This window comes from Martelella mediterranea, assembly GCF_004342225.1.
GTDB lineage: Bacteria > Pseudomonadota > Alphaproteobacteria > Rhizobiales > Rhizobiaceae > Martelella > Martelella mediterranea_B.
The window spans coordinates 56,931-113,397 of record NZ_SMAR01000010.1; the positions used below are offsets into that span (position 1 = coordinate 56,931).

General features: G+C 55.3%; 56 protein-coding genes and 1 riboswitch (2 of these 57 only partly in view). Of the genes, 35 read left to right on the forward strand and 21 right to left on the reverse strand.

The window, feature by feature from the left end:
* The 3 genes in view from EDC90_RS08700 to EDC90_RS08710 are tightly spaced (at most 37 nt apart) and all read left to right on the forward strand, a layout consistent with a single transcriptional unit that may run on beyond the window.
* On the forward strand, positions 1-426 hold the 3' portion of the coding sequence (locus EDC90_RS08700; protein ID WP_132310590.1) for a YbjN domain-containing protein. The gene continues 75 nt to the left of window position 1, outside the view; only the last 426 of its 501 coding nucleotides appear in the window; its start codon lies off the left edge, out of view; it ends in the stop codon at positions 424-426.
* A 1-nt stretch (position 427) separates the two neighbouring features.
* Entirely contained in the window at positions 428-1,249 is an 822-nt protein-coding gene (gene proC / locus EDC90_RS08705; RefSeq protein WP_132310592.1) for a pyrroline-5-carboxylate reductase, read from the forward strand.
* 37 nt (positions 1,250-1,286) lie between these two features.
* Positions 1,287-1,634, forward strand: coding sequence for a tRNA-binding protein (locus tag EDC90_RS08710; RefSeq protein WP_245510996.1), 348 nt, complete (start codon positions 1,287-1,289; stop codon positions 1,632-1,634).
* A gap of 51 nt (positions 1,635-1,685) precedes the next feature.
* On the opposite strand, the gene EDC90_RS08715 is transcribed toward EDC90_RS08710, so the two are convergent.
* Genes EDC90_RS08715 through EDC90_RS08725 form a run of 3 tightly spaced genes read right to left on the reverse strand, consistent with a single transcriptional unit; the run spans position 1,686 to position 4,336 of the window.
* The gene (locus tag EDC90_RS08715) at positions 1,686-3,071 is read right to left on the reverse strand and encodes an ATP-binding protein (protein WP_432419997.1); all 1,386 of its coding nucleotides are present in this window, start codon (positions 3,069-3,071) and stop codon (positions 1,686-1,688) included.
* A gap of 60 nt (positions 3,072-3,131) precedes the next feature.
* Complete coding sequence (locus EDC90_RS08720) at positions 3,132-3,833, reverse strand: response regulator (protein ID WP_132310596.1); 702 nt, start codon at positions 3,831-3,833, stop codon at positions 3,132-3,134.
* On the reverse strand, positions 3,830-4,336 hold the full coding sequence (locus EDC90_RS08725; RefSeq protein WP_245511000.1) for a MarR family winged helix-turn-helix transcriptional regulator: 507 nt from the start codon (positions 4,334-4,336) through the stop codon (positions 3,830-3,832). The genes EDC90_RS08720 and EDC90_RS08725 overlap by 4 nt, the downstream gene beginning before the upstream one ends.
* A 205-nt stretch (positions 4,337-4,541) precedes the next feature.
* Here EDC90_RS08725 and EDC90_RS08730 point away from each other — a divergent pair, with 205 nt between their 5' ends.
* A complete protein-coding gene (locus EDC90_RS08730) occupies positions 4,542-5,189 on the forward strand; it encodes an MBL fold metallo-hydrolase (RefSeq protein WP_132310600.1) in 648 nt (215 codons plus the stop codon).
* Between the two features lie 224 nt (positions 5,190-5,413).
* On the opposite strand, the gene EDC90_RS08735 is transcribed toward EDC90_RS08730, so the two are convergent.
* The 6 genes from EDC90_RS08735 to mepA all read right to left on the reverse strand — a co-directional run bounded on the left by EDC90_RS08735 (position 5,414) and on the right by mepA (position 11,941).
* Positions 5,414-5,629, reverse strand: a complete 216-nt coding sequence (locus EDC90_RS08735) for a cold-shock protein (protein WP_132310602.1) — start codon at positions 5,627-5,629, stop codon at positions 5,414-5,416.
* Between the two features lie 570 nt (positions 5,630-6,199).
* Entirely contained in the window at positions 6,200-6,835 is a 636-nt protein-coding gene (locus EDC90_RS08740; protein ID WP_132310604.1) for a 2,3-bisphosphoglycerate-dependent phosphoglycerate mutase, read from the reverse strand.
* 32 nt (positions 6,836-6,867) lie between these two features.
* Positions 6,868-7,689 carry a 4-hydroxy-tetrahydrodipicolinate reductase gene (dapB, locus tag EDC90_RS08745; protein WP_132310606.1) on the reverse strand — a complete coding sequence of 274 codons (822 nt, stop codon included), beginning with the start codon at positions 7,687-7,689 and terminating at the stop codon, positions 6,868-6,870.
* Positions 7,686-9,452: an ABC transporter ATP-binding protein gene (locus EDC90_RS08750; RefSeq protein WP_132310713.1), complete on the reverse strand. Its 1,767-nt coding sequence runs from the start codon at positions 9,450-9,452 to the stop codon at positions 7,686-7,688. The genes dapB and EDC90_RS08750 overlap by 4 nt, the downstream gene beginning before the upstream one ends.
* A 163-nt stretch (positions 9,453-9,615) precedes the next feature.
* The gene (locus EDC90_RS08755) at positions 9,616-10,641 is read right to left on the reverse strand and encodes a glucokinase (protein ID WP_132310608.1); all 1,026 of its coding nucleotides are present in this window, start codon (positions 10,639-10,641) and stop codon (positions 9,616-9,618) included.
* A gap of 286 nt (positions 10,642-10,927) precedes the next feature.
* Positions 10,928-11,941, reverse strand: a complete 1,014-nt coding sequence (gene mepA / locus EDC90_RS08760) for a penicillin-insensitive murein endopeptidase (RefSeq protein ID WP_132310610.1) — start codon at positions 11,939-11,941, stop codon at positions 10,928-10,930.
* A 152-nt stretch (positions 11,942-12,093) separates the two neighbouring features.
* Here mepA and EDC90_RS08765 point away from each other — a divergent pair, with 152 nt between their 5' ends.
* The 18 genes from EDC90_RS08765 (at position 12,094) to EDC90_RS08850 (ending at position 33,640) form a co-directional block, all read left to right on the forward strand.
* On the forward strand, positions 12,094-13,935 hold the full coding sequence (locus EDC90_RS08765; protein ID WP_132310612.1) for an extracellular solute-binding protein: 1,842 nt from the start codon (positions 12,094-12,096) through the stop codon (positions 13,933-13,935).
* A gap of 43 nt (positions 13,936-13,978) precedes the next feature.
* Positions 13,979-15,073 carry a microcin C ABC transporter permease YejB gene (locus tag EDC90_RS08770; RefSeq protein WP_132310614.1) on the forward strand — a complete coding sequence of 365 codons (1,095 nt, stop codon included), beginning with the start codon at positions 13,979-13,981 and terminating at the stop codon, positions 15,071-15,073.
* 1 nt (position 15,074) lies between these two features.
* Entirely contained in the window at positions 15,075-16,217 is a 1,143-nt protein-coding gene (locus tag EDC90_RS08775) for an ABC transporter permease (RefSeq protein WP_132310616.1), read from the forward strand.
* Positions 16,214-17,833 (forward strand): ABC transporter ATP-binding protein, encoded by a 1,620-nt coding sequence (locus EDC90_RS08780; RefSeq protein ID WP_132310618.1) that lies wholly within the window; start codon positions 16,214-16,216, stop codon positions 17,831-17,833. The genes EDC90_RS08775 and EDC90_RS08780 overlap by 4 nt, the downstream gene beginning before the upstream one ends.
* Positions 17,834-17,920: 87 nt before the next feature.
* Positions 17,921-18,880: a 2-hydroxyacid dehydrogenase gene (locus EDC90_RS08785; RefSeq protein ID WP_132310620.1), complete on the forward strand. Its 960-nt coding sequence runs from the start codon at positions 17,921-17,923 to the stop codon at positions 18,878-18,880.
* A gap of 100 nt (positions 18,881-18,980) precedes the next feature.
* Entirely contained in the window at positions 18,981-19,196 is a 216-nt protein-coding gene (locus EDC90_RS08790; RefSeq protein WP_132310622.1) for a hypothetical protein, read from the forward strand.
* A 36-nt stretch (positions 19,197-19,232) separates the two neighbouring features.
* Complete coding sequence (locus EDC90_RS08795; protein ID WP_132310624.1) at positions 19,233-19,451, forward strand: hypothetical protein; 219 nt, start codon at positions 19,233-19,235, stop codon at positions 19,449-19,451.
* A gap of 317 nt (positions 19,452-19,768) precedes the next feature.
* Positions 19,769-21,073, forward strand: coding sequence for a nicotinate phosphoribosyltransferase (gene pncB, locus EDC90_RS08800; RefSeq protein WP_132310626.1), 1,305 nt, complete (start codon positions 19,769-19,771; stop codon positions 21,071-21,073).
* The gene (locus EDC90_RS08805) at positions 21,073-21,726 is read left to right on the forward strand and encodes a GNAT family N-acetyltransferase (RefSeq protein ID WP_132310628.1); all 654 of its coding nucleotides are present in this window, start codon (positions 21,073-21,075) and stop codon (positions 21,724-21,726) included. The genes pncB and EDC90_RS08805 overlap by 1 nt, the downstream gene beginning before the upstream one ends.
* Before the next feature lie 82 nt (positions 21,727-21,808).
* Positions 21,809-22,003: riboswitch (cobalamin riboswitch) on the forward strand.
* A 153-nt stretch (positions 22,004-22,156) separates the two neighbouring features.
* Positions 22,157-24,037: a TonB-dependent receptor domain-containing protein gene (locus tag EDC90_RS08810; protein ID WP_165972791.1), complete on the forward strand. Its 1,881-nt coding sequence runs from the start codon at positions 22,157-22,159 to the stop codon at positions 24,035-24,037.
* On the forward strand, positions 24,038-24,916 hold the full coding sequence (locus EDC90_RS08815) for an ABC transporter substrate-binding protein (RefSeq protein ID WP_245510998.1): 879 nt from the start codon (positions 24,038-24,040) through the stop codon (positions 24,914-24,916).
* Positions 24,909-25,910: a FecCD family ABC transporter permease gene (locus EDC90_RS08820; RefSeq protein WP_132310632.1), complete on the forward strand. Its 1,002-nt coding sequence runs from the start codon at positions 24,909-24,911 to the stop codon at positions 25,908-25,910. The genes EDC90_RS08815 and EDC90_RS08820 overlap by 8 nt, the downstream gene beginning before the upstream one ends.
* Complete coding sequence (locus tag EDC90_RS08825; protein WP_132310634.1) at positions 25,907-26,686, forward strand: ABC transporter ATP-binding protein; 780 nt, start codon at positions 25,907-25,909, stop codon at positions 26,684-26,686. Before EDC90_RS08820 ends, EDC90_RS08825 begins: the two co-directional genes overlap by 4 nt.
* A 176-nt stretch (positions 26,687-26,862) precedes the next feature.
* Complete coding sequence (locus EDC90_RS08830) at positions 26,863-28,113, forward strand: aspartate kinase (protein WP_132310637.1); 1,251 nt, start codon at positions 26,863-26,865, stop codon at positions 28,111-28,113.
* 83 nt (positions 28,114-28,196) lie between these two features.
* On the forward strand, positions 28,197-30,464 hold the full coding sequence (gene ptsP / locus EDC90_RS08835) for a phosphoenolpyruvate--protein phosphotransferase (RefSeq protein ID WP_132310639.1): 2,268 nt from the start codon (positions 28,197-28,199) through the stop codon (positions 30,462-30,464).
* A gap of 101 nt (positions 30,465-30,565) precedes the next feature.
* A complete protein-coding gene (gene prfA / locus EDC90_RS08840; protein ID WP_132310641.1) occupies positions 30,566-31,648 on the forward strand; it encodes a peptide chain release factor 1 in 1,083 nt (360 codons plus the stop codon).
* Between the two features lie 3 nt (positions 31,649-31,651).
* Positions 31,652-32,518, forward strand: coding sequence for a peptide chain release factor N(5)-glutamine methyltransferase (gene prmC, locus EDC90_RS08845; RefSeq protein ID WP_245510999.1), 867 nt, complete (start codon positions 31,652-31,654; stop codon positions 32,516-32,518).
* A gap of 357 nt (positions 32,519-32,875) precedes the next feature.
* Positions 32,876-33,640 carry a DUF4167 domain-containing protein gene (locus tag EDC90_RS08850; RefSeq protein WP_132310643.1) on the forward strand — a complete coding sequence of 255 codons (765 nt, stop codon included), beginning with the start codon at positions 32,876-32,878 and terminating at the stop codon, positions 33,638-33,640.
* A 125-nt stretch (positions 33,641-33,765) separates the two neighbouring features.
* On the opposite strand, the gene EDC90_RS08855 is transcribed toward EDC90_RS08850, so the two are convergent.
* The gene (locus EDC90_RS08855) at positions 33,766-35,541 is read right to left on the reverse strand and encodes a sodium:solute symporter family protein (RefSeq protein ID WP_132310645.1); all 1,776 of its coding nucleotides are present in this window, start codon (positions 35,539-35,541) and stop codon (positions 33,766-33,768) included.
* A 495-nt stretch (positions 35,542-36,036) separates the two neighbouring features.
* On the opposite strand from EDC90_RS08855, the gene cmk reads away from it, so the two are divergent.
* The 3 genes from cmk (at position 36,037) to EDC90_RS08870 (ending at position 39,052) form a co-directional block, all read left to right on the forward strand.
* Positions 36,037-36,678: a (d)CMP kinase gene (gene cmk, locus EDC90_RS08860; RefSeq protein WP_132310647.1), complete on the forward strand. Its 642-nt coding sequence runs from the start codon at positions 36,037-36,039 to the stop codon at positions 36,676-36,678.
* Between the two features lie 181 nt (positions 36,679-36,859).
* The gene (gene rpsA / locus EDC90_RS08865; protein ID WP_132310649.1) at positions 36,860-38,563 is read left to right on the forward strand and encodes a 30S ribosomal protein S1; all 1,704 of its coding nucleotides are present in this window, start codon (positions 36,860-36,862) and stop codon (positions 38,561-38,563) included.
* 132 nt (positions 38,564-38,695) lie between these two features.
* Positions 38,696-39,052, forward strand: coding sequence for a DUF6665 family protein (locus tag EDC90_RS08870; RefSeq protein WP_132310651.1), 357 nt, complete (start codon positions 38,696-38,698; stop codon positions 39,050-39,052).
* Positions 39,053-39,188: 136 nt separating this feature from the next.
* Here EDC90_RS08870 and EDC90_RS08875 read toward each other — a convergent pair whose 3' ends face one another.
* Positions 39,189-39,362, reverse strand: a complete 174-nt coding sequence (locus EDC90_RS08875) for a YdcH family protein (RefSeq protein ID WP_132310653.1) — start codon at positions 39,360-39,362, stop codon at positions 39,189-39,191.
* A gap of 282 nt (positions 39,363-39,644) precedes the next feature.
* On the opposite strand from EDC90_RS08875, the gene purE reads away from it, so the two are divergent.
* The 4 genes from purE (at position 39,645) to EDC90_RS08895 (ending at position 42,207) form a co-directional block, all read left to right on the forward strand.
* Positions 39,645-40,136: a 5-(carboxyamino)imidazole ribonucleotide mutase gene (gene purE / locus EDC90_RS08880; RefSeq protein WP_165972792.1), complete on the forward strand. Its 492-nt coding sequence runs from the start codon at positions 39,645-39,647 to the stop codon at positions 40,134-40,136.
* 4 nt (positions 40,137-40,140) lie between these two features.
* Complete coding sequence (locus EDC90_RS08885) at positions 40,141-41,205, forward strand: 5-(carboxyamino)imidazole ribonucleotide synthase (RefSeq protein ID WP_132310657.1); 1,065 nt, start codon at positions 40,141-40,143, stop codon at positions 41,203-41,205.
* Positions 41,206-41,328: 123 nt separating this feature from the next.
* Positions 41,329-41,454, forward strand: coding sequence for a type B 50S ribosomal protein L36 (gene ykgO / locus EDC90_RS08890; RefSeq protein WP_132310659.1), 126 nt, complete (start codon positions 41,329-41,331; stop codon positions 41,452-41,454).
* A 99-nt stretch (positions 41,455-41,553) separates the two neighbouring features.
* Entirely contained in the window at positions 41,554-42,207 is a 654-nt protein-coding gene (locus EDC90_RS08895) for a tetratricopeptide repeat protein (RefSeq protein ID WP_132310661.1), read from the forward strand.
* Positions 42,208-42,386: 179 nt separating this feature from the next.
* On the opposite strand, the gene gshB is transcribed toward EDC90_RS08895, so the two are convergent.
* The 8 genes from gshB to rsmI all read right to left on the reverse strand — a co-directional run bounded on the left by gshB (position 42,387) and on the right by rsmI (position 50,214).
* Complete coding sequence (gene gshB, locus EDC90_RS08900; RefSeq protein ID WP_132310663.1) at positions 42,387-43,334, reverse strand: glutathione synthase; 948 nt, start codon at positions 43,332-43,334, stop codon at positions 42,387-42,389.
* A gap of 182 nt (positions 43,335-43,516) precedes the next feature.
* The gene (locus tag EDC90_RS08905; protein WP_348633687.1) at positions 43,517-44,518 is read right to left on the reverse strand and encodes an endonuclease/exonuclease/phosphatase family protein; all 1,002 of its coding nucleotides are present in this window, start codon (positions 44,516-44,518) and stop codon (positions 43,517-43,519) included.
* Positions 44,511-45,629, reverse strand: coding sequence for a sn-glycerol-3-phosphate import ATP-binding protein UgpC (locus EDC90_RS08910; RefSeq protein ID WP_132310665.1), 1,119 nt, complete (start codon positions 45,627-45,629; stop codon positions 44,511-44,513). Before EDC90_RS08910 ends, EDC90_RS08905 begins: the two co-directional genes overlap by 8 nt.
* Before the next feature lie 2 nt (positions 45,630-45,631).
* Positions 45,632-46,480 carry a sn-glycerol-3-phosphate ABC transporter permease UgpE gene (ugpE, locus tag EDC90_RS08915; protein ID WP_132310667.1) on the reverse strand — a complete coding sequence of 283 codons (849 nt, stop codon included), beginning with the start codon at positions 46,478-46,480 and terminating at the stop codon, positions 45,632-45,634.
* Between the two features lie 11 nt (positions 46,481-46,491).
* Positions 46,492-47,376 (reverse strand): sn-glycerol-3-phosphate ABC transporter permease UgpA, encoded by an 885-nt coding sequence (ugpA, locus tag EDC90_RS08920; RefSeq protein ID WP_132310669.1) that lies wholly within the window; start codon positions 47,374-47,376, stop codon positions 46,492-46,494.
* 100 nt (positions 47,377-47,476) lie between these two features.
* The gene (gene ugpB / locus EDC90_RS08925; protein ID WP_132310671.1) at positions 47,477-48,796 is read right to left on the reverse strand and encodes a sn-glycerol-3-phosphate ABC transporter substrate-binding protein UgpB; all 1,320 of its coding nucleotides are present in this window, start codon (positions 48,794-48,796) and stop codon (positions 47,477-47,479) included.
* A gap of 154 nt (positions 48,797-48,950) precedes the next feature.
* Complete coding sequence (locus EDC90_RS08930) at positions 48,951-49,328, reverse strand: YraN family protein (RefSeq protein ID WP_132310673.1); 378 nt, start codon at positions 49,326-49,328, stop codon at positions 48,951-48,953.
* Positions 49,312-50,214: a 16S rRNA (cytidine(1402)-2'-O)-methyltransferase gene (rsmI, locus tag EDC90_RS08935; protein WP_132310675.1), complete on the reverse strand. Its 903-nt coding sequence runs from the start codon at positions 50,212-50,214 to the stop codon at positions 49,312-49,314. The genes EDC90_RS08930 and rsmI overlap by 17 nt, the downstream gene beginning before the upstream one ends.
* A 249-nt stretch (positions 50,215-50,463) precedes the next feature.
* On the opposite strand from rsmI, the gene dnaN reads away from it, so the two are divergent.
* From dnaN to bfr, 6 genes are all read left to right on the forward strand, one after another.
* Positions 50,464-51,582, forward strand: a complete 1,119-nt coding sequence (gene dnaN / locus EDC90_RS08940; protein ID WP_132310677.1) for a DNA polymerase III subunit beta — start codon at positions 50,464-50,466, stop codon at positions 51,580-51,582.
* A 187-nt stretch (positions 51,583-51,769) separates the two neighbouring features.
* Entirely contained in the window at positions 51,770-52,468 is a 699-nt protein-coding gene (gene pyrF / locus EDC90_RS08945; protein WP_132310679.1) for an orotidine-5'-phosphate decarboxylase, read from the forward strand.
* Positions 52,469-52,648: 180 nt separating this feature from the next.
* The gene (locus tag EDC90_RS08950) at positions 52,649-53,620 is read left to right on the forward strand and encodes a complex I NDUFA9 subunit family protein (protein WP_132310681.1); all 972 of its coding nucleotides are present in this window, start codon (positions 52,649-52,651) and stop codon (positions 53,618-53,620) included.
* A 161-nt stretch (positions 53,621-53,781) separates the two neighbouring features.
* Entirely contained in the window at positions 53,782-53,931 is a 150-nt protein-coding gene (locus EDC90_RS20865) for a hypothetical protein (protein WP_165972793.1), read from the forward strand.
* Positions 53,932-54,050: 119 nt separating this feature from the next.
* On the forward strand, positions 54,051-54,380 hold the full coding sequence (locus EDC90_RS08955) for a (2Fe-2S)-binding protein (RefSeq protein ID WP_132310721.1): 330 nt from the start codon (positions 54,051-54,053) through the stop codon (positions 54,378-54,380).
* Positions 54,328-54,813, forward strand: coding sequence for a bacterioferritin (gene bfr, locus EDC90_RS08960; RefSeq protein WP_132310683.1), 486 nt, complete (start codon positions 54,328-54,330; stop codon positions 54,811-54,813). Before EDC90_RS08955 ends, bfr begins: the two co-directional genes overlap by 53 nt.
* A 139-nt stretch (positions 54,814-54,952) precedes the next feature.
* On the opposite strand, the gene EDC90_RS08965 is transcribed toward bfr, so the two are convergent.
* Both EDC90_RS08965 and EDC90_RS08970 read right to left on the reverse strand, forming a co-directional pair.
* Complete coding sequence (locus EDC90_RS08965) at positions 54,953-55,486, reverse strand: RNA pyrophosphohydrolase (protein WP_132310685.1); 534 nt, start codon at positions 55,484-55,486, stop codon at positions 54,953-54,955.
* A gap of 238 nt (positions 55,487-55,724) precedes the next feature.
* Positions 55,725-56,467 carry the 3' portion of a formimidoylglutamate deiminase gene (locus EDC90_RS08970; protein ID WP_132310687.1) on the reverse strand. 610 nt of this gene lie beyond the right edge of the window, so the window shows 743 of its 1,353 coding nt (coding positions 611-1,353); its start codon lies off the right edge, out of view; the stop codon is at positions 55,725-55,727.

Consider the following 56,467-nt stretch of genomic DNA (forward strand, 5'->3'; position numbering starts at 1 on the left):
GACTGGTCATTTGAGCGCGCCGGAGAAGACGAAATCGCCATGACGGTGAAAGGTCAGTGGGCGGATTATCACGTCTCGTTTTCATGGATGAGCGAATATGAAGCCCTGCATATTGCCTGTGCGTTTGATCTGAGGGTTGCCGATCATCGCAGCAATGAGGTGATCCGTCTGCTGTCGCTGATCAACAGCCAGGTGCTGATGGGTCATTTTGATTTCTGGCGTCAGGAAAATGTCGTGGTCTATCGCCACTCTCTTCTTTTGGCAGGAGGCGCGGACCCAACCAACCAGCAGGTTGAAGTAACGCTTTCCAATGCGCTGGACGCCTGTGAAAACTATTATCAGGCGTTTCAGTTTGTTGTCTGGTCACAGGCTTCTGCTGAAGAGGCCATGAAATCCGTGATGTTCGAAACTGTTGGAGAGGCCTGACATGTCAGATCTCGGTGCACTTGAAGGCGTTGTTCTGGTCGGCGCTGGAAATATGGGCGGCGCCATGCTTTCGGGCTGGGTTTCCGGCGGCGTGAAGCCTCAGAATATAACCGTGATTGACCCTAACCCTTCGGACAGGATCAAAGGGCTTCTGGATAGTCGCGGCATTCGCCATGCGGTTACGCCACCGGATAATATGAAAGCGAAGATCCTGATCCTCGCAGTCAAGCCGCAGGTCATGTATGCGGTGTTGGAGACACTGCATCCGGTTATTGATGAAGAGACGCTGGTGATCTCGGTGGCTGCGGGCAAAACGCTGTCATATTTCGAAGAGCGTCTCGGCGCGCTGCCGATGGTCCGTACCATTCCGAATACGCCATCCATGATCGGCCGGGGTGTCATTGGTGCATTTGCCAATGAACGCGTCGGCGCTGAAGACCGCACAAAGGCGGATATTCTGCTGTCGGCCGTCGGCCATGTCGAATGGGTCGGCGACGAAGCCGACATTGATGCGGTGACGGCTGTCGCTGGCAGCGGTCCTGCCTATGTTTTCTATCTGGTGGAATGCATGGCTGAGGCTGCCCGCAAGCTGGGTCTGGACGAAGACCTTGCCATGCGGCTTGCGCGTGAAACCGTCATCGGAGCCGGTGCCCTCCTCGATCATTCCGGGGAAGAGGCCGGTGTCTTGCGTAAAAACGTAACGTCACCGGGCGGCACCACTGCGGCTGCGCTTTCTCACCTGATGGCAGAAGATGGCTTGCAGCCGGTATTTGATGCCGCACTTAAGGCGGCGCGTGACCGGTCGCGTGAGCTGTCAGGCTGACGCTGACAGGGTGGGTTTGAAGACAGGCGGGGTTGACGTGGCTTTATCTGACGAAATTGCTTTCGATGATTTTCTGAAAGTTGACATTCGCGCCGGAACGATCGTGGAGACCGAGGTGTTTCCCGAGGCCCGCAAACCGGCTTATAAACTTCAGATTGATTTCGGTCCTGAAATCGGGATCAAGAAATCTTCTGCTCAGATTACGGTGCACTACACGCCGGAAACGCTGAAAGGCCGTCAGGTGATGGCGGTGGTGAATTTTCCGCCACGCCAGATTGGTCCGGTGCGCTCCGAGGTGCTCACACTCGGTTATGCCGATGAAAACGGCGATATCGTTCTGGCTGCCATCGACAAACCTGTGCCTGACGGCGAACGTCTGATGTAATCTTTCCTCACGGTCATGGTGATTTTGATCTGCCTGTTGACCACGACGCGCTCAGCAGGGGATGCGTATGATCGCTCGCAAACCGCCAAGCGGGCTGTCGTCCAGTTCGACATTGCCGCCGTGAGAACGCGCAATATCCCGTGCAATCGCCAGACCGAGACCCGTTCCCGATGAATCAAGATTTCGGGCATTGTCGAGCCGCAGGAATGGCTTGAAGACATCCTCCCTCAGTTCTTCAGCGATGCCTGGCCCGTCATCATCAAAGGTAATCTTGAGCCATTTTTGCTCGTGGACTGCGGTAATTTCCAGTCTGTCGGCGTGGCGCCTTGCATTGGATGCCAGATTGGAAACCAGACGTGAAAAGGCGTTTGGGCGAACGGTAACGTCATCAGCTCCGGAAATAGTATAGTTCATCTCCTTGCCGTGGAGTTCAAAGTCATCTTTCTGCCGCTTCAGCAAAGCGGAAAGGCTCACCGTCCCTGTGGTTTCTTCTGCATCACCGCGGGCAAAGTCGATATAGCCCTGCAGCATCTTCTGCATTTCCTCAATATCGTCGTTCAGGGCTTCGTATTCCGGGCCTTCGCCAATCAGCGCAAGCTGTAGTTTAAACCGGGTCAGGATCGTTCGCAGATCGTGGCTGACGCCGTTCAGCATGGTTGTGCGTTGCTCAATCTGGCGTTCAATGCGCTCGCGCATCTGTACAAATGCAAGACCGGCCCGGCGAATTTCGATCGCGCCACGAGGTTTGTATGGCTCCGGTGTTTTCTGCCCCTTACCGAATGCCTCTGCGGCCCGTGTCAGGCGAAGAATCGGGCGGATCTGCCCTCGCAGAAAGAGCGTGGCAATGCCGATCAGCACGAGCGAGGTGCCCACCATCCACAGAATGAAGATATGTGTGTTGGAGGCGTATGTCATGCTGCGCCGGGCGAAGATGCGCAGAATGCCCTGATCCGTTTTGATGCGGATTTCGACGAGCCGGGAGTTGCCCAACGTGTCGATCCAGAATGGCTGCCCGATCTTTTCAGAAATCTGCTCGGCCAGGACCTGATCCAGAAGCCCGAAAAAAGGTTTGGGCAGCGGTGGCGGTAGCTCGCCATCCGGCTCGATCGATATTCTGAGCCCCATGTCGCGCGCAGCGATCCTGACGATATCCCGTTGATGATCACCATTGGTCGCGTCCAGCATGTCGATAATCGCGGCGATATCGCCGGTTACCGCGCCGGATAGCCGTTCCGTCACCATTTGCCAGTGCCGTTCCATGAAAACAGTCGCAACGACCGCCTGCAACAGCAACATTGGTATGATGATAATCAGCAGTGAACGGGCAAAAAGTCCCCGCGGAAGGCGATGGTGTGTCCAGCGGGCAAAGACCTTGTAAGCGCCTGCAAACTGTCGAAGACCGGGTTGGCGTGAAAGAACCCGGGCTGTTTGCCGCAAGCGCCGTTCTGTCTCTTCCAGTGTTTTTTCGATGGTTGTGCGAAACTGTTTCAAACCGCACTAATCCCTGCTCAGTTTATAACCGACGCCGCGCACGGTTTGCAGATAATGCGGATTTGCGGGATCAGTCTCGATTTTGCGGCGCAACCGGTTGATCTGAACATCAATCGTCCGCTCGTTGATTTCTGTGGCGCCGCTGACAAGATCCTGACGGGCAACCGTTTCTCCGGCCTGCTCTGCCAGCATGGCCATGATATCCTGTTCACGGTCCGTCAGCCGGATCGGCTCGCCATTGCGCTTCAACTCTTTCCGCCCAATCGAGAAGGTGAAAGGGCCAAACATGATCTGCTCAATCGCCGGGCGCTGTGCCGGAATGCTGTGTTTGAGAATATTGCTGATCCTGAGCAGCAATTCGCGCGGCTCGAAGGGCTTCGCGAGATAATCATCGGCGCCTGCTTCCAGTCCTGCAATTCTGGATTCGGCTTCTGCGCGTGCCGTAAGAAGCAGGACAGGGACGGGACGAATGGTTTTAAGGCTTTGGGTCAGCGCAATTCCATCTTCGCCAGGCATCATGACATCAAGAATGAGGAGGTCGAAATCGAGGCCCTCCAACTTGCGGCGCGCCTCTGCTGCATCCCCGGCAGTGCTGACGCGATAACCATGCTCGCCAAGATATCGCTTCAGCAGTGTGCGGATCCGGGTGTCGTCATCGACAATCAGCAGATGCGGTGCGTCATCCTCGAGCAGAGCCTTTTCTGTCATGAGCGTGTGCCTTTCGATTTCATCTTGTGACCTTGCGGAAAATTGTCAGCGCTCTCACTGACCTTCCGGGTATTGCACATGCGGTTGAGAAAAGACTTTACGATGTCGCGCTCACCCGCAGTGAGGTTTTCCAGCGCTCCGTCGATGCGTTTAAGCTGTGGAGACAGCAGTTCCTGCCGCAGGGCTTCGCCCTCTTCTGTCAGGAAGAGGCGCCTTTGGCGGCGATCTTCAGGGCCGGCTGCCTGTCGGACGTAGCCGTAGTCGATGAGTTGCTTCAAAACGCGGGCCAGGCTCTGCTTGGTAATACGCAGCGTGTCCAGAAGATCGGCAACGCTCATGCCTGGCCTGCTGCCGACAAAATGAATGACACGGTGATGCGCGCGCCCGAACCCGATCTCATCCAGGATCGCGTCAGGATCAGAAATGAAATCCCGATAAGCGAAGAACAGAAGTTCAACAAAATCGAAATCATCAGGGTTCTGCGGATGGACCCGCGGCAGCACAGCTTCTGCCTGATCTTTTTTTTGCTGTGTCACGGTCAAGGCATCCTCGCATTTTGTTGACGTGTCGCCACAGGTTTTGCAATCAAAACAACAGTGGAATAGGTTTAGCGCCGAAGTGCAAGGGTGAAAACACCCCCTTGCTGTCAAAGCATCTTTTCAATAGGCGCCTTGGAACGTTCTACGCGTGCAAATGGGATCGTAAAATATGGCAAATCTTCAGGCTGGGATTATTCCCGTCACCCCGCTGCAGCAGAACTGCACAGTCCTTTTCGATCCCGACACACAGGAAGGCGTGATCGTCGATCCGGGCGGTGATGTCGAGGTGATCACACAGACGGTTCGTGAAAATGGCTTAAAGCTTCTGGCGATCTGGCTCACACATGGGCATCTGGATCATGCCGGCGGCGCGATGGATCTGAAAGCTGAGCTGGGACTGGAAATTATCGGGCCCCATGAAGACGACAAGCTTCTGCTGGAAAACATTGAAACCAGTGCGGAGCAGTTCGGGATGGCTGGTATGGTGAAAAATGCCTACCCGGACCGTTTTTTGGAAGAGGGGGAGACCCTTTCCTTTGGCGACCATGTGTTTGAAGTGTTCCATTGTCCCGGCCATGCGCCGGGCCATGTCATTTTCTACAATCGCGCACAGAAATTTGCGCACCTCGGTGATGTTCTGTTCAGCGGATCGATTGGAAGAACCGATCTGCCCGGTGGCGATCATCAGGCATTGCTGAACTCCATACGTGATAAGGTGCTGCCGCTGGGCGACGATGTCGGCTTCATCTGCGGCCACGGGCCGGGAGGACGCATCGGTGAAGAACGCCGCAACAACCCCTTTTTGAAAGGGCTTTGAGGTCTAGAGTACCGTGCATCCTTTTGGACGCACAAAGGACGATGCTGTAAAGCCCTCAAAACATAACTGAACGGCTCTCTTTCCGCTTCCTTGTCACTCCCCGCAAGACCAGCGCATGCTGGCGGGGTAGGAGTAAAAGCAAAACAGCTCGGAAGCGGCGAAAGTCACCACTTCCGAGCTTCATCTCTGAAGATCAATGCAGACCTGAGGTGGTCGAGTGCTGTTTAGTCTGTAACTGTCAGATTGACAGCTTTTGGGCCTTTGCCGCGACGATCCGGCTCAGTGTCGTAGCTGACTTTCTGGTTTTCAGCCAAGCCTGTCAGGCCGGAAGACTGAACGGCGGAAATATGCACGAAGATGTCCGCGCCGCCATTGTCGGGCTTGATGAAGCCATAGCCCTTATCGGTGTTGAAGAATTTAACGGTGCCAGTTTCGGCCATGCTATAAGGTCCTTTTCTCACCACCCGGTCTTATCCCTGAGAACCGAGTGGAACAGTCTAGTGCTAAGTTGCCCTTAAAAGGGCAGCGCAGGCAGTTCTCGATTTCTGAGGAAAGGTACCTTTTACCGCGGCTGAATTTTGCCCGGAGCGCGGTCTCAGGCCAAATCCATTTCAAAAGCCGCTCGGAAAATTTAGCGTTTCCGACGCGCATAAAATTATATGGTCTTCCCGTGCTCGCAAAATGCCCGAACACTGAAACAATGGGGCGTTTCCAGCTTTTTTGCAAGCGAAACTTTGATCGTAGCGAATTGATTTCGGGTTTTATTATATGACCAGATGCGCGAATATGAAGTGCAAGAAGATCGGAACGAGAAATACTCGCAGTTCTTAACAAGGTTGTATGTTTGCGCTGTGCGTGCGCCTCGGGTGCGTTTTTTCACTCGTTTCTTGTTTGGTTAAGACAAGGATTCACTTGATTAAAAACGTTTCAAAAAGTCGTGCATCTGTCCCGTTTCTCTCTACAAAAGGCGGCACGCGGCCGCCTTCTCTGTTCGTCTGATGGGGTGCTTTTCAGTGCGCGCCAGACATATCGCCGAGAATTTTCTTGTCGGCGACTGTGGAATCGGCGTTCAGCTTGTAAACCATCGGAACGCCGGTCGCGAGATTGAGCTTCAGGATTTCTTCCTGGCTCAGTCGGTCGAGAACCATAACCAGCGCCCGGAGTGAGTTTCCGTGGGCCGCGACCAGAACATTTTCACCTCTGAGCACGCGCGGCAGGATATCGGTCATATAATAGGGCCAGACGCGCGCGCCGGTATCCTTCAGGCTCTCACCGCCGGGCGGAGGCACGTCGTAGGAACGACGCCAGATGTGAACCTGTTCTTCGCCCCATTTTTCACGGGCATCATCTTTGTTGAGACCGGCCAGATCGCCGTAATCGCGTTCATTGAGCGCCTGATCCTTAATCGTTTCAAGGTTGGTCTGGCCGATCTGTTCCAGCACCAGATTGCAGGTATGCTGTGCGCGGGTCAGGGCCGAAGTGAAGGCGATGTCAAACTTGATGCCGGTTTCAGCCAGCGCCTTGCCGCCAGCGGTGGCTTCCTTGACGCCCAATTCGGTTAGGTCAGGATCTTTCCAGCCGGTGAAAAGGTTTTTGAGGTTCCATTCGCTTTGGCCGTGACGGACCAGAACCAGTGTACCGCTCATATCGTGTTCCTTTAAAAACGTTGTTGCTCGTTTTAGTGCGAAAGCCCGAGAACATCGAGCATGGAATAAAGTCCGGGTTTCTTGTCTTGGCCCCAGAGCGCGGCCTGAATGCCGCCGCGAGCGAAGATGCTGCGGTCTGTCGCCTTGTGAGACAGCGTCACCGTTTCGCCTTCGCCTGCCAGATAGACAGAGTGCTCGCCGACAACAGAGCCCCCGCGCAGTGTGGCAAAGCCGATCGTACCTTCTTCGCGCGGACCGGCGTGGCCGTCACGAACTTTGACGGCCTTGTCGTTCAGGTCAACGCCTCTGCCCTTGGCTGCGGCATCCCCGAGGAGAAGTGCTGTGCCGGAAGGCGCATCAACCTTGTGACGATGGTGCATTTCCAGAACTTCGATATCCCAGCCCTTTGCGGAAAGTGCCGCGGCCGCCTGCTCGACCAGAACACCCAGCAGATTGACGCCCAGACTCATATTACCGGATTTGATAATACGGGCATGGCGCGCCGCCGCTTTGATCTGTGTCTCATCGTCTTCTGAAAAGCCGGTTGTGCCAATGACATGAACAATACGGGCCTGGGCGGCCAGTCCAGCAAACTCGACACTGGCTGAAGGGGTGGTGAAGTCAATCACACCGTCTGCATCCAGAAAGGCTTTCAGCGGATCATCCGTCAGTGGCACACCAAGATGTCCGGTTCCGGCGAGCTCACCTGCATCCTTGCCGAGTGCATCGGAGCCTTCGCGTTCGATTGCGGCGCGAAGAGCCGCCCCTTCGGTTTCGTTGATGATCCGGATCAGCGTTTTGCCCATGCGCCCGCTGGCGCCTGTCACAACAAGTTTCATGGCCGCATCGGTCATTCTGGCTGGTCTCCTTCTGTCGTCTGTTCTTCCGTACCGCCCAGCCATTGCAGGCGGCTCAGGTGAGCGTAAAGCCCGTCTTCATCGGCCACAAGGGTATCATGCGTCCCTTCTTCAGCGATTGTTCCATCCTGCATTACAACAATCTTATCCGCATTTCTGACGGTTGAAAGCCTGTGGGCGACGACGATGACGGTGCGCCCGCGCATCGCTTCTTCAAGTGCCTTTTGCACGAAGGATTCCGATTCGGCATCAAGGGCAGATGTCGCCTCATCCAGAAGCAGAATGGGGGCCTGACGGATAATCGCGCGGGCAATCGATATGCGTTGCTGTTGTCCGCCTGAAAGCGAGCTCCCGCCTTCTCCGATGGGGGTCTCATAGCCGAGCGGCTGGGCCATGATGAAATCGTGCGCATGCGAAAGCTTCGCCGCTTCGATGATCTCGTCATCCTTGGCTTCTGGCCGGCCATAGCGAATGTTATCTGCGATCGTGCCTTCGAAAAGATAGGGGCGCTGCGTGACGTAGGCAATCTGTGCGCGCAGAGAGCTCTTGGTGACACCGGCAATATCCTGACCATCGATCGTGATCACGCCCGACCTGAGGTCATAAAATCGCGGCAGCAGCGATATGATCGTCGTCTTCCCCGCGCCCGAGGGGCCGACCAGTGCAGTGGTCTTGCCGCCCTCGGCAGTAAAGCTGACGGACTTTAAGGTATCTTCTTCGCTATAGCCAAACGTTACATCTTCAAAACGAACGGTCGCATCGCTGACGGAAAGCTTAGGGGCATCTGCTCTGTCGGGCTGGCGCGGTGTGGTATCGAGCACTTCATAGAGCATGCGGGCATTGGTGGTTGCGCGTTCCAGCTGCACCTGAAGCTTGGCAAGCCGCTTGGCCGGATCATAGGCCAGCAGCACAGCGGTGATAAATGAGAAGAATGAACCGGGCGGAATGCCCTGATAGATTGTTCGGAACCCGGCATAGGCAACAACCGCGGCAATCGCCCCGCCGGCAAAGGTTTCCGTCAAAGGCGCCGTGCGTTGCGAGAGTTTGGCAATACGGTTGTTCCGGTTCTCCGAACGGGCAATCAGCTTGTCTACCTTGCTGAAAAGCTGATTTTCCATGGTGAAGGCTTTTACCACAGCAATGCCCTGCACGCTTTCCTGCATCGCACCGAAAACGCGAGAGTTTACCTCGACAGACTCACGCGAAACCGAGCGAATCTTTTTTGAGATATACCGCAGCGCTATCACCACAGGCGGGGCTGCCACGAATATGATCAGCGACAGCATTGGATCTTTCATGAACATCACACCGATCAGCGCGATCAGGCTCAAAAGATCCCGCGCAGCTGAGGTTATGACGAGGTTCATGATGTCGCGAACACCATTGATGTTCGCATTCACCTTCGCGATGAGCTGGGCGGAGCGTTCTTCGTCATAGAAGGACAGCGACAGGTTCATCAGATGGGTGAACACTTTGCGCTGATACCCGGCAATAATGTTGTTGCCGATCTTGTTCAGTGTCACCGACTGGCCGTAAGTGGCAAAGCCGCGGAGGGTGAATGCCAGAAAGATCGAACCGCAGACCAGAGCGACGAGATCTCCGCGCTGATTGGCGAAAATCTCGTTGACCACTGTTTCCATGATCCAGGCGGTAAATGCCGTTGTTCCGGCGATGATGACCAGACAGATGATCGCGAAAATATAGCCATTTACGTGATCACGTGCATTTTCAGCAAACACGCGCTTGAGGACCGGCAACATGTCCTCGGCCCGCGCGGCTTTTGATTTCTTGTCGTCTGTCTCGGCCACGTGCTCACCGTATCGTCGCGCCGCCCTGACTGGCAGCAGCGATGCATTCTTTACCAATGGCTGGACTCTATAAGCGTTCAGAAAGGTAAAGACCAGAGGCGGAAACTGCCAGTGGTTACCGGCGCCAGCGGCGTTCCTCCAGTGCCAGCCCGAAGCGGCCCGGCGTGCGAGCGTAAGTCGCCAGCCCTGCAAGTGCGGCAAGGGGATGTGTAACGACATAGGTCGGGATGGCCTGAAGCAACGTGTTATGCGGAGCTTTGTCTTCAAAAGCCGTTCGGAATTCCGGCTTTTTCAGTGCTGGCAGGATTTTCTGGGAAATGCCGCCAGCCAGATAAACGCCGCCGCGGGCCATGAAGATCATGGCCATGTCGCCTGCGATACGACCGAGATAGGTGGCAAACAGGCTGAGGGTCTCAACGGCCTGAGGGTCGGAACCATCAAGGCCTGCATGGCTGACATCCTTGGGTTCCGCCAGTGCCGGTTCAACGCCGTCGACCTTGCAGATTGCGTTGTAAAGATTGACCATGCCGCGACCGCAGAGGATCTGTTCTGCCGCCACGCGTCCCTCAATCGTCTTGATATGGGGGAAAACCTCATAATCGCGTTTGGATCGCGGCCCGATGTCGATATGCCCGCCTTCACCTGGAACCGGGATCCACTTGCCTTGAGCATGAACGAGGCCGGCAACACCAAGGCCCGTTCCCGGACCCAGGACAACGCGGGAAGCGATGCGTGTGTCAGGGCGCGGTGCAATCGGCTCGCGATAAGCGTCCGGCATATTCGCAATCGCCAGCGCCTGCGCTTCGAAGTCGTTGATGATCACAACATCTGTCAGGTTCAGAGCCTTGATCATGTCCTTGGGTTTTACGACCCAGTCGCAGTTTGTCAGCGGAATTTCATCGCCCCGGATCGGGCCGGCAACGGCCAGAATAGCAGAGCGCGGCTGCTGAGCCGTTTTATCCATCACGCCAGCCTGAATCGCATCATTGATTGTTGCGAAGTCGGCGGTGTGAACAATCGGGAACTCACGCGGCTCTGAAAAAGCATCGACGAGAAGTGAGAAACGCGCGTTGGTGCCGCCGATATCACCGATCAGGATAGGAAAGGAGAGGGGCTGATCAATATTGCTGTGCTTGGCCATGGTTTTTCCAATCTTTGCCCGGTTGAGGCCGGGCACTCGCCTTCATTGAAACCTAAACGCAATCGGGCGGCAGGTCTGATTGCTTGCAGTATCGCAACCACAGTTGACGTTTTTGCGTCGGTTTGTGATCTGCTGCAAGTAAAATGCCTCAGTTCCTGCCTCCTCCCACTGCGTTTTTGCATCCAAATAGTCCGCTGACGTTGTCCTATATCAATCCAAAGCGCTTTGAAAGTATCAACTTGTAAAGCCTGTGGTTGTGTCAGGAATTCCCTTTCATCTCATATGCTTATCCTGCCGATCGTGGCGTTGGTACCGGTCCGACCTCCGGCCAGGGGGCCAGAGGAGGCAGTGGAATTTTCGGCGTCAGTGCCGTTTCGGGAAGAGGTGAAGGGGCTGGCGCTTCCAGCACAGCTTCACAGGCCTTTGGCAGATCGGAAAGCGTCATATAGCTCGGTCGCGCTGGCTTCACTGGCGCCGTCTCCGGTTTTTCTGGCTTCTTGGCCGGTTCTTTCGGCTTCCACGGCTCATCAGAAAGCCACCAGGAAAGGTTGGCGCCGCAGCCATCGTCAGACATGTCTACGGCGTTCTGCGGCTTGCAGTCCGGCGATCCGGACTCACAGAACAGGCGGATATGAAAGTGATAGTGGTGTCCATAGTAAGGGCGAAGCTTGGCAAGGTTGGTTCGATCCCCTGTCCAATCGTCACACAGCGCTTTCTTGATGCCGGGATGCACAAAAATGCGCTGAACCTCGGTATAGCTTGCGGCCCGCATCAAAAGCCGCTCATGGGCAGGTGTGAACTTTTCCGGGTCGACGAACAGCGTACCGTCATTTTTCAGCACGGACTGGGCGGAAATATCTTCCCGTTCCCGCAATGTGTAGCGGCGGTCCGGCATCGGGTTTAGCCAGACATCGGCATCCAGTCCGATCTGGTGTGACGCATGGCCGGACAGCATCGGCCCTCCGCGCGGCTGGGAAAGATCACCAACCAGAAGGCCTGGCCAGCCATCATACTGTGCGGCGTCCCGGCTTAACCGCTCTATCACCTCGATCATTTTGGGGTGGCCGAAACGACGATTGCGCGACAGGCGCATTGCCTGCCAGTTTGGCCCGTCAATCGGCAGTGCGACCGCTCCGGAAAGACAGCCCTTGCTGTAAAAGCCAATGGCCTGCGGTGTGCCGGTGCTCGGCGTCGTTTCAGAGCCGAACAGAATTTTGACCGGGGGTGGCTCCTGTGCCAAGCTGGCCCCGGCAAGCGTGGCAGACGTAAGAGCAATCAGGAAAACTTTTTTCAGATACATGATGTCCCCTTAAAACCGGCCCTCACGCAGATTTCATCAGTCTTAAAGCGCAGTTGAGCGCATGCATGCGGGCGGGGCCTTGTGGACCCGGCTTTATTTTTGCTTATTGTTGCTGCAACAACGCGAAAAGCCAATAACGGGGAAGCGACTTCATGTGGAAAAGAGCTGCCGCAACGGCCGGTATTATTCTGACTGGCTTTCTTGCTTTTCAAAATGCCGCTCATGCTGAGACCAGCGATGACAGCGCTGGCGGAGAATGGCAATACGCAGCGGCGCTGACAGGTGAGCCACAATATCCGGAAAATTTTACCCATTTTGACTACGTTAACGTTAGCGCTCCCAAAGGCGGCGAGCTGAAGCTTTCCGCAACAGGCACATTCGATTCCCTTAATCCACTGCCTTATGGCGGGACAAAAGCGCGGGGACTTGGCCTTGTCTTCGATACTCTGATGTTCCGGGCTGAAGATGAAATTGATGCACAGTATGGACTTCTGGCCGAAGCCTTCCGGTATCCGGATGACATTTCCAGCGTAACTTACCGACTGCGATCCGAGGCGCGTTTTTCCGATGGTGAACCGGTGACGCCGGCAGATGTTGTTTTTTCCTTTGACAAAGCCAAAGAACTCAATGCCCGCTACGCCAACTATTATCGCCATGTCGTGCGTGCAGAAATCACCGGTGAGCGTGATGTTACCTTTTTCTTTGACGAGACCGGCAATCGCGAATTGCCGCAGATCGTCGGCCAGCTGATGGTTCTGCCAAAGCATCAGTGGAGCGGTGGAAGCGGTTTCGATATTTCGGAAAGCACGCTGGAAAAGGTTATCGGTTCCGGTCCGTACGAGATCGCGGAGGTTAATCCCGGTTCGTCAATTTCCTATCGTTTGCGCGATGATTACTGGGGCAAGGATCTGGGCGTAAACGCCGGTCGCAACAATTTCGGCACAGTGCGCTATATCTATTTCGCGGACATGGATGTCGCCTTCGAGGCATTCAGGGCAGGCACGTTCGATTTCTGGATTGAGACCCGTGCGAAGCGCTGGGCCACCGGTTATGACTTTCCGGCTGTTCAGGAAGGCCGTGTCATCCGCGAAGAGGTCGAAAATCCCTTGCGCTCTGCCGGGATCATGCAGGCGCTGGTCCCCAACACTCGACGCGCTCCTTTCAATGATCAGCGTGTGCGGGAGGCGCTGATCTATGCCTTTGATTTCGAGACCATCAACCGCAATCAGCTGAGCAATGCCTATGCCCGCGATAACAGCTACTGGTTCGGAACCGAGCTGGCATCCTCCGGGCTGCCGGAAGGCGAGGAACTGGAGATCCTGAAATCGGTTGAGGACGAAGTGCCTGCCGGGGTCTTTGATACGCCGAATTCGCTTCCCGTTGGCGGAACGCCGGAAAAATCCCGTGCCAATATGCGCAAGGCATTTGAATTGCTGAAAGAAGCAGGTTTTGAGCGGCGCGGCACGCAAATGGTCAATGCTGCGACCGGAGAACCCTTCAGTTTCGAAATTCTGATCGACAATCCGTCGCTGCAGGTTGTCATTCTGCCTTATGTCGAAACCCTCAGAAAGCTGGGCATTGATGCGAATGTGCGGGTTGTCGACAGCTCACAGTATCAGAACCGGGTCAACGATTTCGATTATGACATGATCTGGGAAATATGGGCTCAGTCGCTGAGCCCCGGCAATGAGCAGTTCAACTATTGGGGTTCGCGCTCTGCGGATCAGCCCGGCTCTGAAAACTATGCCGGCATTTCGGATCCGGGCATCGATGCTCTGATCAATAAGGTTGTTTTCGCCGATGATCGCGAAACGCTCACGGCGGCAACAAAAGCACTCGACCGGGTGCTTTTGGCGCATGATTTCGTCATACCTCTGTATTATTCGAAGAATTATCGAATCGCCTATTGGGATACCATTACCCATCCGGCAGAATTTCCTGATTATGGTCTCGACTTTCCGGCGGGCTGGTGGTCGACACAATTTGAAGAGTGAGCATACCTGTCTTGGGCATTAAACTTGCTGAGGAGCGGCGCTGATGGGCAATTATATCATCCGGCGTCTGCTTTTGATGATCCCGACACTGATCGGGATCATGACGATCTCTTTCGTGATTGTGCAGTTTGCGCCGGGCGGGCCGGTTGAGCAGGTGATTGCACAACTGAACGGGCAGGGCGGTGGTGCAGAATCGCGGCTTTCAGGTGGCGGTGATGCCGGAATGTCGATGGACAATTTCGATTCCACCGCTTCCGATTACCGCGGCGCGCAGGGGCTTGATCCGCAGCTGATTGCCGACCTTGAACGCCAGTTCGGTTTCGACAAGCCGCCGCTGACGCGATTCCTGCTGATGATGCGGGACTATCTGACGTTTAATTTCGGCGACAGTTTTTTCCGAAACTCCAGCGTTATAGACCTGATCAAGGACCGGTTGCCGGTTTCCGTCTCGCTGGGTGTCTGGGTCCTGCTTTTATCCTACGGGATTTCCATTCCACTCGGGATCCGCAAGGCGGTGAAAGATGGCAGCCGCTTTGATGTGTGGACATCCGGCGTCATCGTCATTGGCTATGCCATTCCGGGCTTCCTGCTTGGTATTTTGATGATTATCCTGTTTGCGGGCGGATCATTCTTCAACTGGTTTCCGCTGCGTGGCCTGGTTTCCGATAATTTCTCCGAGCTGTCCTGGTGGCAGAAGATTTTCGATTATCTGTGGCACATTACCCTGCCGGTGATTGCGCTTTCGGTCTCATCCTTTGCTACAACGACTCTTCTGACCAAAAACTCGTTTATGGATGAAATTTCCAAGCAATATGTGATCACGGCAAAGGCCAAAGGTCTGAGTGAGCGGAAGGTTCTCTATGGCCATGTTTTCCGCAATGCAATGCTGATCGTCATTGCCGGTTTTCCCGGTTCCTTTATTCTGGCTTTCTTCACAGGTTCGCTTCTGATCGAAAACGTCTTTTCCCTCGATGGTCTCGGCCGCCTTGGGTATCTGTCTCTGGTCAATCGCGATTATCCGGTGGTTTTTGCCACGCTTTATATCTTCTCTCTGCTGGGGCTGGTGATCGGTCTTGTATCCGACCTGATTTATACCTGGATCGATCCGCGCATTGATTTTGAAAAGAGGGATGTCTGACATGAGCGATGTGACATCCGACGCAGGCTCAGCGATCCCGCCAAAACGCGGCTTTCTTTCGCCGATGAATGCGCGACGCTGGAAGAGTTTCAAGGCCAACCGGCGCGGCTACTGGTCGCTTTGGATTTTTCTGTTTCTGTTCATCATCAGCTTGCTTGCTGAATTCGTCGCCAATGATAAGCCACTGATTGCCGAGTATAAGGGCGAATTGCTGTTTCCGGTGGTCGTGGATTACCCGGAAGAAAAGTTTGGTGGCTTCCTGGCCGTCACCGATTATCGGTCGGACTTTATTCAGGAAGAGATTGAGGCCAATGGCTGGATGATCTGGCCGCCGGTCCGGTACTCCTATCGCACGATCAATGCCAATGTCCCTTACTCCGCGCCGACGCCACCATTCTGGATGATGAACCAGCAGGAGCGCTGTGCCGGATATCCTGAAGGTTCGGACGATCCAGGCTGTACGCTTGGCAATATGAACTGGCTGGGCACTGATGATTTGGCGCGCGATGTTCTGGCGCGTGTGATTTATGGCTTTCGCATATCCGTTCTTTTCGGCCTGATCCTGACCGGTCTTTCTGCGATTATCGGAGTGTCCGCCGGTGCCGTGCAGGGCTATTTCGGTGGCTGGCTTGATCTGCTGATGCAGCGCTTCATCGAAATCTGGTCATCCCTGCCGCAGCTCTATATTCTGCTGATTATCGCCGCCATCTTGCCACCCGGCTTCTGGGTGTTGCTGGGCGTCATGCTGTTTTTCTCGTGGGTCAGTTTTGTGGCGGTGGTGCGAGCCGAGTTCCTGCGGGCCAGAAACTTCGAATATGTCCGCGCTGCCCGTGCTCTGGGCGTTGGGAATTTCACAATCATGTTCCGCCACCTCTTGCCGAATGCCATGGTTGCAACGCTGACTTTCGTCCCGTTTATTCTATCCGGGGCCATCGTCACGCTGACCTCGCTTGATTTTCTGGGCTTTGGCATGCCGCCCGGCTCGCCGTCGCTGGGCGAACTGGTTCAGCAGGGCAAGAGCAATCTGCAGGCGCCCTGGCTTGGCCTGACCGCCTTTTTCACGCTTTCCATCATGCTTTCGCTACTGGTTTTTGTTGGTGAGGCGGTGCGCGATGCATTCGATCCGAGGAAGACGTTTCAATGAGTCCAGAACCGCTTCTCAGAGTTCGTGAGCTTTCCGTTGCCTTCCAACAGGGCAGCGAAAACAATCTCGCGGTTGATCGGATTTCTTTTGATGTCATGTCCGGCGAAGTCGTCGCTCTGGTGGGCGAAAGTGGCTCAGGCAAATCGGCAACGGCGGCATCCATCCTTAAGCTTCTGCCTTATCCGGCAGCAAGCCACCCCACCGGTGAAATCCTGTTTGAAGGGCGCGATCTTCTAAAAGCCGATGACCGCACTTTGCGGCAGGTGCGTGGTGCGGAGATTACGCAGGTTTTTCAGGAACCGATGACCTCGCTTAATCCACTGCATACGGTGGAAAAGCAGATCGGTGAGATTCTGGCTCTGCATGGCGGCATCACGGGGGCTGCGGCGCGTTCGCGGACACTTTCGCTTTTGCATGAAGTTGGCATTCGCGATGCTGAGAAGCGCATGAACGCTTTTCCGCATGAGCTTTCCGGTGGGCAGCGCCAGCGCGTAATGATTGCCATGGCACTTGCAAACCGGCCCAAGCTTCTGGTGGCCGATGAACCAACCACAGCGCTGGATGTCACAGTGCAGGCGCAGATTCTGAAGCTTTTGAAAAATCTTCAGAATGAACATGGCATGTCGATGCTGTTCATCACCCATGATCTTGGCATTGTCCGCAAGTTCGCCGACCGGGTTTGTGTGATGACCGATGGCCAGATCGTTGAGCATGGCCCGGTTGAAGAGATTTTCGCCAATCCGCAGCATGCCTATACGAAGCATCTTCTCGCCGCTGAGCCCAAAGGTGAACCGCCGCCGCACAATCAGGAGCGAGCGGTTGTTATCGAGGCCGATGATCTGAAGGTCTGGTTTCCGATCAAGGCCGGGCTGTTGCGTCGGACGGTTGATCATGTGAAGGCGGTTAACGGTATTTCACTCCAGCTGCGAGCCGGTGAAACGCTGGGGGTCGTTGGCGAAAGCGGGTCGGGCAAGACCACACTCGGGTTGGCACTGACGCGCATGATCGCCTCAAAAGGCCGGATCGGCTTCATCGGCAAGGATATCGGATCCTGTTCGCTGAAAGAGATGAAACCTTATCGCGACCGCATGCAGGTTGTTTTTCAGGATCCGTACGGGTCCCTTTCTCCGCGGATGTCGGTTGGCGAAATTGTGGCAGAAGGCTTGAAAATCCATGCCCGCGATCTCTCGTCCCGAGATCGTGAAACCCGCGTTGTGGAGGCGCTTGAGGAGGTTGGTCTTGATGCGGCAACCCGCTGGCGCTATCCGCATGAATTTTCCGGCGGGCAGCGTCAGCGTATCGCGATTGCGCGCGCCATGGTGCTGAAACCGCGCTTTGTGATGCTTGATGAACCGACCTCGGCGCTGGATATGAGTGTTCAGGCGCAGGTTGTTGACCTGCTGGCCAATCTTCAGAAAAGGCATAACCTGGCCTATCTTTTCATCTCGCATGATTTGCGTGTTGTGCGTGCGCTCGCCAATGAAATCATCGTTATGCGGCACGGCGAGGTCGTTGAACGCGGTCCGGCTGCCAGCGTTTTCGAATCCCCAACTGCCGACTACACAAAGGCGTTGCTCGCTGCGGCCTTCAATATCGAGCCGGTCGAGGCTGACTGAGATTCGCGTCACAGGGCTCTGATCGTTGAAAATGACTGAAATCCGCGCTTTCCCGCAAAGCCAATACATCTTTTGAAAGCTGATTATATGCCTAAAGCCCCTGTCCTGATCGATCTGAAATTCCCCGATCGTGAGAAAGTTGTAAGCGCCATGTCCGGCTTCTTTCGCAATCGCACAGTGATTGATCTGGCAGAACCGGAAAATGCTAAGCGCGATCTTTCGGATTGCCGCTACGCGGTGTTGTGGAAGCCGGAGGCTGATCTGTTTCAGCGCGCGCCTAATCTGGACGTTCTGTTTTCAGGTGGGGCGGGGGTCGATAAGGTTCTGGCGCTTGAAGGTTTGCCGGATGTGCCGCTGGTCCGGTTTGTCGATCCGACGCTGACGCGGCGCATGAGCGAATATGTCGTTTTACAGTGCCTCGCGCATTTACGTCGCGCCGGTCTTTATGCCCGCCAGCAACGGGATCGCATCTGGCGGGAATGGCCCCAGCCAGAAGCTGCTGATGTCACGATTGGCGTTATGGGCCTTGGTGCGCTGGGTCTGGATGCAGCTGAAAAGCTGAAAGTGATGGGCTTTAAGGTGATCGGTTGGTCGCGCAGTCAGAAAACGATCGACGGTATGGAAACCTTCGATCAGGACGGACTTGATGTATTTCTGGCAAAAACCGATATTCTTGTCGGTCTTCTGCCTTTGACCGGGCAGACCACCGGGCTGTTCAATCTGTCTCTTTTTTCAAAATTGAAAGCTGATGGTCCGCTGGGTGGTCCGGTCTTCATTAATGCCGGGCGCGGCGGCAGTCAGGTTGAGCTCGATATCGTTGCTGCGTTGAAGGATCGTGTTCTGGCGGCTGTGTCTCTGGACGTTTTCGAAACGGAGCCGCTTTCTGCTGAAAGCCTGCTCTGGGACTGTGAAAACGCCATCCTCACGCCGCATATTGCTGCCGACACGGATGTAGAAGCACTGTTTGCCCATGTCGAATACCAGATTGAGCGGTTTGAGGCCGGTGAGGCGCTCCAGCATACGGTCGACCGCCAGTCGGGCTATTGAAAGGCTAAAAGCTGTTCGGGGATGGAACATCGATAACAGCTCCTGCGTTTTATCCTATCTACAACTGTCTTTGGGAACCAAAGCGTAGGAGGAGAACGCAATGGCCAGGCATTTCGATCCGAAAGAAGGCCGCCCTGTGAAATATCCGGGCGAAGATGATTATCCGCAGAACAGGCGTGAGCCGCCGGTGGTTTCACCGACAGCAAAGCGGCATCTGGATCGCGGGCAGCTCGTCATCGCAATCTTTGTCGCAATTATCGTCGCTCTCATTCTGATCTGGGGCGGAATTGAATGGTTTGGCGGGCAAGCTGCCTGAACTTTCCGAGCCTGAAACTCATGAGGAGCGCGTTTGATGGTGGAAAAAGACGACGAGACCCAACGGCACAGGAAAGAAAGCCCCGATTTATCGTCAACCGAAGCACGGCAATCCGAACGCGGTCGGCCGATACTCTATCTTCTGATCGCCGGACTGGTGCTCGCATTGCTGACCTGGACCGCGACAGAGATGTTCACACCGGAAGCGGCGACAACGGGCGATGGCACGCCGGTTGAAGAAGCGGACGGCGGATAGAGTATTTCCCAGCCAGATGGAAACATCGGAAGTCCGCGAAAATAGGCCGAGGCAAATAGATAAAGCGGAATCGTCTTAATGTAATCAGCAATAGTCGTGTGTTTGATGATGCGGCATCTCAGATGTGGAGGCCGTGCACTGGACTTTCTGCTTGGTTTATCGCTATGTCATGATCTCTTGAACGAAGGGGTGTTTCTTAAAAACGCTGCTTCACCCGTTTCGATGCCTGCGCGTGTTACTGTTGACTGAACTTGCCGGGCCTGCAATGGGTTTGATCATCACGCGCCCTGCGTGGCAATGGCAAGGAGCGACAGGCGATGCCGAAGACCGATATTGCAACCCGTGTCTACGATCATACCTGGAAGCTCGATCCGATTATCCGCTCACTGCTGGATACTGATTTCTACAAGCTTTTGATGCTTCAGATGATCTGGAAACTCTATCCGGACGTCAACGCCACCTTCTCGGTGATCAACCGCACCACTTCGGTGCGGCTCGCCGATGAGATTGATGAGGCCGAGTTGCGCGCGCAGCTTGATCATGCCCGTGAAATAAAGCTGACCAAAAAAGAAATGATCTGGCTTGCCGGTAACTCATTTTACGGCCGCTCGCAGATTTTCGAACCGGAGTTTCTGACCTGGCTGGCAGATTTTCAGTTGCCGGAATATGAACTTACCAAAAAAGACGGTCAGTATCAGCTGGATTTCCATGGCCGCTGGATGGAAACCACAATGTGGGAAATTCCCGCGCTGTGCATCATCAATGAACTGCGTTCACGCGCAGCGATGCGTAATCTCGGCCTTTTCACAATTGATGTGACCTATGCCCGTGCCAAGGCAAAGATGTGGTCGAAGGTCGAGCGGCTGGCAGCATTGCCGGGGCTGAAGATCTCCGATTTCGGTACGCGCCGCAGGCATTCCTTCCTGTGGCAGCGCTGGTGCGTTGAGGCTTTGAAAGAGGGTATCGGTTCGGCCTTCACCGGTACATCCAATGTTCTTCTGGCCATGGATACCGATCTTGAAGCCGTCGGCACAAATGCGCATGAACTGCCAATGGTTGCTGCTGCGCTGGCTGAAAACGATGATGAACTGGCTTGGGCACCTTATCGGGTGATGCAGGACTGGAACAAGCTTTATGGCGGTAATCTTTTAATCGCGCTGCCGGATGCCTTCGGCACGGCCTCATTCCTGAAAAGCGCGCCCGAGTGGGTGGCAGACTGGACTGGCTTTCGGCCTGATAGCGCTCCGCCGATAGAAGGCGGCGAGAAAATCATGGACTGGTGGCAGAAGATGGGACGCGATCCGAAGGAAAAAATACTGATCTTTTCTGATGGTCTCGATGTCGACGCGATTATAGAAACTTATAAGCATTTTGAAGGCCGGGTGCGGATGAGTTTCGGCTGGGGCACAAACCTCACCAACGATTTCATCGGTTGCGCGCCGCATCGTGTGAACGGATTGAAGCCGATATCGATTGTCTGCAAGGTTTCCGATGCCAATGGTCGCCCGGCAGTCAAACTCTCCGACAATCCGGAAAAGGCGACCGGCGATCCGAAAGAAGTCGAACGCTATCTGAAGTTTTTCGGCTCTGAGGATATGGCTGTACACCCGGTTCTGGTGTGATGTCGCTCTTGGAGAAGCCCGGAATAAGTATCCGCGAAGGTCGCCTGGGCGACCTTGAAGCGCTTTATGCGATCACGCTGGCGACCGGCGATAGCGGCAGCGATGCGAGCCGGTTTTATGCGGATAAGAAGATGATGGGCCATATTTACTCGGCGCCCTATCTTCTTATGGCCGGTGGGTTTTGTTTCGTCGCTGAAGACCAATACGGAGTTTGCGGTTATGTGGTTGGGACCTTAGACACGCTTTCCTTCGCTGGAGAACTTGAAGAACATTGGTGGCCGGATTTGCGCAGACGCTATGCCGAACCGGATCGTGAGCGTCGCGACAGGTGGACCGCAGATGAGCGTCGGGCCTTCATGTTTCATCATCCTGAACTGCCGCCGGACCCGGTGCTAAAGCATTTCCCGGCACACCTTCACATGAATCTGCTGACGCGCGCCCGTGGTCATGGTCTCGGGCGGCAGCTTTTGGAGAAAGCACTTTGCCATCTGAGCGAGCAGGGGGGGCTGCATGTTCACGTCGGTGCAGGGAAAACCAATAGGTGCGGTTTGGCCTTCTGGAAGGCTTGTGGCTTCGCGTCATTGTCCTGTGCGCTGGCTTTGCCGGACGGGGGGCGTACTGAGTGGCTGGGTCGTCCGGTGTCTGTGTGCTGAGACTGTCCTTTCTATTAGGGGAAAACCCAGTTGAGCCTAGAAAATGCGGGTGGAGACGTTGACTTGTTTCATTCGGCTTTACTAAATGGCCCCCGGATCAGGTTCCGCCCAAAAGGCGGATGAAAAGGGAACACGGTGGAAATCCGTGACTGCCCCCGCAACTGTAACCGTCGAGCCGCTTCCACCGATGTCACTGGGTTTTCAACAAAATCCGGGAAGACGGAAGAACAGGCGATGACGCGGAAGCCAGGAGACCTGCCCGATCCGGTCACCCAAGCTTGAATACGGGGTGTGTTCAGGCGCGGTCGTCCGTCGCGGTGACATTTTCGTGTTGCCGTGGACGAGTGCGATCATAAGGTTTTCCCTGTCTCGCTTGCTCGTTCCCATGGTTTGTTTCGGCTGGCCTGTGCCCGTCCAAATGGGGATGATAATGAAAAGACAATTTTTTGCGGCCTCCGCCGCAGCGCTCGCTCTTACCTTTGCGCAAAATGCAAGCGCGCAGGACGTGATTTCCGCTACAGATGATGTGACTGTGCTGGAACCGGTTTATGTGACGACGCCACTTCGCCGTGAAACGACGGTTTTGCAGTCCACTTCAACGGTCACCGTGATTTCTGAGGCGGATATTCAAAAGTCTGCCGCGCGGGACCTGCCATCACTGCTTCGCAAATATCCCGGCGTAAACATCAAGACCAATGGCGGGCAGGGGGCGTCGGCCAGTGTCATGCTGCGCTCGGCAACGGCCGCGCAAACCCTGGTTCTGATTGACGGTATGCGTGTCGGGTCGGCAACAACGGGGACCACTTATCTTTCCAATATTCCGCTGAGCGGTATTCAGCGTGTCGAAATCGTTGAAGGTGCACACTCCGCGGAATGGGGCGCGGATGCCATTGGCGGTGTCGTTAACATCATTACCAAAGACGGTTCCTTCTGCGAAAATGGCAAGAATGTCTGCACCACCGTCGAAGCGGGGGTAACCTATCCCTGGGGTGGCTTCGGGAATGTGAATGTTCGCGGTGCGAGTGAGGATGGTGTGAGTTTCAATGTCGGCCTGGCGCTCTTGGGCACCGAGGGATATGACTTTACCACTCCCGCAAGTGGCTATGATGAGCCGGATCGCGATGGGTTTCTTCAAGGATCGTTCAATTACTCGATCTCAAAGGATTTCGATTGGGGGCGCTTGTACTCTGAAGGTATGTACGCGCGCTCAAATCCACAATATGATGGAAATTCAGAAACGTACGGTGCAAGTGCGAATGACTCCATCCAGACAAACGGCGCATTGAAAGTAGGCGCAGCGATTGACCACACTGAAGATTGGTCTTCCACCTTCGAGGTTTACTCAGCGCTTGATTATGCGCGGAATTTCCTGAAGGGCAGCAGCATTTATACGTCGCAGTTCAATACCGTCAGATATGGTCTTAATGCCAGCACACAGAAAACCATCTGGGTGGGAGAGGCAAAGAACGTTCTGTCACTCGGCGGAGAAATCTACCGTGAAGAAGTCGACGCAACGCAGAGATTCGATCAATCGGCACGCAACGTCGGAGCGATCTACGGTCAGTATGGGCTCGAATGGAGCGCCTTTGATCTGAATGCCGGCATCCGTCATGACTCCGATGAACAGTTTGGTGGCGCAACGACTTATAATATTGGCCTAGGTTATGAACTGATCGAGGGGCTGAAGGCGCGAGCCTCGTTTGGTACCGGCTTTCGGGCGCCGACGTTCAATGAGCTGTACTATCCCGGTTATGCCAACCCTGATCTGGAGCCGGAACGCTCCCGTTCGTGGGAAGCCGGTTTGAACTGGCAGCCTGATGCCGGTACCGAAATCGATATGGCCGTCTATCAGACGTTTCTTCGTGATATGATCACCTCCAACGCATCCACCGGTTACAGGCCTTTCAATGTCGACAAGGCAAAGGTTTCCGGTATCAGGGCAACGGTTTCTCAGGCACTCCTTGAAGACCGTCTAGATCTGGATTTCGGCTTCGAATACCGGCTGCCTGAAAATGAGACCACAGATGAGTATCTTGTCGGGCAAAACCGCTTGAAGTTTACCGTCGGCGCCAGTTACGCGGCGACTGAAAAACTCAATCTGAATGGTGATATTGAGTATGTTGCAGATCGTTGGAAAAGTCCTGACTTGCCGGAATATACTGTTGTTAATGTCTCGGCCCTTTATCAGCTCGACAGCGCTGCAAACGTCAAGTTTGCCGTCGAAAACCTATTCAACGAAGACTATGAAACGTCGCTTGGTTACAAGGAACCCGGCACGACGGTTACGCTTGGCTTCAGCAGGACGTTTTAAGTGAAGCGAACGGCGCGCATCAAAGGCAGTTTTCTATTTCTTTCCGGCTTGATGTGCGCCAGTCTGGCGCTGCTGCCGGCCGCCGTCGGCAGTGCTGTCGCCGCTATGCCGCCCGAACGGGTGGTTTCGATCAATCTCTGTACGGATCAGATGGCGATCCTTCTGGCAAAGCCGGGGCAGCTGATTTCCGTTTCGATGCTGGCGTCTGATCCGGCTGTCTCCGCGCTTTCTGAGGAGGCTGAAAGCTATCGGCCCAATTATGGTCTGGCCGAAGAGGTCTTCATGATGAAGCCCGATCTTGTGCTTGCCGGAAGTTACACGACGCGCGAAACGGTAGCACTTTTAAAACGGCTTGGGATCAAGGTTGCGGAGTTTGATCCGGAACCATCTCTGAATGCTGTACGTGACAACCTGCTGCGCATGGGAGAGCTTCTGGGAACGTCCGAAAAGGCAGAAGCCCTGGTTGAAACAATGGACCGGCAACTGGCCGATATTGTCGCTGACGGTGCCAGCCACCGGACGGTGGTGCTCTATTACGCGAACGGCTACACCTCCGGCAAACATACGCTCGCCGGGGATATCGCGGTGAAGGCGGGGCTGGAAAACATCGGCGCCGTATCCGGTGTGGACGGGCTGGGGCGCTTACCTCTGGAGCGGCTGGTCCTGGCTGCGCCCGATGTGATTGTCAGCGGCGGGCAGGAGTATGAGGCTCCTGCCCTGGCAGAGGAAGTATTTCAGCATCCGGCTTTCAGGTCACTGGCTGAAAACAGCACCTATGTGCAACTTGCAAGCAGCGAGACAATTTGTGGCGGGCCGTTCAATCTTGAAGCTGTTCAGCGCCTTCATGACGCGGCGAAAAAGGGGGTGGGCGATGAATAAGCAGGGTCGCTATGCTGTGCTTCTGTCATGCCTTTCGCTTCTTGTCTTTCTGCTGTTTGTCGCCTCCCTGGCGGTTGGTCCCGCTGGTATCGGTTTTCGTGCGAGCATGCGCGGTCTGTTCAGCAATGATGCGGGCGCTGTCGCGCTGATCATGCATGAGATCCGCCTTCCACGGGCTCTGCTTGGCCTGATGATCGGGGCAACGCTCGGTTTGTCGGGCGCAGTCCTGCAAGGCTATCTGCGCAACCCACTGGCCGAGCCCGGATTGCTGGGGGTGTCTGCTTCCGCCTCCCTTGGGGCAGTCATTGCAATTTACACCGGCCTTTCGGCGCTTTTCAGTCTGGCACTGCCGCTGCTGGCGCTCGTCTTCGCCTTTTTGTCGGTGATTGCAGTGCGTGCGCTGGCAGGTGGCGCGGCCCGCAGCCTTTCCATGATCCTGGCTGGTGTCGCAGTGACCAGTTTCGCAGGGGCAATGACATCGCTGGCGCTGAACCTGTCCCCCAATCCGTTCGCGGCGATGGAGATCATGTTCTGGATGCTGGGTTCACTGACAGATCGTTCCATGGTCCAGTTCTGGCTTGCCGCGCCTTTCATGGTTGTCGGCTGGTGTTTGCTGTTTGCCTCTGCGCGTGCATTGAATGCGATGACCCTTGGCGAAGATGCTGCAGCAAGTCTTGGGATATCGCGCAAAAGAACCGAGCGACTGGTGGTCTGGGGCGTTGCCGTCAGCGTTGGCGCGGCGACGGCGGTTTCCGGTGCAATCGGCTTTATTGGTCTGGTTGTGCCGCATGTCCTGCGCCCGCTCGTCGGTCACGTGCCCTCCCGGCTGTTGCCAGCCAGTGCGCTTGGCGGTGCTGCGGTATTGCTCACCGCAGATATCGCTGTACGGGTTATTGCACCGGAGCGTGATCTGAAGCTTGGTGTGCTGACGGCCATTGTCGGCGCCCCGTTTTTTCTCTGGCTGATCTATAAAACCCGGCGTGAGATGCTATGAACCTGTTGGAAGCAAAAGCCGTGAGCGTCAGGCTTGGCGGTAGAAACGTTGTCGAAAACATCAGCTTTTCCATCGCTGCCGGTGAGTTCGTCGGCCTGATTGGACCAAACGGGGCGGGAAAATCCACGCTGTTAAAAGCCTGTCTGGGGCTGAATAATGCTTCGGGCAATATCCTGTTACAGGATACGCCACTGGCGGAAATGTCCGCACAGGCACGGGGACGCGCTGTTTCCTACCTGCCGCAGGAGCATGAAATCGCGTGGCCTGTCTCCGTCCGTCATCTGGTGGAGCTCGGGCGGCAGCCATGGCTGAAAGCAGACGGCGGGCGCGACTTCGCCGGTCGCCATGCGATCGCGCGCGCCATTGCCCGTCTCGGCATTACTGAGCTTGCCGAGCGGCCAGCCAATACCCTCTCAGGCGGTGAGCGGGCGCGGGTTCTGATTGCCCGTGCGCTTGCTCAGACAACGCCACTTCTGCTGGCCGATGAACCCGCTGCGGGGCTTGATCCCGCCCATCAGATCGGTCTGATGAAGATCTTCCGCTCGCTTTTAAGCGACGGACATTCGGTCGTCAGTTCCATGCATGATTTAAGCCTGGCTGCGCGCTGGTGCACGCGTCTGATCATGATCGATAAGGGGCATATCGTCGCTGATGACCGGCCTGAGAATGTGCTGACGGCTGACAATCTGAGAGCCGTTTACGGCGTTGAGGCCTTTTTTGCCGAAGCGAAGGGCGGGCCGGTCTTATTGCCGCTCGATCTTTATTCAGGTGTATGATTTGAGTGGCGAAGGGCTTTATTCTCTGCAAAGTGCCATTGCGTGCTTCACGCGTTTTCGCTAAGAAACCGCAGTTTTCCCGGTTGCCGCGTTGCTGCGGGCCTTTCCGGGCATGATGGGTTTCGCGCCCGTACATTTTCGCACGGGCGCCGTTTTTTGATTGTTGGAATACTGGAATGGCCCGCATTGTCATGAAATTCGGCGGCACGTCCGTCGCCAATATTGAACGCATCCGCAATGTCGCGCGTCATGTCAAACGTGAGGTCGATGCCGGTCACGAAGTGGCTGTTGTCGTCTCAGCCATGGCTGGCAAAACAAATGAGCTGGTCGGCTGGACGAAGGAAGCTTCGCCCATGCATGATGCGCGTGAATATGATGTCGTCGTTTCCTCGGGCGAGCAGGTCACCTCGGGCCTTCTGGCGATCGTGCTGCAGTCAATGGGCGTCAATGCACGCTCTTGGCAGGGCTGGCAGGTTCCGATCAAAACCGACAACGCGCATGGCGCCGCCCGCATTGCAGAGATTGACGGCAGTGATATCGTCAAGCGTATGGGTGAAGGGCAGGTGGCTGTTTGCGCAGGTTTTCAGGGCGTTGGCCCGGACAACCGGATTGCAACGCTCGGTCGCGGCGGCTCTGATACGTCTGCGGTCGCCATCGCGGCGGCTGTGAAAGCTGATCGATGCGATATCTATACCGATGTCGACGGTGTATACACGACGGATCCGCGTATCGAGCCGAAAGCGAAGCGGATGAAAAAGGTCGCCTTTGAGGAAATGCTGGAAATGGCATCTCTGGGCGCAAAGGTTCTTCAGGTGCGTTCTGTCGAGCTCGCCATGGTTCACAAAGTCCGCACATTTGTGCGGTCCAGTTTTGAGGCGCCGGATGCGCCGGGCATGGGCGATTTTGATAATCCGCCCGGTACCCTGATTTGCGATGAGGAAGAGATTGTGGAACAGGAAGTCGTAACCGGCATTGCATATGCCAAGGACGAAGCGCAGATTTCGCTGCGCCGTGTGGAAGACCGACCCGGTGTTGCAGGTGCTATTTTCGGCCCGCTTGCCGAAGGCCACATCAATGTCGATATGATTGTCCAGAACATTTCAGAAGACGGTACGCATACCGACATGACCTTCACCGTTCCGGCTTCCGACGTTGATAAAGCCAAGGCGATGCTGGCTGAAAAACAGGGCGAGATCGGCTTTGACGCCATCCAGAGCGAAACCGAGCTGGCCAAGATTTCGGTAATCGGCATTGGCATGCGGTCGCATACCGGCGTTGCTGCCTCGGCCTTCAAGGCACTTTCCCAAAAGGGCATCAACATTAAGGCGATTACGACATCTGAGATCAAGATTTCCATCCTGATCGACGGTGCGTATGCTGAACTGGCAGTCAGGACTTTGCATTCGTGCTACGGTCTCGATAAGTAATTAAAAAAGGACGGACGTCCGGCTTCATCGATACCGGTCGTCCAGCCGGGGCCTCATGCGCCCTCCACGGGGACAGACGAGCGATGAACCATCAAGCATCCAGCCCGCGCATACTGCTGAAGCGGCTGCGGGAACTGATGGCGGAGCCATTGGAACCACAGGAACGTCTCGACCGTATTGTCGGCCAGATCGCCGGGAATATGGTTGCTGCCGTATGCTCTGTTTATGTCCTGCGCGCTGACAGCGTGCTTGAACTCTATGCAACACAGGGTCTCAAGCGCGATGCCGTGCATCTGGCTTCACTGAGAATGGGGCAGGGCCTTGTCGGTACGATTGCGGCTTCGGCGCGTCCGCTTAATCTCTCCGATGCCCAATCGCATCCGGCTTTCCGCTATCTTCCGGAAACAGGCGAAGAGATCTACCACTCATTTTTGGGTGTGCCGATCCTGCGTGCAGGGCGCACGCTCGGTGTTCTCGTTGTTCAGAATACCGATGAGCATTCCTACAGCGAAGAAGATGTGGAAGCGCTTCAGACCGCGGCTATGCTGTTGGCCGAAATGATCGTTTCCGGTGATCTTCGGAAAATAACGCGGCCTGGCATGGAGCTGGATCTGACGCGCTCGGTCTCGATTGCAGGCGATGCTTATGGCGAAGGTCTGGCGCTCGGCCACGCCGTGCTGCATGAGCCGCGCATTATCGTCAATAACCTCGTCAACGAAGACAGCGACGCAGAAATTGCGCGGCTGCGTGAGGCGCTGGAGAAGCTGCGCGCATCAATTGATGACATGTTGCAGCGGGGCGATGTTCTGGCCGAGGGCGAGCACCGGGAGGTGCTGGAAACCTACCGTATGTTTGCGCATGACCGCGGCTGGGTGCGGCGCTTGGAAGAAGCGATTCAGCTTGGCCTGACTGCCGAAGGCGCTGTCGAAAAGGTTCAGAGCGATACCAAGGCACGCATGATCCGGCTGACGGACCCTTTCATGCGTGAGCGCATGCATGATCTGGATGATCTGGCCAACCGGCTATTGCGGCAGCTGACAGGCTATTCGGCCGATGTTCACGGTGATGGTTTCCCAGAAGATGCTGTCATCGTGGCGCGCGCCATGGGCGCGGCGGAACTGCTCGATTATCCGCGTGACAGCCTGCGGGGGCTGGTCCTGGAAGATGGAGCGGCCACCAGCCATGTTATCATCGTGGCGCGCGCCATGGGCATTCCGGTGGTCGGTCAGGCTGCGGGCGTGGCCGCACAGGTGGAAAATGGCGACGGAATCATTGTCGATGGCGATGATGGTGAAGTCCATGTGCGACCGCTGGATGCGGTGGTCAGGGCTTATGAAGAGAAACTGCGACTTCGTGCACGCAGGCAGGAGCAGTTTCGCGCATTGCGTTCTGTCGATCCGGTTTCCAGCGATGGTGTGCGTGTCAACCTGATGATGAATGCGGGGCTGCTTGTCGATCTCCCGCATCTGGACGACTCCGGGGCGGAGGGAATTGGCCTGTTCCGGACAGAACTTCAGTTTATGATCGCCTCGCGTATGCCGAAGGCGACGGAGCAGGAGGCTTTTTACCGTCAGGTTCTTGATCATGCGGGCAATCGGCCAGTGACCTTCAGAACGCTTGATATCGGCTCTGACAAGATGGTTTCTTACTTCCGCTCTCAGGAAGAAGAAAATCCGGCCATGGGGTGGCGTGCTGTTCGTCTGGCGCTGGATCGTCCCTATCTGCTCAGAATGCAGCTGAGGGCGTTGATGAAGGCGACCGCGGGCGAGGCGCTCAAGGTCATGGTCCCGATGGTTTCTGAAGTTGATGAAATCCGTCAGACCCGCGCTTTGATGGCAAAAGAGGTTCAGCATATGCGGCGTTTCGGACATGATGTGCCGCGCAAGATCGAGCTGGGTGCTATGCTTGAAGTGCCCGCATTGCTTTATGAAATTGATGAAATGATGGCCGAGGTTGATTTCGTCTCGGTCGGTTCCAACGATCTCTATCAGTTTCTGATGGCGACAGATCGCGGCAACGCACGGGTCGCTGATCGTTATGACACACTCAGCAAACCTTTTCTCAGGGTTTTGCGGGACATCGTGCGCGCGGGCGAGCGCAATCATGTTCCGGTGACGCTTTGCGGTGAGTTCGCGAGCCGGCCGATTTCGGCTATGGCGCTTTTCGCAATTGGATATCGCACTGTCTCAATGTCGCCGACGGCGATTGGTCCGGTAAAGGCGATGTTGCTGGGGCTTGATATTTCTGCAGTCAGTTCGTTCCTGAATGATGCGTTGGATGACCCGAAGAACCTGACGCCTGTGCGCACGCTTCTTGAGCGCTTCGCCGCAGAAAACAATATTCCCTTGTAGCTGGTTCTGTCCGGGCTTACGAAAAAAGCCGGAACCTGATGTCGCCCATGCGGCATCAGGTTCCGGCCAGAAATAATTTCAACAGATGGAGCTTAAACGGCGTGGCGAGGCTACCTCAGGAAAAAATGCGGGAACTTGAACGACGGTTTTCCGAGGTCGAGGCACGCATGTCCGCCGGGCCTGATGCCGAGACCTATGTCAGGCTTGCCTCTGAATATGCCGAGCTTGACCCGGTTGTTCAGAAAATCCGGGCCTTCTATGACATTGATCGCGAAGCGAACGATCTCAGAAGTCTGCTTGAGGATAAGACGACAGAAGCAGAAATGCGCGAGCTGGCAGAAATGGAACTGCCGGAACTTGAAGAAAGACTTGAAGCGCTGTCCGGTGAAATTCAGATCCTGCTTCTTCCCAAGGATGCTGCCGATGATAAAAGTGCCGTCCTTGAGATCCGCGCCGGAACCGGCGGGTCTGAGGCAGCACTTTTCGCAGGCGATCTGTTTCGCATGTATGAGCGCTATGCAAGCGCCAACGGCTGGAAGGTCGAGGTGCTGTCCGCCAGTGAAGGCGAAGCGGGCGGCTATAAGGAAATCATTGCGTCTGTCTCCGGTAAGGGCGTCTTTTCAAGGCTGAAATTTGAATCCGGTGTGCACAGGGTGCAGCGCGTCCCTGAAACAGAAGCGGGTGGACGCATTCACACTTCCGCTGCAACGGTTGCTGTTCTGCCGGAAGCAGAAGACATCGACATCGAAATCCGCAATGAAGATCTTCGCATTGATACCATGCGGTCATCGGGTGCTGGTGGTCAGCATGTGAACACCACGGATTCGGCCGTACGCATCACCCATATCCCGACCGGAATTGTTGTGACCAGTTCGGAGAAATCGCAGCATCAGAACCGTGCGCGGGCGATGCAGGTGCTGCGTGCCCGGCTTCTCGATATCGAACGTCAGCGCTCTGAAAGCGAACGTTCGGCTGATCGCAAAAGTCAGGTTGGTTCCGGCGATCGCTCCGAACGGATACGCACCTATAACTTTCCGCAGGGGCGCGTGACCGATCATCGCATCAACCTTACACTCTATAAGCTGGATTCCGTGATCCAGGGCGATCTGGACGAGGTGATTGACGCGCTGATTTATGATTATCAGGCCGGGCAGCTGGCCCAGCTTGGTGTTGAAGGAAGCTGAGGGGTGAGCCGTCTCACCCTGGAAGGGGCTTATCGTCAGGCCGTAAAAGCGTTCTCCGATGCAGGTCTGCCTCACCCGTCTGAAGATGCTCGCCACCTCGTGACCGGTCTTTGCGGCCTCTCGCTGACCGCGCTAATCGCCGAGCCGGAGCGTGTCCTCTCTTCCAGGGAAGCTGCCGCTCTGGAGACGGCGGTTGCGCGCCGGAAAAGACGCGAACCGGTTTATCGTATTCTGGGCGCGCGCGAGTTTTACGGGCTCGATTTCAGATTATCGGCTGAAACGCTGGAGCCGAGAGCCGACACAGAAATTCTGGTTGAGCGCTGTCTCTTCTACCTGAAGAAAATCGTTGCGCGTAAAGGCCGTGCGCGCGTCATCGATCTTGGTACAGGAACCGGCGCAATTGCGATCACGCTGGTAAAGAACTGCCCTGACGTCGAGGCGGTTATGACAGATATTTCTGCAGGCGCTCTTGAAACGGCCTGCGAGAATGCCCTAATCAATGGGGTGAAAAATCGCATCAGTGCGATTGAGGGGTCATGGTTTGAGGCGGTTGAAGGTCGCTTTGACATGATCGTGTCAAATCCGCCATATATCGATTCGAATCAGGTTGATCAGCTTGACCCTGATGTGCGCGATTTTGATCCGCGTGCCGCCCTTGATGGTGGTCCGGACGGGCTGGATGCTTATCGGTCAATTGCGCGGGACTGTGAAACGTTTCTGGCTGAAGATGGTGTCATTGCACTTGAAATCGGTTTTGATCAAAAGCAGACCGTGACTGCAATATTCCGCGATGCGGGATATGCGCGTCTTGAGGCGGTATCCGATCTTGGAGGCAATGATCGGGTGCTGGTTTTCGCAAGTGGCCGTTGATCGGCACGGCTGGTCTTTTTGCGCTGGAGGCAGGCCTTTAAGGGATGTCAGGCGCAAGCTTTTTTGAAAACAAGCTAAGAAAGGGCTTGGTTTTTTCCCACAAGCGGGATAGTTTGCACCCACGCAAAACGGCAACCGATGAAACGGCGATTCGTTTCCCGACTTGGTCTTTGGTTGTTCGTCCGATGACTTTTATCGTGACTTTCCGTCGATTGCGTGATTCAGAGATTTAAACCCTTAGACTGGCAGTGGGTTTTGTGCCCTGCCAAGCGGGACTATGCCGCAGCACTTATTTGAATTTGTGCACGGCCGAAGGCGTAGCTCGCCCTTTTAACGAACATTCAGGTGATACATTCCATGAGGTCAGGACAGCAGAATAAGCGCAGCCGGGGGCGCGGCAATAATAATGGTTTCAACCGTAAGGGCGCCAATCCGCTGACCCGGACATATGATAGTTCCGGTCCTGATGTGAAGGTTCGCGGAACCGCGCAGCATATTGCGGAGAAATACATGTCGCTTGCGCGGGATGCGCAGGGCTCCGGTGATCGTGTGATGGCTGAGAACTATCTCCAGCACGCTGAACATTACAACCGCATTATTGCAGCCGCACAGGCGCAGATGCAGGAGCGCTATCAGCAGCGTGATGATCGTTCGGACAACAATTCCGACGACAACGACGATAACACCGCTGGCAAGAATAATAACCAGCAGAACAACCAGGATAGCCGCAATTCCAAACGGGATAATGCGCCGAAGAAGCAGGACCAGTCTGTCGATGCAGATGGCCCGCAGCCGGAGATTGAAGGCACGCCTGCCGAAGTTGCTGCTGAAGCATCGGACGGCCAGCCGGTTGAAAAGCCGCGCCGTTCACGCCGCACCTCGACGACTCCGCGTCCACGCCGGACAAAACGGGCGTCTGCTGAAGGCAACGCGGAAGATGCTCCGGCAGAAGCTGCCGCCACCAATGAGGGCGCAGGCGCTGTAGCAAGCGATGATCAGCCAGCTGAGCCCGCGCCGAAAAAGCCGGTTCGCCGCAAGCGCACGCCAAAGGCGGAAGCAAAGGAGCAGAGCGAGACCGACGCCAAGAGTGAGCCAGCTTTGGCTGATGCGCCCGGCGAATAAGTTCCAGAGACGCCTTTACCATTGATGCTTTAATCAAAAAGCCCGGCCTTCAAAGCCGGGCTTTTTGCGCATTGTTGAGCGAAGATGCGCGCCTTTGGGGAGGCACGCAGTTTTGCCCGGACGGTTCAGAGTTTAACCGGCTGTGGTTCTGCGGGCAGGTCGTCCGTTCGCGGCCCGGCACTTTTCTTCATTCCGTAGCCGATGGCGAATATGGCCGCCGCGCAGACTGCAAAGAGAGCACGGCCCCAGACCGGGTTCGGGATCAGCACCATCAGCACAAGCCCAAGACCCATATACATCACCAGCGTGCCGAGTTTCAGACGCTGTGCGCGGTCGTAAGCGCTCTGACCTTCGCCAGCGATAACCGGGGTATCGACATCACGGAAGAACTCGGTTGTGGCTTCGATATTGGTGTCTTTTGCTTCATTGTAGAACAATGTCGTCAGGCAGAAGAAACCGAGTGTGAAGATCAGGTGTGCTGCAATCGTTTCGATGATCTTGAAATCGCCAAGTTCGCGCGCGGTCAGATCGGTCATGCCAAACCACCCGGCAACGATATCGGCGGTGAAGATATTGGCGACCAGATACGAGACGAACAGACCGAAGATAACTGTGGTCCAGGGTGCCCATTTCGGCGTCTTGCGGATGAAGATGCCGGCAAAAAGCGGAACCAGGATTGGCGACTGCAGAAGCGTTGCTACCTGCATCATAAGGTCAAACAGGCTGAGCGTTTTCATCGAGTTGAAAAACTGGGCCATGCCGATGACGAGGACACCATTCACAACGCAGGCGATCTGACCGGCGAAAAGCTGTTCCTTGTCTGTGGCCTGACCCTTACGCAGGATCGGGCCATAAAATGAGCGGGTGAAGATGCCCGAATTCCGGTTCAGGGCCGAGTCCATCGATGACATGGTGGCGGCAAACAGACCGGCCATCAAAAGGCCCACCGTTCCGGCTGGCATATAGGTTCTTGCAAAGACCAGATAGACTGCGTCGCTGGCCTTGGCGCCAAGCTGTGGATAGGCGGTTGCAGCCTCAGGGTTCATAATGGCCGTCGCCCATGGTGGTATGAACCAGATTACCGCGCCGAACATCATCATGACCAGTGCCATGACCGCCGCTTTGCGGGCATTCAGCGAGTCCTTGGCATTCAGGAAGCGGTAGCTTTCCTGCATATTGTTGATGCTCTGGAGCTGTTTGACGATGTAAAACAGGAAGGAGCCGACAAGGAGAAGCGGGTAATTCAGGTCTGGCCCGGAGACAAAGCCGCCGGGGAAACGGTCAATGATTTCAAACGGACCGCCGACGACGAAGAGGGCCGTTGCAGCACAGGCAACCGAAATGACAGCAACAACAAGTGTCTGAATGAAATCCGAGGCGACGACACCCCATGCCCCGCTCAAGAGCGAAATGGCCAGAACGACGATGCCGGTGACCCAGATTGTCGGAACGATCGGGCTGTCAAAAACCGCTGAAGCGAAAACCCCAAGTCCATTCAACCAGACGCCGGCATTGATAACGCTCAGCGGGATAATGACCCAGGTAAAGAACTGCTCATTCCCGTGGCCGAAGCGGCGGCGCACACCTTCTGTTGGTGTATCCACCCGCATCTGGCGGAAGCGCGGCGCAAAGTAGAAATAGGCGGCGACATAGGCGACCATATTACCTATGAAAACGCCCATAATGGCGAAACCATCAGTGAATGCCTTCCCGGCCGCGCCAGTGAACGTCCAGGCGGAAAACTGAGTCATAAAGGCGGTCGCACCGACCATCCACCACAACATTTTGCCGCCGCCGCGGAAATAATCGCTGGCGCTGTTGCTGGCCATCTTTTTAAACAGCAGGCTGATTGCGACCATGAGCGCAAAGTAGCCCGCAATCACGAGATAGTCATAAACCATGTCAACCTCATCATGTGTCCGGCAGACCTGCTGCACCCACTCTCTTTGCGGGGCACAGGCGGTCAGATTTTTCGTTGAATATGGCGCCGGCGGGAGGAGTGTCCGGACGCATATCGGTTAGCCACAGATGACTTGAATTGTGATGCGAGGGCCTTGATTTAAGGCAAAAAAACTGGCTGAAACTGCGGACTAGCATACGAGTTACATAAGCCGACGACAGCAAAGGGTAGCGCTGCTGACCAAAGCCTCAGATGGAGAATAATGTAATGTTTTGAAATATATTTCATTATTCGTAAGTCTTGCATATCATGTTATGGCTATCGCATTGCAGCAAAATAACTTGTGATATCGCAATATTTTTTCTTCCAATACGGTCCAATCCTTTCGGGCTGCGAATAACCGTCCGATCCGGAAGCCCACCCGTTTGCCTTTTCGGGAAACGGTTTGCCTTCACTCGCGACCTGCTTTAATCCAGCGACGGAAAAGAGGTGCTGTATGACAAAACTGGTAATCGCAATTGATGGCCCCGCCGCAGCTGGCAAAGGCACGCTGGCGCGAAAGCTGGCTGAGGCTTTTGGTCTGCCGCACCTCGATACCGGACTGACCTATCGTGCGACTGCAAAAGCGCTTCTCGATGCGGGAAAACCGCTGGATGATGAGGCAGTCGCGGCAGACATGGCCGCACGTATCGATCTTGCCGGTCTTGACCGTAATATTCTCTCAGCACATCAGATCGGTGAGGCTGCTTCGAAAATTGCCGCGATGCCATCTGTGCGCCGGTCGCTGGTCGAGGCACAGAGACGCTTTGCTGACAATGGTGACGGCGCGGTTCTTGATGGCCGGGATATCGGTACTGTGGTCTGCCCCGATGCTGCGGTGAAGCTTTATGTGACTGCCGATGCACAGGTGCGCGCCCGCAGGCGCTATGATGAAATCATCGCCAGAGGCGAAGCGGCTGACTTTTCCGCTATTCTTGCTGATGTCCAGCGCCGGGATGAGCGCGATATGGGACGAAAAGACAGTCCCTTGCGTCCTGCGGACGATGCGCACTTGCTTGATACGTCCAAAATGGGTATAGAGGCCGCGTTTCAGGCCGCAATTGCGTATATCCACGCTAGGCTTGACCGGAATACTTAAAATTGCGGAGTTTTTCTCCGTATTGGAAATAGGCCTTTCTAAGCATTCGAGCGCCGGAATTTCTCCACCTTTGTAAGTCAAGTGTGGGGTGAATGCTTTAAAGGCATGCGTTTAACACGAACCACCGGCGCAGATATGTCCGGGCCGTTTGACACGAAAACGGACATGATCAGGAGTTTCTATGTCTGCAGATACCCCTACGCGGGACGATTTTGCCGCGATGCTTGAGGAATCCTTCTCCGAGAGAAACGATCTCGCAGAAGGCTATGTTGCCAAGGGCACGATCACGGCGATCGAAAAAGACGTCGCTATCATCGATGTCGGCCTGAAGGTCGAAGGCCGCGTTCCGCTTAAGGAATTTGGCGCGAAGGCCAAAGACGGTGCACTGAAACCGGGTGACGAAGTTGAAGTTTACGTTGAGCGCATCGAGAACGCGCTGGGCGAAGCTGTTCTGTCGCGCGAAAAGGCACGTCGCGAAGAAGCCTGGGTCAAGCTTGAAGCCAAGTTTGAAGCCGGCGAGCGCGTTGAAGGTCAGATCTTCAACCAGGTCAAGGGCGGCTTCACGGTCGATCTCGATGGCGCAATCGCCTTCCTGCCGCGTTCACAGGTGGATATCCGTCCGATCCGCGACGTTTCCCCACTGATGCACACGCCGCAGCCCTTCGAAATCCTCAAGATGGACAAGCGTCGTGGCAACATCGTTGTTTCGCGCCGTACCGTTCTTGAAGAAAGCCGCGCTGAACAGCGTTCGGAAATCGTCCAGAACCTCGAAGAAGGTCAGGTCGTTGAAGGTGTTGTCAAGAACATCACCGACTACGGTGCCTTCGTCGATCTCGGCGGCATCGATGGCCTGCTGCACGTCACCGATATGGCATGGCGTCGCGTTAATCATCCGACCGAGCTTCTGTCCATTGGCCAGAATGTCAAGGTTCAGATCATCCGCATCAACCAGGAAACGCACCGCATTTCGCTGGGCATGAAGCAGCTTGAAGCTGATCCGTGGGATGGCATCCAGGCCAAGTATCCGGAAGGCAAGAAGATCTCCGGTACGGTTACCAACATCACCGACTACGGTGCATTCGTTGAGCTGGAACCGGGCATTGAAGGCCTGATCCACATCTCCGAAATGTCCTGGACGAAGAAGAACGTACATCCTGGCAAGATCCTGTCCACGAGTCAGGAAGTCGAAGTTGTCGTTCTCGAAGTTGATCCGGCCAAGCGTCGTATTTCTCTCGGCCTCAAGCAGACGCTTGAAAATCCTTGGGAAGCTTTCTCCTTCTCCCATCCGTCCGGCACGGTTGTTGAAGGTGAGATCAAGAACAAGACCGAATTCGGCCTGTTCATCGGTCTCGAAGGCGACGTCGACGGCATGGTTCACCTGTCTGATCTCGACTGGAACCGTCCGGGCGAGCAGGTCATCGAGGAATACAACAAGGGCGACATCGTCAAAGCTGTTGTTCTCGATGTCGATATCGAGAAAGAACGCATCTCGCTCGGCATCAAGCAGCTTGGCAAGGATTCACTGACGGAAGCTGCTGCTTCGGGTGAACTGCGCAAGGGTGCTGTTGTTTCCTGCGAAGTGATCGCCACCAACGATGGCGGTGTTGAGGTCAGGCTCGTCAATCATGACGACATCACGGCGTTCATCCGTCGTTCGGATCTCGCCCGCGACCGCGATGAGCAGCGCCCAGAGCGTTTCTCTGCCGGTCAGGTCTTCGATGCCCGCGTGACCAACTTCTCCAAGAAGGATCGCAAGGTCATGCTGTCGATCAAGGCGCTGGAAATCGCAGAAGAGAAGGAAGCTGTTGCTCAGTTCGGTTCGTCCGACAGCGGTGCTTCGCTCGGCGATATCCTCGGTGCTGCCCTGAAGGGCCGCGACGACTAATAGACCGACGTTACGGTTTTAGAAAGTCTTCAGCCGCCGGGTGAAACACCCGGCGGTTTTTTGATGTCTGGTCTGTCCTTGATCTTTTGTGAGTAGCATCCGATGTTGGAGGGGAGAACAAAGGAGCATGTCATGGCTGGTAAAACGCCGATCCTGCCGGGGACCAACAGCAAGCCGCTCGATCCCAATCTTGATGCCTTGCAGTATGAGATCATGGAGGAAACAGCGCATGCGCTGGGGCGCATCGGGCGTCAGCTGGAAGAGGCTCTGGCGGCTTTGAAACGCCATGATGAAACCTCAGGCGCCAATGCCGATCGTGATCAGCTGGTTCAAGACGCCGCCGACCGCGCCTTCGCGCTTTTTATTCAGCGCGATTATCTCGGACTGAAAACCGATCATCACCTGAAGGAAACCTACGATATTCCGGGTGAAGTGATGGCCCGTGTCGGGGTGATCAAGGCCAAAAGAGATGACGCTGAACCCCGCTGAAAGCTTCGCTCTATGGAGCACCAGACATAAAAAAGCCCCGGTCTTTATAGCCGGGGCTTGATTTTGCCATATCGAAAGACGTTGCGCGGCTTGTCTTGAAGCCGCCAAACGTATCGGATGTGGATGAAACTATGTGTTAGTTGGCGGTGTCGCTGAGGCGTTCGATCTCTTCTTTAAGGTGGAGCTTCTTGCGTTTGAGATCGACAATTTCTTCATCAGGGCTGGAAGGGGATGCCATTACCTGGTTAATTCTCTTTTCAAGCTGCGAATGCTTTTCTTCAAGAGCGGCAAGGTGAGTCTGAACTGTCATTTCACACGTCCTTCCTTTAACGTGGACCACCAAAAGCGGCGTCCGTCATCAATTTGCAAAATTAGACTGCCATAACTGAGGCGGCTTGTCGAAGGTATAAATGTGAAATTTCGGCGCAAATTCCGTGTCCGAAAAGACAAGTTTTCGCCCTCTTTCTTTGCAGAAAATCTGTTTGATGCTAGATCGGTTTCACTACTGCGTGAATCCGGCGTGCATGGCTTCGTTTTCCATCGGCGCCGAACCCGGAACCTTGTGTGAAATGGAACGCCGATGAGCTCGATCATGAACCCGCCCGTCGCCATTGTCATGGGCTCCCAGTCCGACTGGGAAACGATGAAGAATGCCGCGGATACGCTTGATTCCCTCGATATCGGCTATGAGGCACGGATCGTTTCTGCTCACCGCACCCCGGATCGCATGTTTGAGTTTGCCCGTGGTGCGCGCGAAGAAGGCTTTCAGGTGATAATTGCCGGTGCGGGCGGGGCGGCGCATTTGCCGGGTATGCTGGCAGCATTAACGCCGCTTCCTGTCTTCGGTGTGCCGGTGCAGTCCCGTGCCCTTTCCGGTCAGGACAGCCTCTTGTCGATTGTACAGATGCCCGCCGGAATACCCGTGGGAACGCTGGCGATTGGCCGGGCAGGGGCTGTGAATGCCGCGCTTCTTTCCGCATCAGTGCTGGCGCTGCATGACCCGGAAGCCGCGCTCCGGCTTGATGAATATCGAGCTCGCCAGGCGGCAAGCGTGGCTGAATACCCGATCGATAAGGATGAATGACCCCATGAAGACTGTTGGTATTATCGGCGGCGGCCAGCTCGGACGCATGCTTGCTATGGCGGCTGCGCGTCTTTCGATCCGTACGATTATTCTGGAGCCGCAGGAGGGGTGTCCGGCGGCACAAGTGGCAAATGATCATATCATTGCCGCCTATGACGATGCAGAAGCCTTGCGTGAACTGGCGGAAAAAGCGGATATCATCACCTATGAGTTCGAAAACGTGCCCGAGGAAAGTGCCGCACGTCTTGCCGCGAAACGTCCTGTCTTTCCGCCACCAAGAGCGCTTTCGGTTTCGCAGGACCGGCTGACGGAGAAGACGTTTCTCAACGATAACGGGATTCCGACGGCTGGGTTTCGCGCCGTGGACACGGTTGAAGCGCTGGAAGCGGCGTTGGCTGATTTTGGCGGTCGCGGCGTGTTGAAAACCCGTCGCTTTGGCTATGACGGAAAAGGTCAGTGGGTCTTTGCTGGCGAGGGCAACAATGCCGAAGCTGCGTTCGAGGCGTTGAATGGTGCGCCCGCTATTCTGGAAGAATGGATTGCGTTCGAGCGCGAAATTTCTGTGATCGCGGCGCGTGGACCCGATGGTGGTTTCGTTTGCTTCGATCCTGCCGAAAATGTTCATCGTGACGGGATCTTGCGAACATCGACCGTGCCGGGCAACATATCGCCCGCACTGGCAGATGAGGCAAAGTCAGCGGCCTCAAAGCTTATGAATGGTCTCGGCTATGTCGGTGTCTGCGGTGTTGAGTTCTTCGTCGGTAAAGATGGTGCGCTGCTGGCCAATGAATTCGCGCCCAGGGTTCACAATTCCGGGCACTGGAGCGAGGGGGCTTGTGTGATCTCTCAGTTTGAGCAGCATATTCGCGCCATTTGCGGTCTGCCGCTGATCGATCCGGTCCGTCATAGTGATTGCGTTATGCACAATCTTATTGGCGATGACATGGATCGGATTTCTGAATGGATGACCCATCCCGGAGCGCTGGTGCATCTCTATGGTAAGGCAGAAACCCGCCCGGGCCGCAAAATGGGCCATGTTACCGTGCTTGGCGACCGTCAGAGCAGTTGACTCTGCTGTCGCTATTCGCTACTAACGCCACCACGAACAAGCGCGCCGTCCGGCGCGCTTTTGATTAGTAACAGACCGCCTTGCCTTCTCGGTTGAGTGCGGCAATCCAAGCGGATCGAAAACATGAAGATCAAGAATTCGCTCAAAGCGTTGAAATCCCGTCACCGGGAAAATCGTATGGTGCGCCGCAAAGGCCGCGTCTACATCATCAACAAGAATAACCCGCGTTTCAAAGCTCGTCAGGGCTGATTACGCGGACTGAGGATGGGTGCAGGCTTTTCGCAGGCCAATGATGCTTATCCCGGAATTGTTATTTGACGTTTGACCATGACGGGATATTCTCCCGTCATGCGTTTTTTTGTGACTGCACTTCTGGCCATTTCGTTTATCTTTCTGCCTCCTGTTGCCATTGCGCAGACAGGGCCTGAGCGGCTGCCGCCCTCAGCAGACCTTCCGGATGACAAAATTCCGGGCGCGGTGGGTGAGCCCCCGGATACTGCCGTGGTGGAGCAGGCGTCACCGGAAAACCCGATCGATTCGATGTTGGTCAGTCTGAAGCGTACGCGCTCAGAACAGGCCGCTGCGGCCATTGCTGGGCGAATCGATGAAGAACTGGATCGCTCATCCAGTGCCACGCTCTCGCTTCTCTTCAAATGGGCCGATGAGGCTGAAAACGATGAGCGGCATGCTGCGGCGCTTGATTTTCTGTCGGAAGCGATTGCCTTGAATCCAGATGATGTTGCGGCTTATCGCCGGCGCGCTGTCGTGCACTATACCAGCGGTGATTATGCCAAGACGATGGATGATATCCGAACTTCGCTTGAGCTGGAACCGCGCGACTTTGCCGCGCTTGGTCTCATGGCGACCATTCTCGATAAAACCGGGCATACGGAGGCTGCACTGGATGTCTGGCGCCAGTATCTGACGCTTTATCCCGGTGATCGTGATGTTGCTGCACACGTCGATGCCGTCATGCAGCAACTGGCCGGCCAGCGGCTTTAGAGCGTCCTTTCGTCCTTTGTGCATTCGAATGGATGCACGGCGCTTCAGGCTGCAAGGTTTCGGCACTCACCAAAACGAAGAAAGAGCAGGACTGCATCTGAACGCTGCAGGCGCTGCTCTTTTGAATAAATGCGCTGTTGATGAACGCGTCGGCCATGCTGGCTGTGCTGTGAATGCCTTCAGCCGCACTTTTTCTCAATTGCGTCCCACAGAAGTGCAGAAATATCCGGCCCGCCGAACTTCTTCACTTCGCGAATCCCCGTCGGTGACGTTACGTTGATTTCGGTCATATAGTCGCCGATCACATCAATGCCGACCAGAAGAAAGCCGCGTTCTTTCAGGGCAGGTCCGATGCGCGCGCAGATTTCTTTTTCGCGTTCGGTAATGCCGACGGCTTCGGCACGGCCGCCAACATGCATGTTTGAGCGGCTGTCTGTTTCCGCTGGAATGCGGTTGATCGCGCCGGCAAATTCACCATCAATCAAAATGATGCGTTTGTCGCCCTTGCGCACTTCCGGCAGATATCCTTGCGCAATGTAGGGCTCGCGGAACATCTGGTCGAACATTTCCAGCAGCGCGGTAAAATTCCGGTCGTCCCGTGTTGAATGAAAAACGCCAGCACCGCCATTGCCGTAGAGCGGTTTCAAGATGATATCGCCCATTTCCTCGCGAAAGCGCTTCAGCTCACCAACATCCTTGGTGATCAGCGTTGGCGGCATAAGATCGGCAAATTCGGTAACGAAGATCTTTTCCGGAGAATTGCGCACCCAGGCCGGGTCATTGACGACCAAGGTTTTGGGATGGATGCGTTCGAGAAGGTGCGTCGATGTGATATAGGCCATATCGAAGGGCGGATCCTGACGCAGAAGCACGACATCCATGGTGGATAGATCAACGCGTTCCGGCTCGCCGAGCGTGTAGTGGTCGCCTTCGATGTCCCGCAGTGTCATCGGTTCGACAGATGCATAGACTTTGCCGTCACGCATACTCAGGCGATCCGGCGTATAGTGAAACAGGTTATAGCCCCGGTTCTGGGCCTCCAGGCTCATGGCAAAGGTGGAATCACCTGCAATCTGAACGGTGGAAATATGATCCATCTGGACCGCGACATTTTTGATTGCGGGCATGAAATGATCCTGCAGCTCCGGTCAATTAGAGCGCCGTGCATCCATTCGGATGCATAAAGGACACTCTAAGCTATTGAATTTATGCATCGTGCTTTCCGAAAATCGATGCTGATTTTCGGGCCGATGCTGTAGTATTCCCGATATTTAGTCACCCCCGGCAGGCTTGGCAATGGAGCGAACGCTCAGTTTGTAAAACCAGTGATTCTGCAGGTAATCATGTCGTGATCGGAAAGCGGTGTGCCATCGTCCCCAAGGGCTGGCACAATCCGGCTTTCTCCAACCTCAAGGCCGCGCGTCAGAAACCAGTCAAGCTTTAAGGGGAACGGATCTTTCTTCGAGATGAGGCTCTGCCGCGTGGTTATTGCATCGGAATCGCCACTATGCCGCAGATAGCCTTTCTGCTCTGCACGTGTGAACAGCGTTTCACGATTGAAATCTCCGCCAGTGCGATTTCCCGTATTCAGGTCGCCGCCGATCAGCACCGGAAGCCCGCTGAAATGCCGGTCCGCGAGTTCGAGAATGTCAGCTGTCTGAATCTCACGGGTCTTTATGTCGCCATGGCTTTCAAGATGGGTTGAGATCGCCAGCATCGGCCCCGATCTGGTCTCGATGACCGCGCCGATGGCCATCCGGGCTCCCACGCGTGGCTGATCCCCACCGTTCAAAAACCAGATCGGATCGCCGCTTAACGGCAGAATGAATGCGTCATTGAGCTCGACCCGGCTCATCATGGCATTGCCATGAAAGCCTTTCGTGTTGAAGTCGTCGCGGCAATAGGGCCGTTCTTCCGTATTGCCCAGGCCTAGCTCGATAAACTCAACGCCATAGGCATACTGCATTGAAAGTGCTTCGGCCATTTCTGCGGTCGGGTGGCGCTGGCCGGTGCGGGCCATGCCGTTATCCATCTCTGAGAGCATCACCAGTGCAGCATTTTCCTGCTTGAGAAGAGCGGCGCTTTCTGCCGGAAACAGGCCGCGCTGAAGGTTCCAGGCGGCCACGTTGAAGGGAAAGTCCAGCAGCCCCGGCGTGCTCTGGCCGTTGACTTCAACCGTATTGAGGCAGGCCAGCGCACGCTGCTTTTGTTTGTGCGCCGGTATTGAACGTTCCAGATCACGAAAGCCTGCGCGTTCATCATGACCAGGTACTGACAGTGCAGATACCCGGTCCGTGACCATATTATGCATTGATGAGGCTTTCACCGGAGGCTTGTGCCGCTTCGTTGGTTTCTGCGGCCTCCTTTACCTTTGGTATCCGCTGGCCGGTTTCGCTGTCGAAGAAGTGCAGCTTTTCAGTATCGATAGAAAAGTTCAGCTCATCGGCAAGCGGCTCTTCGGGCGAAAGCGCTGCTACAATCTTCTGCTCACCGATCAGGCAATGCGCCAGACGCACGGCTCCCAGCTCTTCGGAATAATCCAGCTTGGCCTTGATTGTCAGTCCGGGCTGTTCATAGGGCTGAAGGTCTTCTGCGCGAATGCCGACGATGACCGGGCCGGACACGGGCGCATAGCTGCCCAGTTCCAGAACATTATAGCCGATTGCCAGACGATTACCGTGAAGTTCGGCATTCATCAGGTTCATGGCCGGAGAGCCGATGAAGTTGGCGACGAAGGTTGAGGCCGGCTTGTGGTAAACATCAAGCGGCGTGCCGATCTGCTCGATCTCACCACCATTGAGAACCACGAGGCGATCTGCCAGTGTCATCGCTTCAAGCTGGTCGTGGGTCACATAAAGCGACGTCGTGCCAAGGCGCTTTTGAAGGCGCTTGATTTCGCCACGCATGGAAACACGCAGCTTGGCATCAAGGTTGGAGAGCGGTTCGTCGAAGAGAAAGGCCTCCGGCTCGCGAACGATCGCGCGGCCCATGGCGACACGCTGGCGCTGACCGCCGGAAAGGGCGCGCGGTTTGCGTTCCAGATACTGCTCGATTTCCAGCATGCGTGCGGCTTCGCGAATGCGGCGATCAATCTCGTCTTTCGGTTTACGGCGGTTGCGCAGACCATAAGCGAGATTGTTGTAAACGCTCATGTGCGGATAAAGCGCATAATTCTGGAAAACCATTGCGATATCGCGGTCGGCTGGTTCGACATGATTGACGACCTTGTCCCCGATTTTCGCCTTACCTTCGGTGATCGTTTCCAGCCCTGCAACCATGCGCAGCAGCGTGGACTTACCGCAGCCGGACGGGCCGACGAGAACGATGAACTCACCGTCCTTGATGTCGATATTGATGTCGCGCACGGCTTTTGTACCGCCCGGATAAACCTTTGCGATGTTCTGAAGCGATATTGAAGCCATTCTTATTTCTCCGTCTCGACAAGGCCCTTAACAAAGAGCTTCTGCATAAATACGACGACCAGAACCGGTGGCAGCATTGCCAGAGTAACCGAGGTCATGACCAGGTGCCAACGCGGCTCGGCGTCGACGGCGTCAGACATACGCTTGATACCCATCACAATGGTGTAAAAACGCTCATCCGTCGTCACCAGCAGCGGCCAGAGATACTGGTTCCAGCCAAAAATGAAGAGGATGACAAACAGTGCCGCAATGTTGGTGCGTGAGAGCGGCAGCAGCATGTCCTTGAAAAATTTCATCGGTCCGGCCCCGTCAATGCGCGCAGCCTCTGTCAGTTCGTCCGGCATGGTCAGAAAGACCTGTCTGAACAGGAAGGTTGCAGTCGCTGACGCAATCAGCGGCACAGCCAGACCGGCATAGGAATTCAGCAGGCCCAGATCGGCAACCACCTTGAAGGTGGGCATGATCCGGACTTCCACCGGCAGCATCAGCGTTACGAAAATGAGCCAGAAGGCCAGCATGCGAAAGCGGAAGCGGAAATAGACGATTGCAAAGGCTGATGTGATCGAAATCGCGATTTTGCCGACAGCAACGATCAGGGCCATCATCAGGCTGTTAAACAGCATCAGGCCTATCGGTGGCGTCCCGCTGTTATCGATGCCGGAAAACAGCACTGTTTTCAGGTTTTCCAGAAGATGCGGACCGGGCAGAAGTGGAATCATACCCGTAAGAAAGTCACCGGATGTGCGGGTGGCTGAAATAAGCGCGATGTAAACCGGAAAGGCGACGACGAGCAGGCCGAGAATCAGAACGGCATGTGCGAGGACATCGAGCCAGCGTTTGTTTTCTACCATGATTGCTGTCCTCAGTATTCGACGCGACGTTCAATGTAACGGAACTGGATGACCGTCAGCGAAATGACCACCAGCATCAGGATCACCGACTGAGCCGCGGAAGAGCCAAGGTTCAGGCCGATATAGCCATCCTGATAAACCTTGTAGACCAGAATATTCGTTGCCTGTGCGGGGCCGCCGGCCGTGGTTGAGTCAATCACGCCGAATGTATCGAACATCGTGTAGACGACGTTGACGACCATCAGGAAGAATGTGGTCGGCGAAAGCAGCGGGAAGGTAATTGTCCAGAACCGCTTGAAGGGGCCGGAGCCGTCAATGGCCGCCGCTTCACGCAGAGACGTGGGGATCGACTGGAGACCGGCAAGAAAGAACAGGAAATTGTAACTGATCTGTTTCCAGCTCGCGGCGATGACGACAAGGATCATCGCATCCGTTGCCGATGAGGTCTGGCTGAAATTGTAGCCGACCTGCCGCAACAGGAACGGGATGATGCCGATCGTCTGGTTGAAAATGAACCACCAGAGAACACCTGCAACCGCAGGCGCAACCGCATAGGGCCAGACCAGAAGTGTGGTGTAGGTCTGGGCTGACTTGATCATCCGGTCCACAGCGACGGCGAAAAGCAGCGCCAGTCCCATTGAAAGGGCAGCGACAGAAACAGCGAAAATCACTGTGACATAGGCCGAGTTGAGGTAAACCGGATCCGAGAAAAGTCGCTTATAGTTTGCAAGGCCGACAAACGTCGTCTTGAAACCGAAGGCGTCTTCGCGAAGAAACGACTGATAAATGGCCTGTCCTGCCGGCCACAGGAAGAAAACGACTGTGATCGCCATTTGCGGTGCCAGCAGCAGATAAGGCAGAGCCGGATTACGGAAGATCGTGCGCTTGGTTGACATGGTTCATTTCTGAAATCTTGGGCCTGAAAGGCAGACCATCTGACAGACGAAGGTCCGCGCAAGCGTTGCGCGGACCTGTTTTATCTTTATTTATAAAGGCTTACTGGTTTGCATCCTGGAAATCGCGAAGCAGCTGGTTGCCGCGTGAAACAACGCTGTCGAGTGCTTCCTGCGCGTCTTTCTGGTCGTTCAGAAGCGCTTCGAACTCATCATCGATGATGTTGCGGATCTGAACATAGTTACCGAAACGAAGGCCCTTGGAGTTGGCGGTCGGCTCGTTCAGCGTGATTTCCTTGATGCCGACGTCAGCACCCGGATTGGCTTCGTAATAACCTTCTTCCTGGCCGAGTTCGTAAGCAGCAGTCGTGATCGGCAGGTAGCCGGAGAACTGGTGCCAGTCAGCCTGTACTTCCGGAGAAGACAGATAGGAGAAGAAGTCAGCGACGCCCTTGTAGGTATCGTCATTCTGGCCCTGAAGGACCCAAAGCGTAGCGCCGCCGATGATGGAGTTCTGCGGAGCGCCTTCAACGTCAGCGTAGTAAGGCAGCATGCCGAAGCCGACATCGAAGTTCTTGGCATTGGCCATAACACCGGCACGCGAAGCCGAAGAGTTCATCATCATGGCGCAGGTTTCAGCATAGAACATCGGCTGGGCATCGTCGCCACCGACCGGGCCGGCATAGCGATAAAGGCCTTCATCTGCCCACTTCTTCAGGTTGCCCCAATGTTTGACCTGAACCGGGCCATTCATGGTCAGTTCAGCGTCGAGACCGCCGAAGCCGTTTTCTTCGGTGCCGAGCGGAACATTGTGCCATGCAGAGAAGTTTTCGGTCTGGATCCAGGAAACCCAGCCGGTCGTGAAGCCGCACTCGGCAGCGCCGCTGTCAACGATCTTCTTGGAGAAGTCAGCAACTTCGCTCCAGGTTTTCGGCGGCGTGTTCGGGTCGAGGCCAGCCTCTTCGAAAACGTTCTTGTTGTAATAAAGGATCGGCGTGGAGGAGTTGAACGGCATCGACAGCATGTTGCCATCGGTGTCGGTGTAGTAACCAACAACAGCCGGCAGGAACGCGTTCGGATCGAACGGCTCGTCTGTGTCTGCCATCAGTTCGTAGACCGGGTAGATCGCGCCCTTGGCAGCCATCATCGTGCCGGTGCCAACTTCATAGACCTGCACGATTGCAGGCTGTTCTTTGGCACGGAAAGCGGCGATCGCGGAATTCATGGTTTCAGCATAACCGCCCTTATAGGAAGCTACGACTTCAAACTCGTCCTGCGATGCGTTGTAGTTTGCAACGATCTCGTCAACTTTCTTGCCGAGTTCGCCACCCATGGCGTGCCACCACTGCACCTGCGTTGCGGCAAAAGAGGCGGAAGCCGAGAGGCTGAGCGCCAGCGCTGCGAGCGTAAGTTTCTTGATCATAAAAGTCCCCGTTCGATTAAATTCGAAATCACCAGTTTGGATGATGAAAGTGGGGTTAGCGCGCAAACGTGACGGCTGAACGAAACTTTTGTTTCAAATTTATTAAACCGAACCTGTTTGCGTTTTCATTCGCAAGAGATCCGTTTTCATTCGATCAGAATGCGTCGAGGAAATGTCTCGGCAGGTGGCGCGGCAGGCAGGCAATAATATCGTAGCGGCAGGAGAGGGTGTGGCCTTCGCGCTGGCGGGCAAGCCAGTGATCTGAGGCGGCCCGAATACGATGTTGGGAAAACGGCGTTACGGAATCAACTGCGCTTTGTTCATGATTGCGGGCTTTCACTTCAACGAAAACCGCCAGATCGCCCTTGCGCGCTATGATATCAATCTCTCCGGCACGGCATTTGTAGCGCATCGAGATAATGCGGTAGCCTTTGCATATCAGTAAGGCGGCGGCGAGCCACTCGGCACGGCGACCGCGCCGTTCGGCCCGTCTTTTAGCTGTGGTCTTCCTGCTGTCAGCCGCTTTCGCCATCTTTTAACTCCAGCAGACGCTGATAGAGTTCTTTTCGCGACAGGCCGGTTTCCTTTGCCGCCTGAGAGGCTGCCTTGCCCGAAGACATTTTGCCTGCCAGCTCATTGAGCAGCGCGTCGACATCAGCGGCCTTAGGGGCTTCTGCGGCCAGCGGTGGCCCGATAACCAGCACGATCTCACCTTTGACGTTCTCGTCTTCGTAAGTCTTTGCCAGCTCGCCGAGCGTGCCCCGGCGGAATTCTTCGTAAGTTTTTGTCAGTTCACGGCAGACGGCAGCAGGCCGGTCATCACCGAGCATTTCGGCAGCCGCTTTCAGTGAAGCGCTTATGCGGTGCGGCGACTCGAAGAACATCAGCGTGGCTGGGATGTCTTTCGTTTCAAGAAGCCTGTCGCGGCGGGCCTTATCCTTATGTGGCAGGAAACCTCCGAAAAAGAAGGCGTCATTCGGCAGGCCAGCGCCCACCAGAGCTGCAAGCGGCGCGGATGCGCCGGGAACAGGCGTCACATCAATACCTTCAGCAATCGCCATTTGCGCCAGCCGGTAGCCGGGATCTGAGACAAGCGGGGTGCCTGCATCGGAGACAAGAGCCACCGAGCGGCCTGCTTTGAGTGCTGCAAGCAGTGTTTCTCCTGCCTTTTCTGCATTGTGTTCATGGTAGGCAAAGGGGCGCTGGCGAATACCATAGCGATCCAGAAGTTTTCTGGTGACGCGCGTGTCCTCGCAGGCGAGAATATCGGCCGCGGCAAGAATTTCCAAGGCGCGCAAAGTGATGTCGCCAAGGTTTCCGATGGGCGTTGCAATCAGATAAAGCCCGGCAGTAAGCGGGCGCGCTTCTATCGAATGTCCGGCGATTTCATATCTGGGAGACGTATTCGGTTCGTTCATTCTGCTGTCCTTGCGCGTCCTTGTGGTCTTTTGAACATGCCGCGCCTGCCCCGGCAAGTGGTTGGCCCGTGTACCTGCTTGAAAACCGTCTTTGGATAAGGTTATGAGCTCTTCGAGACCTCTTGCAATCGGCAGCGATTTGCTGTCATTTTGTGTCCCCGCCCTCGTGCGCTTACAGTAAAGCTGCACAAGTGCAATATTCTGCCGATCGGCAATCAGCCCACTGGCCAAGACGTGAAAGCGAAAGTCATGCGTATCACTCTGGAGAGATCCAATCTGTTGAAGTCCCTGAACCATGTTCATCGCGTGGTCGAGCGTCGCAACACTATTCCGATTCTTTCCAATGTGCTGCTGAAGGCCGAAGGTGGTGACCTTGAGATGAAGGCAACCGACCTTGATCTCGAGATTACCGAAAAGACGGCAGCCATGGTTGAGCAGGCCGGCGCAACGACGGTTCCGGCGCATCTGCTTTACGAGATCGTCCGTAAGCTTTCCGACGGATCGGAAGTGTCACTGGCGACCGAGGCCGATGGTGCTTCGATTTCGGTTGCTTCCGGCCGTTCGAAGTTTTCGCTGCAATGCCTGCCTGAAGCCGATTTCCCGGATTTGACTGCTGGCACCTTCTCGCATGCCTTCAGTCTGAAAGCGACTGACCTGAAGATGCTGATCGATCGCACCCAGTTTGCGATCTCAACCGAGGAGACCCGCTATTATCTGAACGGTATTTTCCTGCATGCCGTTGAAGAAGGCTCGGACCTGAAACTGCGCGCTGTTGCCACAGATGGTCACCGTCTGGCACGCGCTGAGGTGGATGCGCCATCAGGCTGTGAAAACATGCCGGGTATCATTTTGCCACGCAAGACCGTCGGAGAGCTGCAGAAGCTGCTCGATGATCCGGAAATCGTTGCAAAGGTTGAGGTCTCCGACGCCAAGGCACGCTTCACCATCGGCTCTGTGGTCATCACTTCGAAACTCATTGACGGCACGTTTCCCGATTATCAGCGTGTTATCCCGGCCAATAACGATCGCGAAATGCGCATCGAATGCGATGCCTTTGCCAAGGCTGTTGACCGTGTGTCGACGGTTTCGTCGGAGCGTGGCCGTGCGGTGAAGCTCTCACTCGCTGAAGGGCAGTTGACGCTCACCGTTAATAATCCGGATTCAGGCAGTGCGACGGACGAACTGGCTGTCGGTTATGAAAGCGAAGCAATGGATATCGGCTTTAATGCCAAATATCTGCTGGATATCACGGGTCAGCTGACAGGTGATGAAGCGATCTTTCTTTTCGCTGACGCCGGATCGCCGACCCTGATTCGCGACACAGCCAGTGAACAGGCGCTCTATGTTCTGATGCCGATGCGCGTTTAAAGAGCGCCGAGCATCCATTTGAATGCACAAGGGACACTCTAACCTATTGAATCTATGCATCGGCCCGAAAATCGATTCCGATTTTCAGGCCGATTCTGTAGTCGCTGCTTTCGGGCTTAAGCTTTCCCTTTTGCCGGTTTTGTGCGACTGAACTGCAAACAGAGGTTTGTGAGAGGGATTGAAAACCATGAATGCGCGTGATCGCCTGATTGTCGGACTCGATGTGCCAACGATTGCTGAGGCGACCGCGATGGTCGACCGGCTGGGCGATACAGTCTCCTTCTATAAAATCGGCTATCAGCTTGCCTTTGCGGGCGGGCTGGAGTTTGCGCGCGAACTTGCCGAAGATGGCAAGCAGGTCTTCCTCGACATGAAGCTGCTGGATATCGACAACACCGTCGCCAAGGGAGTTGAAAATATAGCGAAAATGGGCATGTCGATGCTCACCCTTCATGCATATCCGAAGGCCATGCGCGCGGCGGTCAAGGCTGCTGAAGGATCGCCCCTTTGCCTTTTGGGGGTCACCGTGTTGACTTCGATGGATGATGACGATCTTGCCGATGCTGGTTACGCGACAAGTGCAGTCGATCTGGTTGAAAAGCGCGCGGCTCAGGCTATTGAAGCAGGCATGGGCGGTATTGTCTGCTCAGCAGCAGAAGCGAAGCGCGTGCGTGCTATCGCAGGCCCTGAAAAAGCCATTGTAACGCCGGGCATTCGCCCTTCAGGGTCAGATGCCAATGATCAGAAACGCGTGATGACACCGACTGATGCCATCGTTGCCGGTGCTTCCCACCTAGTTGTGGGCCGGCCCATCCTTCAGTCATTGGATCCGAAGGTGCAGGCGGAAGCGATCTTGAAGGAAATCAGCGCGGCAACCAGAGCGTAAACTCCGAAAAGTTATTTCTTTGTTGTCGATGCTGTGTCGCGCGGGCCACTTTAGGTGTAAAACTTTCCAAGCGCGCCGCAACAAATCAAACTGCGACGGCGTTTCCACTTCACCTTGATGACTGTTTGGTCTAAGGGAAACGTGCTATTTTCAGGACTTGGTGATGTTTAGGAGCTTGTCATGACGCTTTCGAATCTTCCCCCGTTGGTCACGGTATTCGGTGGGTCAGGTTTCGTAGGGCGGTACATCGTGCGTGCGCTGGCGAAGCGCGGTTATCGCATTCGTGTGGCTGTGCGCCGTCCCGATCTCGCCTTTTTCCTGCAGCCGCTTGGTAATGTCGGCCAGATCACCTTTATGCAGGCCAATCTCCGCTATGAAGATTCGGTTCGTCTGGCCGTCGAAGATGCCGATCACGTCGTGAATTGCGTCGGCATACTCTTCGAAAGCGGAAAGAATGGCTTTGATGCCGTTCAGGCAAAAGGGGCCCGGTTGGTTGCTGAAGCAGCCCGCGATCAGGGCGCAAGCCTCACGCAGATTTCTGCGATTGGTGCCGATAAGGACAGTAAATCCGATTATGCCCGCAGCAAGGCTGCTGCCGAGGCCTCCGTTCAGGAAATCATGCCGGATGCTGTCATTCTGCGTCCCTCGATTGTCTTTGGTCCAGAGGATGACTTCTTTAACAAATTTGCGAAAATGGCACAGATTGCTCCGGCTCTGCCGCTCATTGGTGGTGGTAAGACTAAGTTTCAGCCGGTTTATGTTGGCGATGTCGCAGAGGTTGCTGCCCGTTCCGTCGAAGGCAAGCTGACGAAAGGCGCGATCTACGAACTTGGAGGCCGTGATGTCCTCAGTTTTGAAGATTGCCTGCGCAAGGTTCTCAAATTCACTGGTCGCAAGCGCGGTTTTGTTTCGATTCCGTTTGGTGTCGCCTCGATGATGGGCGGGATTGCCGGTTCTCTGCCGCTGATTACGCCGCCTTTGACTGCGGATCAGGTCAAGCTTCTGAAAAAGGACAATGTCGTGTCCGCAGAGGCGGTCAGCGAAGGTCGCACGCTGGAAGCGCTTGGCATCACCCCTGTTCAGGTTGATGTCATGCTGCCGACTTATCTTGTCCAGTATCGCCCGCATGGTCAGTTCAGCCGGATGGCCTGACGTCTGCGGGGAATGCCGTTAGTTTTATAATGCCCGGATACGGGTTTGGTCTTTTTTGTTTGCAAGCTGGAACCCGTCACATGGTTTTGGTCTTTACCCTTTATTGAAGGGTAAGGGACATCATAGCTGAACGGTCGCTGATCTTGGGGGATATACTCGCGATGGGTAAATCAATTGCGCTTCTTTTTGTTGGCGCAGCACTGGTGATAGTGGCAGCCTCACTGGCTGCTCCGGAAACGGTGGCTGCAAGCAAGGGTGGGTGCTCGCCGGCATACGGGATTAACCCCTGCGCCACTGCTGCTCTGAACTGATTCGATCTTTTTTCAGGTTCTCATGGTTTTGTGAGCCTGCGCATTCCTAAAAATCTTGACAAATAGTGTCGTCTTTAGCAAATAGAAGGCTGAGGATACGACAGTTAGTGGTTTTGAGAATGCTGGTCTGTAGCTGCAATTTCATCACAAAACAGGAAATCGAAGCGACCATTGTCGAGCTGCTCGACGAGGACCGCTGGCAGTTGATCGTTCCTGCGAAGGTTTACCACCGCATGAAGAAGCGGGGGCGCTGCTGTGGCTGCTTTCCGAATGTCGTCGATATTATTGTCCGCACAACAGAGGCTTATCATCGCGAGAGAGACTCGACCGAAGATCAAATCTGTGATTTCTTGAGCCGCCTCAAAGAGTTCCACGAACAAAACAGGAGAGCGGATTTTGAAAGGCGACAAAAAAGTAATCGAGCGGCTGAACGAAGCCCTGTTTCTTGAGCTGGGTGCTGTCAATCAGTACTGGCTGCATTATCGTCTTCTCGAAGACTGGGGGCTGACCAAGCTCGCTTCCAAGGAGCGCGCCGAGTCGATTGAAGAGATGCATCATGCTGACAAGCTTGTCGACCGGATCATCTTTCTCGAAGGTCACCCCAATCTTCAGACTGTTGCGCCGCTGAGAATCGGTCAGAACGTCAAGGAAGTGCTCGAGGCTGATCTGGCTGGTGAGCATGAAGCCCGCAATTCCTACAAAGAGTCGCGTGACATTTGTCATGCTGCTGGCGATTACGTCAGCATGAAGCTTTTTGAAGAGCTGATGATGGATGAGGAAGGGCACATCGATTTCCTCGAAACCCAGCTCGAACTGTTTGAAACGCTTGGCGAGAAGAAATACGCTCAGCTGAATGCAGGTGCGACCGACGAGGCCGAGTAACCCTGCCACAATTACAACGACTGTCTGTCATGATTGCTCTGGGGGCGGGTTCTTGAGTCCGAAATCACGCAAGCTTTTGGCATCAGTCTTTTAGTTGAAGCGAGCCCGGACCGGTCCGTCCCGTCCGGGTTTTTCTGTTTCAGCTGTTGGTTTTTGCCAGATGCCGGAACTCGGTAACAACCTGATCGTAAACGGCCCGCTTGAACTCGACGATCAGGCCGGGGATGGCGTCGATGTCGCTCCACTGCCATGCGTCGAATTCCTGCATGTGGCCGTCCGGTGGCGGGTCGATGGCGATTTCGCTGTCATCGCCTTCGAAGCGGAAGACGAACCACTTCTGTGTTTGCCCGCGATAGAGCCCGCGCAGTCCGATGCCGATCAAGTGCTCGGGAAGATCATAATTGATCCAGCCGCCTGATTCGCCGATCAGGGTAGCGGTTTTTATACCGGTCTCTTCGTAAAGTTCGCGCTTGGCAGCCTCCAGCGGTGTTTCACCGGGGTCGATCCCACCCTGGGGCATCTGCCAGAGCTGCGGAGAGCCATCCGACTCAGTATTGCCTTCCGAGAGCCTGCGACCAAGCCAGACCTGACCGGATGAATTAAGAACCATCACACCGACATTCGGGCGATAGGGTAGTTCGTGGGCTTTCTTCAAAGAGTTCTTTTCCGGCATCCGGCATTCCTTCAGACGTGACAGTGCTTCTAGTGGTTCGATTCCGGCATTTGGTTCCCTTTTCCGCACGCGCTTATCCAAATGCCGGAATCAAAAGAACCACTAGCCAAGTCTATGTTTCTAGTGGAATTTTCGAATTTGACGTTTGAAACTATCACTGGCGGCAGGCGGGGTTCAAATGTCAAATTCATTCCACTGGCTCCTACCACGTCTGCGGCTTGCGCCAAAGTGCCTCTGATCAGTCTGTGCGGGCCATCAGGCCCGACATGGCGGCTTTAAATCGGGACTGGATCGCTTCGCGCTTGCGGTGCACGCCGCCTTCCACCTGTTTTTCGCCGTTGACCCATACGCAGTCCGGCTTTACCTGGCCTGCGAAGATAAAACCGTCGAGCGCTTGATCATTGCTAAGCCATGGTGCTGCTGAATTGTCGAGCGACAGCAGGCTGGCGGGCGCGTCTGAGGCAATGCCGGATTGGATGCCCATGGCCTGTGCGCCGCCGGAAACAGCCCCGTCAAACAGCCTGCGGCCAGTCGTGCCGCCAGCTCTGGCAATGACATTGCGCGCCCGCTCGCCGAGGCGCTGGGCATATTCGAGCTGACGCAGCTCGTCAGAAAGGCCGATCAGAACGTTGGAGTCTGAACCGACGCCGAAACGGCCGCCAGCTTCCAGAAAGAGGCTCGCCGGGAAAATGCCGTCGCCGAGATTGGCCTCTGTCACCGGGCAAAGGCCTGCGACCGCGCCGGTTTTCGCAAGCCCCGAGGTTTCAGCCTCTATCATATGGGTGGCGTGGATCAGACACCAGCGTCCATCAACGGTGGTGTTTGAAAGCAGCCATTCGACAGGGCGTTGCCCACTGAAAGCAAGGCTGTCCTCTACTTCCTTGGTCTGTTCGGCGATGTGCATGTGCACTGGTCCGTCCGTCAGCCCTGTGACATATTCAAGCTCGTCTGCGGTGACCGCTCGTAAAGAGTGCGGGGCAA

Excerpts from the sequence above, each read along its gene's own strand:
- proC (WP_132310592.1), top strand. The coding sequence starts at position 428 with ATGTCAGATCTCGGTGCACTTGAAGGCGTTGTTCTGGTCGGCGCTGGA.
- EDC90_RS08720 (WP_132310596.1), bottom strand. The coding sequence starts at position 3,833 with ATGACAGAAAAGGCTCTGCTCGAGGATGACGCACCGCATCTGCTGATT.
- EDC90_RS08730 (WP_132310600.1), top strand. The coding sequence starts at position 4,542 with ATGGCAAATCTTCAGGCTGGGATTATTCCCGTCACCCCGCTGCAGCAG.
- EDC90_RS08735 (WP_132310602.1), bottom strand. The coding sequence starts at position 5,629 with ATGGCCGAAACTGGCACCGTTAAATTCTTCAACACCGATAAGGGCTAT.
- EDC90_RS08740 (WP_132310604.1), bottom strand. The coding sequence starts at position 6,835 with ATGAGCGGTACACTGGTTCTGGTCCGTCACGGCCAAAGCGAATGGAAC.
- dapB (WP_132310606.1), bottom strand. The coding sequence starts at position 7,689 with ATGACCGATGCGGCCATGAAACTTGTTGTGACAGGCGCCAGCGGGCGC.
- EDC90_RS08750 (WP_132310713.1), bottom strand. The coding sequence starts at position 9,452 with ATGTTGCCGGTCCTCAAGCGCGTGTTTGCTGAAAATGCACGTGATCAC.
- EDC90_RS08755 (WP_132310608.1), bottom strand. The coding sequence starts at position 10,641 with ATGGCCAAGCACAGCAATATTGATCAGCCCCTCTCCTTTCCTATCCTG.
- mepA (WP_132310610.1), bottom strand. The coding sequence starts at position 11,941 with ATGTATCTGAAAAAAGTTTTCCTGATTGCTCTTACGTCTGCCACGCTT.
- EDC90_RS08765 (WP_132310612.1), top strand. The coding sequence starts at position 12,094 with ATGTGGAAAAGAGCTGCCGCAACGGCCGGTATTATTCTGACTGGCTTT.
- EDC90_RS08770 (WP_132310614.1), top strand. The coding sequence starts at position 13,979 with ATGGGCAATTATATCATCCGGCGTCTGCTTTTGATGATCCCGACACTG.
- EDC90_RS08775 (WP_132310616.1), top strand. The coding sequence starts at position 15,075 with ATGAGCGATGTGACATCCGACGCAGGCTCAGCGATCCCGCCAAAACGC.
- EDC90_RS08780 (WP_132310618.1), top strand. The coding sequence starts at position 16,214 with ATGAGTCCAGAACCGCTTCTCAGAGTTCGTGAGCTTTCCGTTGCCTTC.
- EDC90_RS08785 (WP_132310620.1), top strand. The coding sequence starts at position 17,921 with ATGCCTAAAGCCCCTGTCCTGATCGATCTGAAATTCCCCGATCGTGAG.
- EDC90_RS08790 (WP_132310622.1), top strand. The coding sequence starts at position 18,981 with ATGGCCAGGCATTTCGATCCGAAAGAAGGCCGCCCTGTGAAATATCCG.
- EDC90_RS08795 (WP_132310624.1), top strand. The coding sequence starts at position 19,233 with ATGGTGGAAAAAGACGACGAGACCCAACGGCACAGGAAAGAAAGCCCC.
- pncB (WP_132310626.1), top strand. The coding sequence starts at position 19,769 with ATGCCGAAGACCGATATTGCAACCCGTGTCTACGATCATACCTGGAAG.
- EDC90_RS08805 (WP_132310628.1), top strand. The coding sequence starts at position 21,073 with ATGTCGCTCTTGGAGAAGCCCGGAATAAGTATCCGCGAAGGTCGCCTG.
- EDC90_RS08810 (WP_165972791.1), top strand. The coding sequence starts at position 22,157 with ATGAAAAGACAATTTTTTGCGGCCTCCGCCGCAGCGCTCGCTCTTACC.
- EDC90_RS08820 (WP_132310632.1), top strand. The coding sequence starts at position 24,909 with ATGAATAAGCAGGGTCGCTATGCTGTGCTTCTGTCATGCCTTTCGCTT.
- EDC90_RS08825 (WP_132310634.1), top strand. The coding sequence starts at position 25,907 with ATGAACCTGTTGGAAGCAAAAGCCGTGAGCGTCAGGCTTGGCGGTAGA.
- EDC90_RS08830 (WP_132310637.1), top strand. The coding sequence starts at position 26,863 with ATGGCCCGCATTGTCATGAAATTCGGCGGCACGTCCGTCGCCAATATT.
- ptsP (WP_132310639.1), top strand. The coding sequence starts at position 28,197 with ATGAACCATCAAGCATCCAGCCCGCGCATACTGCTGAAGCGGCTGCGG.
- EDC90_RS08850 (WP_132310643.1), top strand. The coding sequence starts at position 32,876 with ATGAGGTCAGGACAGCAGAATAAGCGCAGCCGGGGGCGCGGCAATAAT.
- EDC90_RS08855 (WP_132310645.1), bottom strand. The coding sequence starts at position 35,541 with ATGGTTTATGACTATCTCGTGATTGCGGGCTACTTTGCGCTCATGGTC.
- cmk (WP_132310647.1), top strand. The coding sequence starts at position 36,037 with ATGACAAAACTGGTAATCGCAATTGATGGCCCCGCCGCAGCTGGCAAA.
- rpsA (WP_132310649.1), top strand. The coding sequence starts at position 36,860 with ATGTCTGCAGATACCCCTACGCGGGACGATTTTGCCGCGATGCTTGAG.
- EDC90_RS08870 (WP_132310651.1), top strand. The coding sequence starts at position 38,696 with ATGGCTGGTAAAACGCCGATCCTGCCGGGGACCAACAGCAAGCCGCTC.
- EDC90_RS08875 (WP_132310653.1), bottom strand. The coding sequence starts at position 39,362 with ATGACAGTTCAGACTCACCTTGCCGCTCTTGAAGAAAAGCATTCGCAG.
- purE (WP_165972792.1), top strand. The coding sequence starts at position 39,645 with ATGAACCCGCCCGTCGCCATTGTCATGGGCTCCCAGTCCGACTGGGAA.
- EDC90_RS08885 (WP_132310657.1), top strand. The coding sequence starts at position 40,141 with ATGAAGACTGTTGGTATTATCGGCGGCGGCCAGCTCGGACGCATGCTT.
- ykgO (WP_132310659.1), top strand. The coding sequence starts at position 41,329 with ATGAAGATCAAGAATTCGCTCAAAGCGTTGAAATCCCGTCACCGGGAA.
- EDC90_RS08895 (WP_132310661.1), top strand. The coding sequence starts at position 41,554 with ATGCGTTTTTTTGTGACTGCACTTCTGGCCATTTCGTTTATCTTTCTG.
- gshB (WP_132310663.1), bottom strand. The coding sequence starts at position 43,334 with ATGCCCGCAATCAAAAATGTCGCGGTCCAGATGGATCATATTTCCACC.
- EDC90_RS08905 (WP_348633687.1), bottom strand. The coding sequence starts at position 44,518 with ATGCATAATATGGTCACGGACCGGGTATCTGCACTGTCAGTACCTGGT.
- EDC90_RS08910 (WP_132310665.1), bottom strand. The coding sequence starts at position 45,629 with ATGGCTTCAATATCGCTTCAGAACATCGCAAAGGTTTATCCGGGCGGT.
- ugpE (WP_132310667.1), bottom strand. The coding sequence starts at position 46,480 with ATGGTAGAAAACAAACGCTGGCTCGATGTCCTCGCACATGCCGTTCTG.
- ugpA (WP_132310669.1), bottom strand. The coding sequence starts at position 47,376 with ATGTCAACCAAGCGCACGATCTTCCGTAATCCGGCTCTGCCTTATCTG.
- ugpB (WP_132310671.1), bottom strand. The coding sequence starts at position 48,796 with ATGATCAAGAAACTTACGCTCGCAGCGCTGGCGCTCAGCCTCTCGGCT.
- EDC90_RS08930 (WP_132310673.1), bottom strand. The coding sequence starts at position 49,328 with ATGGCGAAAGCGGCTGACAGCAGGAAGACCACAGCTAAAAGACGGGCC.
- rsmI (WP_132310675.1), bottom strand. The coding sequence starts at position 50,214 with ATGAACGAACCGAATACGTCTCCCAGATATGAAATCGCCGGACATTCG.
- dnaN (WP_132310677.1), top strand. The coding sequence starts at position 50,464 with ATGCGTATCACTCTGGAGAGATCCAATCTGTTGAAGTCCCTGAACCAT.
- pyrF (WP_132310679.1), top strand. The coding sequence starts at position 51,770 with ATGAATGCGCGTGATCGCCTGATTGTCGGACTCGATGTGCCAACGATT.
- EDC90_RS08950 (WP_132310681.1), top strand. The coding sequence starts at position 52,649 with ATGACGCTTTCGAATCTTCCCCCGTTGGTCACGGTATTCGGTGGGTCA.
- EDC90_RS20865 (WP_165972793.1), top strand. The coding sequence starts at position 53,782 with ATGGGTAAATCAATTGCGCTTCTTTTTGTTGGCGCAGCACTGGTGATA.
- EDC90_RS08955 (WP_132310721.1), top strand. The coding sequence starts at position 54,051 with ATGCTGGTCTGTAGCTGCAATTTCATCACAAAACAGGAAATCGAAGCG.
- EDC90_RS08965 (WP_132310685.1), bottom strand. The coding sequence starts at position 55,486 with ATGCCGGAAAAGAACTCTTTGAAGAAAGCCCACGAACTACCCTATCGC.